Here is a 41,779-nt window from a genome sequence, read left to right as displayed (position 1 = left end):
ACCTGTGGTGGCCCGCTTTTTTTTTTTAAACCCCCCTCACTTCCCCCCGGGCCCCTCCGGCCCGCCCCCCCCGCCCCCCCGCCGGGGCCCGCCCCCCGTCCCGCGCCCCCCCCCCGTCGCATGTCCGGGGCCTATTCGGCCAGCTTCGCCAGGGCCGTGTCGATGCGGGTCAGTGACTTCTCCTTGCCCAGGATCTCCAGGGACTCGAAGAGGGGCAGGCCGACCGTGCGGCCGGTGACCGCTACGCGGACCGGGGCCTGGGCCTTGCCGAGCTTCAGGCCGTGCTCCTCGCCGGCGGCCAGGACGGCTTCCTTGAGGGACTCGGGAGAGGTCCAGTCGGCGGCGTCGAGCTTGGCGCGGGCCGTCGTCAGGAGGGCGGCCGGGTCGCCCTTGCCCATGGCCTTCGTCCAGGAGGCCTCGTCCTCGACGGGCTTGTCGAGGAAGAGGAAGTCCACGTTCTCCGTGATCTCCGAGAGGACCTTGATGCGGGTCTGGGCGTGAGGCGCGATGGCCTCCCAGGCCGCCTGGTCGAAGCTCTCGGGGGCCCAGTTGGCGTGCGGGGCCTTCAGCCACGGCTCGCAGGCCGCCGCGAACGCCTTCACGTCCAGCATGCGGATGTGGTCGGCGTTGATCGCCTCGGCCTTCTTCAGGTCGAAGCGGGCCGGGTTGGCGTTCACGTCCGCGAGGTCGAACTTGGCGACCATGTCCGGGATCGAGAAGACGTCCTGGTCCGCGGAGAACGACCAGCCCAGGAGGGACAGGTAGTTCAGCAGGCCCTCGGGGAGGAAGCCGCGCTCGCGGTAGAGGTTGAGCGAAGCCTGGGGGTCGCGCTTGCTCAGCTTCTTGTTGCCCTCACCCATCACGTACGGGAGGTGGCCGAAGGCCGGGGTCACCTTGGCGATGCCCAAGTCGGTCAGCGCCTTGTAGAGGGCGATCTGGCGCGGGGTCGAGGAGAGCAGGTCCTCGCCGCGCAGGACGTGGGTGATCTCCATCAGGGCGTCGTCGACCGGGTTCACCAGGGTGTAGAGCGGTGCTCCGTTGGCGCGGACGATGCCGTAGTCCGGGACGTTCTCCGGCTGGTACGTGATCTCGCCGCGGACCAGGTCCGTGAACGTGATCGTCTCGTCGGGCATACGGAAGCGGACGATGGGCTTGCGGCCCTCCGTCTCGTACGCGGCACGCTGCTCGGTCGTGAGGTCGCGGCAGTGGCCGTCGTAGCCGGACGGCTTGCCGGCGGCGCGGGCGGCCTCGCGGCGCTCGTCCAGCTCCTCCGTGGAGCAGTAGCAGTAGTACGCGCGGCCGGCGTCCAGGAGCTTCTTGGCGACGTCCTGGTAGATGTCCATGCGCTGCGACTGGCGGTACGGCGCGTGCGGGCCGCCGACCTCGGGGCCCTCGTCCCAGTCGAAGCCCAGCCAGCGCATCGAGTCGAGCAGCTGCTCGTACGACTCCTCCGAGTCGCGAGCCGCGTCGGTGTCCTCGATGCGGAAGACCAGGAAGCCCTCGTTGTGCCGGGCGTAGGCCCAGTTGAAGAGAGCGGTGCGGACCAGGCCCACGTGGGGGTTGCCGGTCGGCGAGGGACAGAACCGTACGCGTACGGGGGTCGCGTTAGCCACGCTTGATCACCTTGTTGGTGAGAGTGCCGATGCCTTCGATGGTGACGGCGACCTCGTCGCCGACGTTGAGGGGCCCGACGCCTGCCGGGGTGCCCGTGAGGATGACGTCGCCCGGGAGCAGCGTCATGGCCTCGGAGATGTGCACGATCAGGTCCTCGATGGAGCGGACCATCTCGGCCGTACGCCCCAGCTGGCGCTGTTCGCCGTTGACCGTGCACTGGATGGTGAGGTCGGAGGGGTCGAGGTCGGTCTCCACCCAGGGGCCGAGCGGGCAGGAGCTGTCGAAGCCCTTGGCCCTTGCCCACTGCTTCTCGCGCTTCTGCACGTCACGCGCGGTGACGTCGTTCGCGCAGGTGTAGCCGAGGATGACATCACGGGCGCGCTCGCGCGGGACCTCGCGGCACATGCGGCCGATGACCACGGCAAGCTCGGCCTCGTAGTGCACCTCCTGCGAGAAGGAGGGGTACGCGATGGCGTCGCCGGGGCCGATCACCGAGGTGGACGGCTTGAAGAAGGCGACGGGGACGTCCGGGACCTCGTTGCCGAGTTCCGCCGCGTGGTCCGCGTAGTTGCGGCCGATGCCCACGACCTTGTTGGGGAGCACCGGAGGCAGCAGCCTGACCTTGCTCAGCGGGACCTTCGTGCCGGAGAGCTCGAAGTCCGCGAACGGGATGCCCTTGATGATGTCGAGGACGAGCCCATCGGTCGTTCCGGGAGGGCTTTCACCCTCGACCGCGCCGAAGGCGACGTTGCCGTCGATGGAGAACCTGGCGATGCGCAAGAGCGGTGCCCTTTGCTGGAGGGAGAGTCTGACCCCCCAGGCTAACGTGGCCGTGTGCCGCCAAGCCTCCCGTGACCCCGCGGCTTCGCCCTCCGTCGATCGCGCCCGAGCGCTCGTCCTCAATCGCCGGACGGGCTTGATTCCCCGCAGCTGCCGTCGCGCCGGATCCTCAGGCCGCCGACGGGCTGAACTCCTCCGGCGCGTCCATCAGGATCGTTCGCTTCGGGTTGGCCGTCACCGTCGGCAGTTCCGTCGCGTGGTCCGGCTGCTCGGCGGCCGGGGCGACCTCCTGTGCGTCCGTGAGGTGGGCGAGGGTGGTGCGGCGCGGGTTGGCTATGTTGCGGAACATCGCCGACTTCACAGTCTTCATCTGCTGTTCGGGCCCTGTCAGTTGAGGTGTCGTACGGGGGACGCGGGTTGTCGGATTCGCCATCCCTGTAAAGCGTCAGGCTAAACATCCAATTCCCGCCCAAAGCCCGGATGAGGCCTTGATCTTCATGTGAGTTTGCTCACGAGCGAGCGGGCAAAAGGGTCAATTCAGGCTCGTGTAGGCCTTGTTGGAATCGGACATTGCGCCACTGAAGCCATCATTCCGCTCCCGATCATGAAGACTGGGACACCCCTCACCCAGAGCTTTCTTGGGCCCAATCGCCCGTTTTGCCCTGGATCACTTTCTACGTCTCGTGACGCGTCACTCACGCCCAGTCACGGAGGTCGCGGCGCGACACAGGGGCCTTGTTGGAGATCCTGCACTGTGCTGGAATTCCCGGGACCGCCGCGGGATCGAACCGGCGCGCAGGGGCGCAACGCAGCGCCGAGTGGCGGCGGGAAAGGGGAGCAGCGCCGGTCACTCACGACCACCATGGGGCGCTCTGCGCCCCACGACGCCGACACCGTCCCGCCGTTTGTGCGGAGGGACGCCTGGTCCAGAGGTTGCGACGCTAGTGCAGGGACGTTTCAAGAGGGATGGCAGCAGCGCTGCGGCGGAGCCGGAGCGCGGCGGGACCGACCGCGGCTCCTCGGCCCAGCACGCCCAGAACCCCGGGCAGGTACCGTCCGGCGACAACGGCCCCGGAGCCGTGCGCGGAGCCGGCGGGGTGAGTCTGCCCACCGCCGGTGCGTCATCGGGCAGTACGACGGGCACCGTGAAGTCGCCCACAGGACCCGGCTCGCGAATAGCCCTGCGCAACTGGCGCATCTCCACCCGCCTCGTCTCGCTGCTCGCGCTCCCCGTGATCACAGCGACCTCCCTGGGCGCGCTCCGTATCAACGAGTCCATGGACGAGATCCAGCAGCTCAACAACATGAAGCTGCTGACCGACATGACCAAGCGCGCCACCGAGCTGGCCTCCGCGCTCCAGGAGGAGCGCGACCGCTCGGCAGGCCCCCTCGCGCACGGCGCGAACTCCTCGGACTACGTGGTCAAGGGCGCCCGGCAGAAGACCGACCGCGCCTACAACCGCTTCTTGCAGGAGACGCAGGACCTCGACAACACCGACGGCGACAAGGGCCTCCTCGGCGTCCGGGCCAACACTGTCGAGATCACCCAGCAGCTCCAGCAGATCAACAGGGTCCGCAAGGACGCCTACGACGACCCGAGCTCCACCTCCCAGACGGTCGACGCCTACAGCCAGCTCATCGAGCAGCTGCTCTCTCTGTCCTCGGACATGGCGCAGGCGACCAGTAACCCGGACATGATCCAGCGCACCCGCGCCCTGACGGCGTTCTCCTCCGCCAAGGAGTACGCGTCGGTGCAGCGCGCCATCATCGCGGCGGCGCTTCCGGCGGGCGACGCCTCCTTCGGCAAGATCTCCGAGACGGACCGGCGCTACGGCTTCTCCGCGCTCGACAAGGAGAACTCCCAGCTGGACGCCTTCAAGGGCATCTACGCGGGCAATCCCGACGAGCTCACCAAGCCCATCGACGGCGGCAACTCCTCCATCAAGGGCGCCGACTCCTACGCCAAGCGTGTGCTTGAGCAGGAGGGCGGCATCAAGCTCCAGGACAAGCGCTCGTACAAGGACTGGGTCGACAACGACACCACCAAGATCGACGCGATGTCCAAGATCGAGCTCACGCTGCTCAACGAGATGGAGCAGAAGGCCCGCGAGCTGCGCAACGAGTCCGAGCAGGCGGCCATCCTCAACGGTGCGCTGATCCTGCTCGTCCTCGGTGTCTCGCTCGTCGGCGCCTTCGTCGTGGCCCGGTCCATGATCCGCTCGCTGCGGCGCCTCCAGGACACCGCGACCAAGGTCGCCCAGGACCGCCTGCCCGAGCTCGTCAAGCAGCTCTCCGAGGCCGACCCGCAGGACGTCGACACCTCCGTCGAGTCCGTCGGTGTGCACTCCAGGGACGAGATCGGCCAGGTGGCCGCGGCCTTCGACGACGTGCACCGCGAGGCCGTCCGCCTCGCCGCCGAGCAGGCGTTGCTGCGAGGCAACGTCAACGCGATGTTCACCAACCTCTCGCGCCGCTCCCAGGGTCTTATCCAGCGCCAGCTCTCGCTCATCTCCGAGCTGGAGTCGCGCGAGGCCGACCCCGACCAGCTCTCCTCACTCTTCAAGCTCGACCACCTCGCGACCCGCATGCGCCGTAACGGTGAGAACCTCCTCGTTCTCGCCGGTGAAGAGCCCGGCCGTCGCTGGACCCGGCCCGTCCCGCTCGTCGACGTGCTGCGTGCCGCCGCGTCCGAGGTGGAGCAGTACGAGCGCATCGAACTCTCCGCGGTCCCGACGACCGAGGTCGCCGGACGCGTGGTCAACGACCTCGTGCACCTGCTCGCCGAGCTCCTGGAGAACGCGACGTCGTTCTCCTCGCCGCAGACCAAGGTCAAGGTCACCGGTCACGCGCTGCCCGACGGGCGTGTGCTGATCGAGATCCACGACACGGGAATCGGCCTCTCCCCCGAGGACCTCGCCGCGATCAACGAGCGGCTCGCGTCGCCGCCCACCGTGGACGTCTCGGTCTCGCGCCGCATGGGTCTGTTCGTGGTCGGCCGTCTGTCGCAGCGTCACGGCATCCGTATCCAGCTCCGTCCTTCGGACTCCGGCGGCACGACCGCGCTCGTCATGCTGCCCATCGATGTCGCCCAGGGCGGCAAGAAGGCGCCGAACAAGCCCGGTGCGCCCGCCCCCGGCCAGAGCGGTGGCCCCGTCGCCGCGCAGGCCTCGGCGGGTGCCGCTGCCGCGCGTCGCGGAGTCGGCGCCGGGAACGGTGGCGGCAACGGTGCGCCCGGCTCGGGTCCCGCGGGTTCCCAGGGCAGGCTCGGTGCCGGTCCGCCTCGCGGTCAGGTCACGGGCTCGGGGCCGCGGGCCGCGCTGCCTTCGCGTGACGGGGGGCCGCGTGCCGGTTCGCCGTCCGCTCCGGCGGGTGCTTCAGGTCCTTCCGGTCCTTCCGGTCAGCAGCCTCCCCGGCAGGGACAGCCCGGGCAGGGCGCCGCGGCCGGTACCGGTGGCAGCCTCTTCGGGGGCGGGCAAGGCGGACAGGGCGGTGGCCGCGGTCAGGCTTCCGCGCCGCAGCCTCCGGTGCCTCAGCAGCGTACGAACCCGGTGAACCCCGCAGGGTCCGCGAACCCCTCCGGTCCCGCGAACGACGCCGGGGGCCAGGGGCGCAGGCCGCAGCTGCCGCCGCGCGGTGGTCCGCGTGCCGAGCTTCCCGGGGGCAACCCGCAGCCGCGCGTGCCCAGTTGGAGTGACGAGAACGCGCAGCCGCAGATCTCGCGGGAGCCGTTCGACACCCCGCGTGGGCACGAGGAGCCGGAGTCCACCGGACAGTTCCCGCACCCCGCGGCCGGCGCCTCCGCGCAGGGCCCCGGTTCGACCGCCGAGTTCGCGCGGCCGGACTTCAACGGGCCGCCGCCCGGTACGGGTTCACCGCAGCAGGGTGGCCAGGGCCAGCAGGGCACCGGGCAGTTCGTCCGCCCGGACGTCTTCGGCGGCCAGGACTCCTCCTCGTCCTCCGGTACGGGTCAGTTCCAGCGTCCCGGCACCAGCGCCCCCGGCTACAACGGCGGTACGCCCGGTGCCGGTGCCCCGCAGCAGCGCGGTGGCCGTGGTGACGCGGGCGACGCGCCTGGGCGTGGCCAGGGCCCGGCTCAGAGCCAGGGCCAGGGGCAGCAGGGCCTCCCGCCGGTTCCGCAGCAGCCCTCGCCGCAGCAGCCCTCCCAGCCCCAGCAGCCCGTACAGCAGCAGCCCGTACAGCCGGAGGGTCTGCCGCCCGCCGGTCCCGGTGACGGCCGTACCCCGCTGTTCGACACGCTGGAGACCAACTGGTTCCAGCAGCAACAGCAACAGCAGCAGCAAGGGCACCAGCCGCCCCAGGGCAGCGCCCCCGAGCAGCAGCAGCCCCAGCGGCCGCAGCGCCCGCAGGCCTCGTCGCCCTCCTCGCCCCTCCCGTCGAGGCCGCAGGCTCAGAGGCCGCAGGCACAGCAGCCGCAGAACCCGGCCGCGCCCCAGCGCCCGGCCCCCGCCACCAACGGCACCGGCGGCGGGAACGGCGGCAACGTCACGAACGGCAGCGCCGCCTCCTGGCGCACCTCGCCCAACGACGAGCTTGGCCGCCAGGCCGAGCGCGTCCGGCAGCCGTCCGCCGGTGGCGTCACCACTTCCGGCCTGCCGCGCCGCGTACCGCGAGCCAACCTCGTCGCGGGCACCGCACAGCAGCAGCAGGACAGCACAGGTCCGCAGGTCTCGCGTGCGCCCGACGACGTGCGCGGCCGGCTGACGAATCTCCGTCGGGGCATCCAGCAGGGTCGCCAGGCCGGTACCGGCCAGACCGGCAGCTTCCCCACTCACCAGCAGGAGCGTTAGTTGAGTCCGAGCCAGGCGGCACAGAATCTGAACTGGTTGATCACGAACTTCGTGGACAACACCCCCGGGGTGTCCCACACCGTCGTGGTCTCCGCCGACGGCCTGCTTCTGGCGATGTCCGAGGGCTTCCCGCGTGACCGCGCCGACCAGCTGGCCGCGGTCGCGTCGGGTCTGACCTCCCTCACCGCCGGGGCCTCGCGGATCTTCGAGGGCGGCGCCGTCACCCAGACCGTGGTGGAAATGGAGCGGGGGTTCCTTTTCCTCATGTCGGTCTCCGACGGTTCGTCCCTGGCCGTGCTCGCGCACCCCGAGTGCGACATCGGCCTTGTCGGATACGAGATGGCGCTCCTCGTGGACCGCGCGGGCGCCGTCCTCACCCCGGACCTCCGCGCCGAACTGCAGGGCAGCCTGCTGCACTGACTTTCCTCATCGGCCGCCCCACCGACCGAACGTACTGACCACCGTCCGGCCAACCTGGTGCCCCCCACCGGCTCTATCAGACGGCACGCAGACCACCTGCTGTCCCGCCCGGAGGATCCATGACCCCGCCCAACGCCTCTCACGATCCGTACGGCTCTCACGCGTCGTACGGCATTGAAGGCGACCAGCCGCTGGTGCGTCCTTACGCGATGACCGGCGGCCGGACACGGCCCCGCTACCAGCTCGCGATAGAGGCGCTGGTGAGCACCACGGCCGACCCGGCCCAGCTGATGGGACTGCTCCCCGAGCACCAGCGCATCTGCCACCTCTGCCGCGAGGTCAAGTCGGTGGCCGAGGTGTCGGCTCTGCTCTCCATGCCGCTCGGCGTTGCCCGGATCCTCGTGGCCGACCTGGCCGAGGCCGGGCTCGTCGCCATTCACCAGCCCGGCGGCGACGAGAACGCCGGCGGCCAGCCAGACGTGACACTGCTCGAAAGGGTGCTCAGTGGACTTCGCAAGCTCTAGCAGCGGCGGAGGCCGCTCCACCACCAGCGCGAAGATCGTGGTGGCGGGCGGCTTCGGCGTCGGCAAGACCACGTTCGTGGGCGCGGTCTCCGAGATCAACCCGCTGCGCACCGAGGCCGTCATGACGTCCGCTTCCGCGGGCATCGACGACCTCACCCACACCGGGGACAAGACCACCACCACGGTGGCCATGGACTTCGGCCGCATCACCCTGGACCAGGACCTGATCCTGTACCTCTTCGGTACGCCGGGGCAGGACCGCTTCTGGTTCATGTGGGACGACCTCGTACGCGGCGCCATCGGCGCCGTGGTGCTCGTCGACACCCGCCGTCTCGCCGACTGCTTTCCGGCCGTCGACTACTTCGAGAACAGCGGTCTGCCCTTCGTCATCGCGCTCAACGGCTTCGACGGCCACCAGCCGTACACCCCCGATGAAGTGCGCGAAGCTCTCCAGATCGGTCCCAACACGCCGATCATCACCACCGACGCGCGACACCGTGCGGACGCAAAGAGCGGCCTGATCACGCTGGTCGAGCACGCACTTATGGCACGACTCAAGTAGACGAGGCAGTACGGCAGTTGCCGTAGATTCCACAGAGCGGTCTGTGTCCTTTGACACGGATGACCGCTCTGTTCATAACGTTTCGACAGAGAATTCGCCGGGCGCCGCCACGCGTCGCGGTCGTCCGGTGTCGCTGTGCGCACAAGAGCCCCGCCTTTTGGCGGGGCTCGCTCTATTTGACCGTTTTATCTGAGGCTTACACCACTCGGAACTTGCGCTTCCCACTGTTTGGTAGAGGACCCCCTGACGTGCTGGAATGCGCTGAACTGCCCAGTAGCACGGGCCTTGGAGACGACAGCGGGACCGGTGTAGGTCCCGCCGCCGAGAGGTTGTTGGTCGAGTGAGGCGAAGCAAGACGAGCCCCGCACCGCCGCATACGCGGGACACGCGGGGCAACTTCACCCCGCCGCCGCGCACAGCGGCGTCCCCCACCGATGTGCAGGGCATGGAGCCGCCGGCGCCCACCGGCGGCAGAATGTCCCCGCGCAACTGGCGCGTGCCGACCCGCCTGAACGCGATCCTCCTGATACCCGTGCTCGTCGGCCTCGTCATGGGCGGCTTCCAGGTCAAGGGATCGATCGACACCTGGAGCGAGGCCCAGGACGCCGAGAACACGGCGCGCCTCGTGCAGGCGTCGCTGAACTACGGCAACCGCCTCATCGAAGAGCGCGACATCTCCGCCGCCCCGCTGCTGCGCGGCGACAAGAACAACCCGGCCGTCGTGAAGGCCCGCAAGGCCACCGACAAGGCCGGTGACGAGTTCGACGCCGCCGCCGAGAACATGCCGCAGAAGGAAGGCCTCAAGCGCCGCCTCGACGGCTTCCACAAGGTGGAGCCGGGCCTCCAGTCGCTTCGCCAGGCCGCGTACACCTCCAAGCTCTCCGGCGCGCAGACCGAAGAGGGCTACGTCGCCATCCAGCACCCCCTGATGGAGTTCGCCAACGAACTCGGTCTGGGCACCGGAAACATCACCAGCTACGGCCGCACGGTCTACGCCATCTCGCTGACCAAGGCCGCGCTCTCCCTCGAGCGCTCCATCGGCATGCACCTGCTGGTCAAGCCCGGCCCGACCGCGAGCAGCTTCGGCAAGCAGAAGGTCGCGCTCTCCTCGTACGCCTACCTCGAGGGCATCGCCATCGAGGAGTACACGGGCGGTGGCACCCCCGAGGACGTCGCCAAGCTCGAAGCCGCCAAGAAGAAGCTGAAGGCGGACGGCGAGAAGCAGGCCAAGCAGGCCGCCGCGGACGCGAAGGCCCAGGGCAAGACGTTCGTCCCGCCGCCGTCCCCCGAGGACATGGTCTCGGCCATGGCGACGCTGCCGAGCACGCAGCCCAGCGCCCGCGTGGAGCTCGCAGGCAAGGGCGTCACCAAGGAAGCCTGGTGGGCCACCACGTCCGCCAAGTTCGACGCGTACCGGACCATCGAGTCCGACCTCGCCGACAAGGCAGTGACCGAGGCCTCGGACATCGCGTCCAACGCCCAGCGCAACGCCTACATCACCGGCGCCATCGTCGTGATCGCCCTGCTCGCCGCCTTCATCCTGGCCGGGATGATGGCCCGCCAGATGTCCAAGGCGATGCGCCAGCTGCGTACGGCCGCCTTCGGCATCGCCGAGCAGCGTCTGCCGATGCTGGTCGACCAGCTCTCGCGCACCGACCCCGGTCGCGTCGACACCCGCGTACAGCCCATCCCGATCTCCTCCACGGACGAGATCGGCGAGGTCGCCCGCGCCTTCGACCAGGTGCACCGCGAGGCCGTCCGGCTCGCCGCCGAGCAGGCCCTGCTCCGTGGCAACATCAACGCGATCTTCACCAACCTCTCGCGCCGCAACCAGTCCCTGATCGAGGGCCAGCTGACCCTCATCACCGACCTGGAGAACAACGAGGCCGACCCGGACCAGCTGGAGAGCCTCTTCCGCCTGGACCACCTGGCGACCCGTATGCGACGCAACGGCGAGAACCTCCTGGTCCTCTCCGGCGAGGAGCCCGGCCGCCGCTGGGACCAGCCGGTCCCGCTGGTCGACGTGCTGCGCGCCGCCTCCTCCGAGGTGGAGCAGTACGAGCGCATCGAGCTCTCCGGCGTCCCCGAGGCCGAGATCCACGGTCTCGCCGTGACCGACCTCGTGCACCTGCTCGCCGAGCTCCTGGAGAACGCCACCACGTTCTCCTCGCCGCAGACCAAGGTCCGCGTCACCGCGACCCGTCTTCCCGACGGCCGCGTCATGGTCGAGATCCACGACAAGGGCATCGGCCTCACCGCCGAGGACTTCGCGGACATCAACCACAAGCTGGCCAACCCGCCGACGGTGGACGCCGCGATCTCCCAGCGCATGGGTCTGTTCGTGGTCGGCCGGCTCTCCGACCGGCACGGCATCCGCGTCCAGCTGCGCCCCTCGGGCGAGCAGGCGGGCACGACCTCGCTCGTCATGCTCCCGGACGGGATCACGCACGGTGGCGGCGGCGAACACCAGCTGCCCGAGTCCGAGTTCACGGTCTCCTCGATCATGCCGGAGCAGCAGGCTCCGGAGCAGTCCGCCTTCAACCACCAGCCGATGCGTACGGCGGCCGAGCTGGGCTTCGACGACAGCCGCTACAACAGCGACGCCGTCGAGTCCCCGGACCTCGACCCCGTGGGCCGTTCGCTGATGCGTGAGGAGCGGCGTGCCGCCCTGGAGGCGCAGGCGCAGTCCGGTGACGGCCGTCCGCTCTTCCGCGACGAGGTGGACCCGCAGCAGGGCTTCGACCAGCAGCAGGGCGGTTACGACCCCGCGTACGACCAGCAGGCCCCGGTGTACGACGAGTACAACCAGGGTCAGGCCGCGCAGCCCGCGTACGACGACGCGTACTACCCGGCGCAGGACGGCTACCAGGACGCCCCCTATACGGAGGCCGGTCACGACGATCACGCCGCTCGTACGGGTGCCGTGTCCGAGCCCTTCGTGGCGTACCCGGACCGCTCTCACCAGGACGACTGGCCGACGCGTGACGGATATGAGAACAACTCGGGCTCGTATCAGGCCGAGTACTCTCCGGAAGCGGAATCTGGTCCGGCGGCTCCCGCGAACGGCGCCGAGCGCGTAGGCTTCGACCGTCCCGGGCCGGCTCCGTCCGCTGTCCACGACACGACCGCTGCGGGTCTCCCGCGCCGCGGCGCCACCGGAAACGGTAGTGCCCCGGTCCCGGCCCCCACCGGCGACGCGTTCGGCAACAACGACGACAGCAACTGGCGTACGTCCAACGACGACCGCTGGCAGCGCGCCGAGTCCCTGAAGGAGCCGAAGGCGGGTGGCGTCACCCCGTCCGGTCTCCCGAAGCGGGTGCCCAAGGCCAATCTGGTCGAGGGCACGGCGGAACAGACCCCACAGGGCGGCCCTCAGGTCTCCCGCGACCCCGAGGACGTTCGGGGTCGGCTGAGCAACCTGCGCCGCGGCGTCCAGCGGGGACGCAGCGCAGGCAGTGACACCACGAATGGCCAGGCCACTAGGAATCAGCACAGTGGTCCTGACAGCACCTACAACCAGGAGCGTTAGTGTGAGCCCGATGAGCCAGGCGGCGCAGAACCTGAACTGGTTGATCACCAACTTCGTGGACAACACCCCTGGGGTGTCCCACACGGTGGTGGTCTCCGCCGACGGACTCCTTCTGGCGATGTCCGAAGGCTTCCCCCGCGACCGGGCCGACCAGCTGGCGGCCGTCGCATCCGGTCTGACCTCCCTCACCGCCGGGGCCTCCCGGATCTTCGAGGGCGGTTCCGTGACCCAGACCGTTGTGGAGATGGAGCGAGGATTTCTCTTCCTCATGTCCATCTCCGACGGTTCCTCGCTGGCTGTCCTCGCCCACCCCGATGCGGACATCGGTCTCATTGGGTACGAGATGGCACTTCTTGTCGACCGTGCGGGGACCGTGCTCACGCCCGACCTGCGTGCGGAGCTGCAGGGGAGCCTTCTCAACTAGTAGACGTACGGTGCGTTTTCGCGTCCCGTGGCCGTAAGGTTTCGGGACGCGGCTCCAGAATGATGGTGCCCGGCACAGTCGGAGGAGGAGTACGTGGCAGGCTCAGGAACACCCCCGGACGGTTCGTCATCGGCCAACTGGTCGCCTGGTCACGGCCAGGGGCAGGGACCGCACGACGGGGCGCCCAACCGTTACAACTTCCCCTCCGCGCCCAGCCAGCACCGCAGGCCCTACCAGCAGCCGCAGCAGCCGGGCCCCCGCCAGAGCCCGTACGAGCAGCCTCACACCCCCAGGATCCAGCCAGTGCAACCACAGCGACGCGCCCCGGAACCGGCGCCCGCCGGTGCTGCGAGCAACCCCCTGGTGCGCCCGTACGCCATGACGGGCGGCCGCACCAGGCCCCGCTACCAGCTCGCCATCGAGGCGCTGGTGCACACCACCGCCCAACCGCACCAGTTGCAGGGCCAGTTGCCCGAGCATCAGCGCATCTGCAACTTGTGCCGTGAAATCAAGTCAGTGGCCGAGATCTCGGCACTGCTCACCATTCCTCTCGGCGTCGCCCGGATCCTCGTAGCCGACCTGGCGGAGGCCGGACTTGTCGCCATCCATCAGCCGGGCGGCGACGAGTCCGCCGGCGGCCAGCCAGACGTGACACTGCTCGAAAGGGTGCTCAGTGGACTTCGCAAGCTCTAGCGGCGGAGCAACAGCCCGCTCCACCACTTCCGCGAAAATCGTGGTGGCGGGCGGCTTCGGCGTGGGCAAGACCACGTTCGTCGGGGCGGTCTCTGAGATCAACCCGCTGCGCACCGAGGCCGTCATGACGTCCGCGTCGGCGGGCATCGACGACCTCACCCACACCGGGGACAAGACGACGACGACCGTCGCCATGGACTTCGGCCGCATCACCCTGGACCAGGACCTGATCCTGTACCTCTTCGGTACGCCGGGGCAGGACCGCTTCTGGTTCATGTGGGACGACTTGGTCCGCGGCGCGATCGGCGCGGTGGTCCTTGTCGACACCCGCCGCCTCGCCGACTGCTTCCCCGCGGTCGACTACTTCGAGAACTCGGGCCTGCCCTTCGTCATCGCCCTCAACGGCTTCGACGGCCACCAGCCGTACACGCCGGACGAGGTGCGCGAGGCGCTGCAGATCGGCCCGGACACCCCGATCATCACGACGGACGCCCGTCACCGTGCGGACGCGAAGAGCGCTCTGATCACGCTGGTGGAACACGCGCTGATGGCGCGGCTGCGTTAGCGGTCCTTACCTTCGCGCCGCTGGGCCTCGCACTCTCAGGTGGGTGCGGGGCCTGGCGTCTTTACCTCTGTACGTGGCTGGGCCTCGCATCCTCGGGGGGGCGCGGGGCCGGGCGCCTTTACCTGTGCGTGGATGGGCCTCGCATCCTCAGGGGGGTGCGGGGCCCGACGCCTTTGCCAGTACGTGGATGGGCCTCGCACCCTCAGGGGTGCGGGGTCCGACGTCTTTACGTGTACGTGGATGGGCCTCGCATCCTCAGGGGGTGCGGGGTCCGACGTCTTTACCTGTACGAGGATGGGCCTCGCACCCTCAGGGGGTGCGGGGTCCATCGTCTTTGCCTGCGGGCGCGTACGGGGTTGGCCGCCGCTGCGCGGCGGATCTCTCCCGCCCACCCGCCCGATTGCCCGGCATCCGCCCCTGAGCGAACAGGCCTTTCCCACCCTCCCACCCGATTGCCCTGCGGGGTGAACGGGCGGGTGGGCGGGGAGGCCCGTTCGCCCAGGGGCGGATGCGGGGTGAACGGGCGGGCGGGAGGGAAGGCCCGTTCGGCCAGAACCGGATGCGGGGTGAACGGGCGGGCGGGAGGGAAGGCCCGTTCGGTCAGGGGCGGATGCGGGGTGAACGGGTGGGAGGTTCGTACCGGCAGGGGCCGATGCGGGGTGCCGTGAAGCCGTGGTGGGGGGATGCCGCAGGGCCCCGCGCCAGAAGTTGGTGCGGGGCCCTGTTGGGTGCCGTGGGGCGGAGGGGCTAGCCCTGCCAGCTGTGGGGGGCTCGGAAGCCCGGGGTGCGCTCCAGGCGGCGCCAGCCGGCCTTGTCGCGGCCTCGGCGGGGCGTGGGGGCCTGCGCGGTGGCGGCGGCGCTACGGGCCAGCAGGATCGCCGTGATGGCGGCGACCTCTTCGGGCTCGGCGTGGCCCTTCTCGACGCGGATGTCGGGAGTGTTCATGTGCAGCGTTCTCCTTGTGGGCTACTGCAGGAATTACTGCGGGGGATTGCCGTGCTTGCGCGACGGCAGATCTGCGTGCTTGTTGCGGAGCATCGCGAGGGAGCTGATGAGCACCTCGCGGGTGCCGGCGGGGTCGATGACGTCGTCGACCAGGCCTCGCTCCGCGGCGTAGTAGGGATGCATCAGCTCGGCCTTGTACTCCTTGACCATCTTCTGCCGCATGGCCTCGGGATCCTCGGCCGCCGCGATCTGCCGGCGGAAGATGACGTTGGCGGCGCCCTCGGCGCCCATCACCGCGATCTCGTTCGTCGGCCAGGCATAGGTCAGGTCGGCGCCGATGGACTGGCTGTCCATGACGATGTACGCGCCGCCGTACGCCTTGCGCAGGATCAGCGAGATCCGGGGCACGGTGGCGTTGCAGTACGCGTACAGGAGCTTCGCGCCGTGCCGGATGATCCCGCCGTGCTCCTGGTCCACGCCCGGCAGGAAGCCGGGCACGTCGAGGAGCGTGATGATCGGGATGTTGAAGGCGTCGCACATCTGGACGAAGCGGGCCGCCTTCTCGGAGGCCTCGATGTCCAGGACCCCGGCCAGGGACTGCGGCTGGTTGGCGACGATGCCGACGACCTTGCCGTCCAGGCGGGCCAGGGCGCAGATGATGTTGCGCGCCCAGCGCTCGTGGACCTCCAGGAAGTCGCCGTCGTCGACGAGCTCCTCGATCACCTTGGCCATGTCGTACGGACGGTTGCCGTCCGCCGGAACCAGGTCGAGCAGGACGTCCGAACGGCGGTCCGCCGGGTCGTCCGAGTCGTGGGTCGGGGGGTTTTCGCGGTTGTTCGAGGGCAGCATCGAGATGAGGTAGCGGACTTCGGCGAGGCAGGTCTCCTCGTCGTCGTACGCGAAGTGGCAGACACCGCTCGTCTCGGCGTGTACGTCCGCGCCGCCCAGGCCGTTCTGGGAGATCTCCTCGCCGGTCACCGCACGCACCACGTCCGGGCCGGTGATGAACATCTGGCTGGTCTCGCGGACCATGAAGACGAAGTCCGTCAGGGCGGGCGAGTATGCGGCGCCGCCCGCGCACGGGCCCAGCATCACCGAGATCTGCGGGATGACACCGGAAGCCTTGGTGTTGCGCTGGAAGATGCCGCCGTATCCGGCGAGCGCGGAGACGCCCTCCTGGATACGGGCGCCCGCGCCGTCGTTCAGGGAGACCAGCGGGGCACCGGCCGCGATGGCCATGTCCATGATCTTGTGGATCTTCGTGGCGTGGGCCTCGCCAAGGGCGCCGCCGAAGATGCGGAAGTCGTGGGCGTACACAAAGACCGTACGGCCCTCCACCGTGCCCCAGCCGGTGATCACACCATCCGTGTACGGCTTCTTCGCCTCCAGGCCGAAACCGGTCGCCCGGTGCCGGCGCAACTGCTCGACCTCCTGGAACGACCCCGCGTCCAAAAGCAGCTCGATCCGCTCACGCGCGGTCAGCTTGCCCTTCGCGTGCTGGGCCTTCGTCGCCTTCTCACTGGGGCCGCGCAGCGCCTCGGCACGGATCGCGTGCAGCTCGGCCACGCGCCCACGCGCATCGGTGGGCTCGCCGTCGGGAGAAGAAGCGGTGTCGTCCAAAACGGTCATGTAGTGACCTTACGAAGCGGGCCCATAGAAACGGACCGTCGACTCTGAACAGTCTCCGGCCCGTTTTCCTGGCACCCCCGAACAGAAGGTGGCTCCAGTGCGCCCGAAGTGACTGTTCAGAGGGGCGCCGCGCTGTAGGACTTCCACAAAGATTCGCGTGAGAGACACCTCACACCGCCCAGGTGTCGGCTGTGATGCCGACTGTGGCGCCAACCGAGGGGCGACATCGGGGCGTGATCGCTTCGGCACTCTTCGCTATAGGTTGAATGTTGAACTGAATCGCGTTAGAGTCGTTCTCGTTGAACATTCAACAGATACATCCCCCGTAGCTCGCAGCTCGGCTTCCCGCTCGCAGCTCGTCCCCAAGGAGCAGTCATGGGTCTCTTCGGCCGCAAGAACGAAACCGCCACTTCCGCCGCCCCCGCCACGGCGTCCGCCCCGGTCAACCCGGATCTGGCCGCCCTGACCGGCGAGTACGCGATCGACCCCTCGCACACGTCGATCGGCTTCGTCGCCCGCCACGCCATGGTCACGAACGTCAAGGGTTCCTTCACCGACGTCGCCGGCACGCTGCACCTGGACGGCAAGGACCCGTCCGGCTCGACGGCTTCCATCGACGTGAAGATGGAGAGCATCGACACCGGCAGCGCCGACCGTGACGGTCACCTGCGGAGCGCGGACTTCTTCAAGATCGACGAGTTCCCGGAGATGACGTTCCGCTCCACCAAGGCGGAGGCCCTGGGCGGCGACGACTACCGCATCACCGGTGACCTGACGATCCTCGGCACCACCAAGCCGCTGGCTATCGACCTTGAGTTCAACGGCTCGGCCACGGATCCCTTCGGGAACGAGCGGGTCGGCTTCGAGGGCAAGGCGGAGATTCTCCGCTCGGAGTGGGGCCTCACGTGGAACGCGGCGCTGGAGACGGGTGGGGTGCTTGTCTCCGACAAGATCAAGCTGAGCTTCGACATTTCCGCGATTCGTTCTGGCTCCTGAGCCTTGGGCGGGCTTCTGTGCCGCCGCTTCGCGGCGGATGCTTTCCCACCCACCCGATTGCCCCGTAGTGCCAAGGGGCGGGTGGGTGGGTCGCTTGTCCAGTACCTCTCCGGGCCCTCTGCTCCTCCTATAGCGTTCGGCCGTGCCTGAGTTCATACAGCAACTGCCCGCCCTGATAGGCGTGATCGTCGGTGCGCTCGGTTCGTATCTGGCCATCACCCGTGGCGACCGGGCCCGCTTCCAGCGGGAGCAGGCCGCCCGTTGGGAGGAGCGGCGCCTCGCCGTCTACGGCGACTACGCCCGCGTGGTGAAGCAGACGGTCACGCTCACCTACCGCGTCGCGGCCCACCTCGGCAACGACCCGCACCCGCATCCCCTGTCCCCCGAAGAAGCGGCGCCCCATCTGGCGGAGGCCGCCATCGCGCGGGATCCGGCCGGTGAGGCGCTGTTGATGCTCGGCACGCCGGACGTGGTGGACAAGGCGCGGGTCTGGGTCCTCACCGTCATCGAGATGGAGCGCTTCCTGCGCGAGGACATCCGTGACCCCAACGCCTGGTCCGCCCTCCTGGAGCGTCAGCGCACGTCCCGCGAGGGCTACTACCAGGCGGTGCGGCGCGACTTGGCGCTCCCGCCGGGGCATTCGGGGAGCTGGCCCGTCTCCCCTCCGCAGGGCGTTTGAGTCATTTGAGTCACCCCTTGCCTTAGAGCGCGGTCCAGCTTCTAGCGTCACGCGCATGACCACACGGCAAGAGCTTCAGCACAAAATCGGCAGCGGGTACGGGGCGCTGAGCACGGCGGACGACGTGCTCGACGGCATCGATCTCTCGGGCAGGACGGCGCTGGTCACCGGCGGCTACTCGGGCCTCGGCCTGGAGATCACCCGGGCACTCACCCGGGCGGGCGCGTATGTCATCGTCCCGGCGCGCAGGCCCCGTATCGCCGAGGAGGCGTTGCGGGGCACGGACCACGTGGACGTACAGGCGCTCGACCTGGCCGACCAGGACAGCGTCAGGCACTTCGCCGACCGCTTCCTCGCCACCCGCCGCACCCTCGACATCCTCATCAACAACGCGGGCGTGATGGCCTGCCCCGAGACCCGCGTCGGCCCGGACGGGACGTGGGAGTCCCACTTCGCGATCAATCACCTGGGGCACTTCGCTCTGGCCAACCGCCTCTACCCGGCGTTGATTCGGGGCGAGGCCGCACGCGTCGTATCCGTTGCCTCCTCCGGTCACTTCCTCTCCGGCATCCGCTGGGCGGACCCGCACTTCCGCGAGGGCTACGACCGCTGGCTCGCCTACGCCCAGTCCAAGACGGCGAACGCGCTCTTCGCCCTGCACCTCGACTCCCTGAGCGCGGCAGGCGCCGGCCCGCGTGCCTTCTCCGTCCACCCCGGCAGCATCCTCACGCCCCTCCAACGCCACATCCCCCGCGAGGAACAGGTCGCGCAGGGGTGGGTGACCCCCGACGGCACACCCGCGCAGGGTTTCAAGTCCCCGGCGCAGGGCGCGGCCACGGCGGTCTGGGCGGCGACGTCACCGCTGCTCGACGACCATGGCGGCGCGTACTGCCAGGACTGCGATGTCGCGGAGCCCGCCCTGACGGAGGACATGCTGATCGGTGGCGTCAAGCCATGGGCGACGGACCCCGAGGCAGCGGCCCGCCTCTGGCAACTCTCCGCGGACATCACGGGGTTGGGCGACCTGGCATCATGACGGCATGACCCCGAGCCGCCACGAGTGGATCACCATCGCCGCGTACGAGAACACGTCCGGCGCCCCGCGTCCGCTTGCCGCCCTCCGCGCTTGACTGCGTGAGCGGGGCATCGACTGGATGCCGTTCGCACCGCACGAGGTGTACTGGGACCACATGTGCGGCCCGGGCCCCGACGGCCACTGGCACGGCTCGTTCGTGCTCCATGTCCGGGCGGACGCACTCCGCCCGCTGGGCCTGCACCCGAGCCAGCCCACATCCAGGGCGGTCGGCCCTTCACCCCCGGCTTGGTGGCATGCGGCGGCGGAACGGCGCCGCTAGGGCCGCGCGGAGCCGGTGTGCGCCAGGATCGCCTCCGCCAGCGGGCCTTGCACCGCCGGGGGCAGTGCGTGCCCCATGCCCGCGATCTCCACCACCTGCGCGGCACCGCCGCCGATGGCCTGGGCCAAGTGGTGCGGATGCGGGGGCGGGAACACCGGCTCGGCCGGGCCGGAGATGACGAGCGTGGGGACCTTCGTGCCGGCCAGTTCGTCGGTGCGGAGCATGTGGGAGTCGTCGGCTCGGGCGTGGGCCGTCGAGGCGACGTGGGTGCCGGTGTGGGTGATGATCCGGCGCTCCATCTCACGGAAGTACGCGTCGTTCACGTCGAGTTGACGGCCGTTCAGGACGCGCCAGTGCTCCACCCGCCGGTCCAGTTCGGCCTCCTGGCCCTTGTCCTCCACCGGTCGGGACCACATCTCCAGGACTTCCGGGGCGATGCCGGGGAGTTCACCGACGGGGACTTCGGTTCCGTCCGGGGCCACGTATGCGGTCTCGCTGAGCGCGCATGTGCCGATCAGCGTGGCGCTGAGGACGCGCTCGGGGTGGTCGGCCAGGACAAGCTGGGTGAGCATGCCGCCGAGGGACATGCCCACCAGATGGGCGCGCTCGATCCCCAGACCGTCCAGGACCGCCACGGCGTCCCGCGCCAAGTCGGTTATCGGGTAGGGGCGTTGATCAAAGGTGGAGGTGGAGCGTCCCGTGTCCCGGTGGTCGTAGCGGATCACCTGGTGCCGGGCCGCGAGCGCGTCGACCAAGGCGTCAGGCCAGCCGAGACCGGAGGCCTGGGCGCCCATGACAAGGAGCAGCGCGGGGGCTTCGGGCGCGCCACGCCGCTCCGTCCACAGGCGGACGCCGGGGGCGGCTTCGACGTACTGCTGTTGCGGCATGGGGTGGCCTTCCGTAGCAACGTGACATACAAAGACGAGACGTATCGTCTCGTATGCAGCTCACGAAGTCAACCCGTCCACCGCGGACAGCGGCCTAGAACCCTCCGCCCCGCCTAGAACCCACCCCCGAAGTCCCCACCCCCGCCAAAGTCCCCGCCGCCCCCGAAGCCCCCGCCCCCGTAGTCCCCGGGGTCGAAGTCCGAGCCCGAGTAGTCGCCGCCGTCGTACCCCGCGCCCGCGCCGCTCCCGAAGTCCCCGTAACCCGCCCCGTAGTCAGCCGCGTACGCCGGGCTCGCCATCATTCCGCCCAGCATCGTGCCCACAAGGAGGGCCGGCAGCATGCCGCCGCCGAAGTAGCCGCCCGCCCAGGGGCCGTAGGCCGGGCCCGCCTCCCAGTACGGGCGCCGCTCCCCCGACTCCGTGACCACCGTCCGCGACATGGGCTCCTCGCCGTCCGCGAGGCGCGTCGCGTCCGCCAGGCACACCGGGACCGACCGCCCGGCCCCGCCCGGCGGGGCCCACTGGGCATCCTTCACCGACGGGCCGTGCCGCGGGTCGAAGAAGCAGGGAGCGCGCCGCTCCGGCAGCGGGCGGCCCTCCCGGCGCGCGGCGAGCAGGGCGAGCGAGAAGCGGCCGTCCTCCAGGGACTGCGTCACGGCCCGTACCTGCTCAGGCCGCTCCGCCGCCGCCATGAACGACTTCGCCTTCTCGTACGAGTCGAGGGCCCGTTCGTAGTCCGCGCGCATCATGTCGTCCGCTCCCGCCTCCCCGGGGTGGAAGTCGAGACGGTCCAACTCCTCGCCGTACGCCGTAATGTCCTCGTCCACCACGACCCGCAGCTTCTCCAGCGCGACCCGCTGCTCCTCGGCCTTGCGCCGCCGGTTCCGCCGGACCACCGCGTACGTGGCCCCGCCGCCCGCGACGAGCACCGCACCGACACCGATCAGCGCGCCCACGGGGGTGCCGTCGTCGGAACCGGCGTCCCAGGACGCGGGCGCCGAGCCGCGGGCGTCCTTCACCGCCTGGTCGACGAAGTCGTTGAGCTGGGCCTTGGTGTTGTTCACGTCCCCATAGGTCGCGACGAGGTTCGAGACGGCCGCGTTGCTCAGGACCTGCTTGTCCGCCTTCGCGTCGAACGCGTCGCCGAGCCTGATCCCGTACACACCCGTCACGCCGGTCTCGGTGCGCAGCTTCTGGAAGAGGTCCTGCTGGGGGAAGTCGGCGGGCAGCACCGCCACGAACACGGGCTTGTCGGCGTCCGTGATCTTCTCCGCGATGGCATCCGCGTCGGCCCCGGACAGCTGGTCCGAGGCGGCCGGATCCACGTACACCGGGCTCTTCTCCCAGGCGTCGGCCACGGCCGGAACACTGGTGGCGGCCGCGGCCCCGGGCGCCGCCGTGAACGACACGGCACCCAGGGACAGGAGCATCCCGGACAGCGCGACAATGAACCGCTTCGTCCCATTGCTCATACTTCGAAGCTAACTCAGTCGGGCCCCCGACGGAGGTCCGCGAGCGGGTCCGTTTGCGGCGACTACTCCACGGGCTCGACGCCCGCCCGCAGCAGACCGAAGGTGTACGCGTCCTCCAGCGCCTGCCACGACGCCGCGATCACGTTCTCCGCCACCCCCACCGTCGACCACTCACCGTCACCGTCACTGGTGGAGATCAGTACACGGGTCGTGGACGACGTGCCGTGCTTGCCCTCAAGGATGCGGACCTTGTAGTCGACGAGCTCCATCTTGGCGAGCTGCGGGTAGATCCGCTCCAGGCCGACGCGGAGCGACCGGTCGAGCGCGTTGACCGGGCCGTTGCCCTCCGCCGTGGCGACGATGCGCTCGCCCTTGGCCCACAGCTTCACGGTCGCTTCGTTCGCGTGCGTGCCGTCGGGGCGGTCCTCGACGATGGCCCGCCAGGACTCGACGCGGAAGTAGCGGCGGGCCCTCCCCTCGGCCTCCTCGCGAAGGAGCAGTTCGAAGGACGCGTCAGCCGCCTCGTACGTGTATCCGTTGAGCTCGCGCTCCTTGACCCGCTCGACCACGCGGCCGACCAGCTCACGGTCGTCGCCGAGGTCGACGCCGAGCTCCTTGCCCTTGAGCTCGATGGAGGCGCGTCCGGCCATGTCCGAGACCAGCATCCGGATGCGGTTGCCCACCAGATCCGGGTCGATGTGCTGGTAGAGATCCGGGTCGACCTTGATCGCGGAGGCGTGCAGGCCCGCCTTGTGCGCGAAGGCCGATACGCCCACGTACGGCTGGTGCGTGGAGGGGGTGAGGTTCACGACCTCGGCGATGGCGTGCGAGACGCGGGTCATCTCGCGCAGCGAGCCCTCGGGCAGGACCTGCTTGCCGTACTTGAGCTCCAGGGCGCCGACCACGGGGAAGAGGTTGGCGTTGCCGACGCGCTCGCCGTAGCCGTTGGCCGTGCACTGGACGTGGGTCGCGCCCGCGTCGACGGCGGCGAGGGTGTTGGCGACCGCGCAGCCCGTGTCGTCCTGCGCGTGGATGCCGAGCCGGGCTCCGGTGTCGGCGATCACGGTGCCGACGATGGCCTTGACCTGGGCGGGGAGCATGCCGCCGTTGGTGTCGCACAGGACGACGACGTCGGCGCCCGCCTCGGAGGCGGTGCGGACGACGGATTTCGCGTACTCGGGATTGGCGCGGTAGCCGTCGAAGAAGTGCTCGCAGTCGACGAAGACGCGCCGCCCCTGGGCGGTGAGATAGGCGACGGTGTCGCGCACCATCTCCAGGTTCTCCTCCAGGGTCGTGCGCAGGGCGAGCTCGACGTGCCGGTCATGGGCCTTGGCGACGAGCGTGATGACCGGGGCGCCGGACTCAAGCAGGGCGTTGACCTGCGGGTCCGTGGCCGCCGAGCCACCGGCGCGGCGGGTGGCGCCGAAGGCGACGAGCTGGGCGTGCCGGAAGGTGATCTCTTGCTGCGCGCGGGCGAAGAACTCGGTGTCGCGGGGGTTGGCGCCCGGCCAGCCGCCCTCGATGAAGCCCACGCCGAAGTCGTCCAGGTGCCGGGCGATGGTCAGCTTGTCCGCGACGGTCAGGTTGATTCCCTCGCGCTGCGCGCCGTCGCGCAGCGTGGTGTCAAAGACGTGGAACGCATCGTCGGGTGTGCTGGTTTCCGTCATGCTGATCTGGCTCCTGTGTCGGATCTCGGTCTACCGGAATGACCGGCTCCACCGCCTCAATGATCCCTCGCGCTCCGCGTCCGGCTGATGTTGGGCCAGGAAACGAAAAAACCCCTCGTGGGTACGAGAGGTTTGCGCGCGGGTCGAGAGACGACGGTGTCCGCCCGTACATGGTGGTACGAGACGGTCACTGCGGACCGGCGCGCCTGCTGCCAATAATCATGGCGAACGAGAGCACGGTGGCAGCCTGCCACAGCCCGCACACGCCGCGCTGCCCCGTCTCACGATGCGGGCGTACGTGGACGTCCTAGGACACCTCGCCATGGGACACCTCGCCGCGGGCGGCGCGTGGGACGCGCCGCCCGCGGGCCGTGCGACCGCGTCAGCGCAGGTGGCGTACGAACGTGTCGTCGCCGTCATTGGTGTCGCCGCTCAGGAGCGACGCGTCGCCGGAGAGGAAGGCGATCCTCCGGCCGTCCGCCGAGAGGCCACCGGGGGCGACCTGGGCCGATGCCGCGCCGCCCGTGGTGTCCGGCGTGACGAGCGTGGTGCCGCCCTTCTTCAGGTCCCGCAGGTAGACGGGCCACTCCTTGCCGTACTCGGCACCGGCCTCGGTGAGCTCCGACATGTACGTCAGGTAGCGCCCGTCGGCGCTGATCGCGGGCGCGCGGGTGTAGGCCTCGCCGGGGCCGCCCTGGGTGCCGTGGATGCGCTGGTTCCTGCCGGACGCGAGGTCGTGCACGAAGACGTTCCAGGCGGCGTCGTCGTCGTTCGGGACGAGGTGCGTGTCGCGGGACTCGAAGACCACGGTGCGGCCGTCGCCGCTGATGGACGCGTCCAGGGACTCCTTCTCGGTCTTGGAGCCGTCGTGGGAACGGTCGACCTGCGTCACCTTCCCCGTCTTGCGGTCGCGGACCCACAGGTCGCTCCAGTCGTCGCCGCGCGGGCCGTTGACGAAGGAGTTCGCGTACGCGACGCGGCGGCCGTCGTCGCTGACGGTCGGCGAGTGGGCGTCGCGCTCCCCGTCACCGCCGGTGTACGGGTGGCTGACCTTCTCGGTGGTGCCGGTCTTGCGGTCGCGCAGGAAGACCGCCGTGCCGTCGAACTGCGGGCCGTCCGTGCTGAAGACGGCGTAGCGGGCGTTCGCGCTCAGGGAGACGCTGCCCGCGCTGTCCCCGGGGTAGCCGTCGGGCAGCTCGACGTCGAGGCGCTCGAACTTCTTGGTCCTGCGGTCGTAGAGCCGGACGTCGGCGACCGAGTAGGCGTCCGCGGGGCTGGTGATCATCGCGACGTATCGCCCGTCGGCGCTGAGCGAGGCCTTCCTGAGGTCCCGCCCTTCGAGGGCGATCCGCTCGGTCTTTCCGGTGCGCAGATCGCGTACGAAGATGTCGCTCCGCCCGTTGGTGTCGCCCGCGACCAGATCGGTGGCCTCGGAGTCGAAGGCGGCGAACCGGCCGTCCCTGCTGATCACGGCCCCCGCGGAACGGTCGTTGGCGGCCTTGCCGTCGGCCGTGACGCTGACGCCCTCGGTGCGGGGCGCGTCGGCGCCGGGCGCGGCGAAGGCGGCAGGCAGCGTCGTGGCGGTGACCGCGGCGACGAGTGCGGCGGCGGCCAGGGCGGCGCGGCGCTTGGTGCTGTGCATGGTCAAATCCCCCGTGATTGCTCGGTGTTCGGTGCGGGCGCTGCGCTCGGTGCGCGCAGACGCGTAAGGCCCACGGGGATACAACCGCACCGCCAGGAAACGCACAATCCGCCGAAACGCGTACAACCTAGACGGGGGTCGACGGGTCCTCGGAGTCGGACGTGAGCGCTCCGTCCAGGAACTCCCGTACGTGCGCGAGGATCTGGTCACGCCCCGTGCCGCGCAGGCCGATCGCCACGTGGATGGAGAATCCGTCGAGCAGCGCCCGCAGCCGGGACGCGAACCGGTCGGGGTCCATGGCCCTGAACTCGCCCCGCGACACGCCTTCGGCGAGCAGCGCCACCAGGTCGCGGTGCCAGGCGCTCTCGATGGCGGCCTGACGGTCGCGCCCGTCCTCGTCGGCGTTCAGGGAGCGGTTCCAGACCTCCAGCCAGAGCGTCCAGTGGGGGTCGCCGGGGGCATCGGGGACGTACAGGTCGACGTACGCGTCGAGCCGCTCGCGGGCCGTGCCCTGCCGGGCAAGCAGCCGGCCGCGCTCGGCGCCGAGCGCGGACTCGCTCCACTCCAGGGTGCGCAGGAGCAGCTCGTCCTTGGTGCGGAAGTAGTAGAGGAGGTGGCCGCTGCTCATGCCGACCTCACGGCCGAGCGCGGCCATGGTCAGCTTCTCCAGGCCGCGCTCGGCGATCATCTCCATGGCGGCGGCGAGGACGTCCTCGCGCGGTGGTGCGTTCTTGCGCGCACGGGCTGTCCCGGCCATGGGGTACTCCTAGATCACACCTTCGGCTGCTGCTGGGTGATGCAGTGGATGCCACCACCCCCGGCAAAGATCGTACGGGCGTCGACGAGCGTCACGGTCCGCTCCGGGAAGAGACGGCGGAAGATGCCCGCCGCGATCTCGTCGCGCGGGTCGTCGAAGGCGCACAGGACGACGCCGCCATTGCAGAGGTAGTGGTTGATGTAGGAGTAGTCGACCCAGCCCTCGTCGTCGGTGAGGACGGTCGGCGCGGGCACCTCGACGATCTGCAGGGCGCGGCCCCGGGCGTCGGTCTGCCCGCGCAGGACCCCGATGATCTCCTTGCTGACCTCGAAGTCCGGGTGGGCGGGGTCCTGCTGCGAGTGGACGAGGACGATGCCGGGCGCGGCGAAGGCAGCGACGATGTCGACGTGCCCCCGGGTGCCGAACTGGCCGTAGTCCCCGGTCAGGCCCTTCGGCAGCCAGATCGCCTTCTTCGTGCCGATGCGGGCGTGGATCGCCTCCTCGGCCTGCTCCCGGGTGAGGCCCGGATTGCGTCCGGGGTCGAGCTGGACCGTGTCGGTCAGCAGGACCGTGCCCTCGCCGTCGACGTGGATGCCGCCGCCTTCGTTGACCAGGGGCGAGGAGTGGACGGGTACGCCTGCCAGGTCGGCGACGTGGCGGGCGATCTTCGCGTCGTGCTCCCAGCGGGCCCAGTCCTGGCCGCCCCAGCCGTTGAAGATCCAGTCCACGGCGGCCAGTTGGTCTCCGTCGCGTACGAAGGTGGGGCCGATGTCCCGCATCCACGCGTCGTCGAGATCGCGCTCGACGAGCTCGATGTCCGGGCCGAGGAGCGCGCGGGCCGACTCGCTCTGGCCCGTTCCGACGACCATCGTGACGGGTTCGAAGCGGCGTACGGCACGGGCGACGCCCGCCCAGGCGGCCCGGCCCTCGGCGAGTTCGCTCTCGTCCCGGAAGGTCGGGTTGGGGCCCGGCCAGGCCATCCAGGTGCGCTCGTGCGGGGCCCACTCGGCGGGCATGTGGAAGGTCATGGTGATCCCTATGGAAGGACTTCAAGGAGGACTGACGGAGGGAACTACAGGAAGTGACGCAGGGAGCTAAAGGAAGTAGAGGCGGTTGAGCGAGACCGAGTCGGCGGGCTCCGACCGGACCGGGTCGCCGTCGAGCGTGACGAGGCCGGAGCGCTGGTCGACGTCGATGGAGCCGGTGCGGGAGTTGAGCCGCAGGTCGGCGGGGCCGATGCCACGGGTGCCCCGGACGGCGACACGGCGCCGCCGTGTCGGCATCTTGTCGTTGCCCTGGTCGACGGCCGCCTGCGCGACGAAGGCCACGGAGATGTCGGCGGGCGTCGCGCCGTACGAGCCGAACTGCGGGCCGAGGACGAGGGGTTCGCACGTGTCGGTCGCGGCGTTCGGGTCGCCCACCACTCCGTAGGCGGGGAAGCCGGACTTCAGGACCAACTGCGGCTTGGCGCCGAAGTATTCGGGCTGCCAGAGCACGATGTCGGCCATCTTGCCGACCTCGATGGAGCCGACCTCGTGGGCGAGGCCGTGGGCGATGGCGGGGTTGATGGTCAGCTTGGCCATGTAGCGCAGGACGCGCGCGTTGTCGTCATGCGGGCCGTCACCGTCCATGGGGCCGAAGTCGGCCTTCATCTTCCCGGCCATCGCGAAGGTCCTGCGTACCGTCTCGCCCGCGCGCCCCATGCCCTGCGCGTCGGACGAGGTGATGCCGATGGCGCCCAGGTCGTGCAGGACGTCCTCCGCGCCCATGGTCCCGGCGCGGATGCGGTCGCGTGCCATCGCCGCGTCGCCCGGCAGATCGGTCTTCAGGTCGTGGACCGAGACGATCATGCCGTAGTGCTCGGCGACGGCGTCACGCCCGAAGGGCAGCGTGGGGTTGGTGGAGGAGCCGATCACGTTCGGCACGCCCGCCATCTTCAGGACGTTCGGCACGTGCCCGCCGCCGCATCCCTCGATGTGGAAGGCGTGGATGGTCCGCCCTTCGAGCACCTTCAGGGTGTCCTCGACGGAGAGACATTCGTTCAACCCGTCGCTGTGCAGGGCGACTTGTACGTCCTGCTCCTCGGCGACCCGCAGCGCGGTGTCCAACGCCCGCGTATGCGCGCCCATGTCCTCGTGCACCTTGAAGCCCGAGGCCCCGCCCTCGGCGAGCGCCTCGATGAGTGGGGCGTCGTGCGAGGACGAACCCCGGCCCAGGAAGCCGATGTTGACCGGCCAGGCGTCGAAGGCGTTGAAGGCGTGCTTCAGCGCCCAGGGCGAGTTGACGCCGACGCCCCACACCGGCCCGAATTCCTGGCCGATGATCGTGGTGACGCCGGAGGCGAGCGACGCCTCCATGATGCGCGGCGAGAGCAGGTGGACGTGGGTGTCCACGGATCCGGCGGTGGCGATGAGCCCCTCGCCCGAGACGATGGACGTGCCGGTGCCGACGACGACGTCGACGCCGTCGAGGGTGTCGGGGTTACCGGCTCGCCCGATGGCGTGGATCCGCCCTTCCCTGATGCCGACGGACACCTTGCGGATGCCCTGCACGGCGTCGATCACCAGGACGTTGCTGATGACGACGTCGCAGGTCTCGCGGACGGCGGCGGCCTTCAGGTGCAGCCCGTCACGGGCGGTCTTGCCGAATCCGGCGAGGAATTCGTCGCCGTACCGCTGGGAGTCGGACTCGACGCGGACCGTAAGACCCGAATCACCGAGCCGCACGTGGTCGCCGGCTCGGGGGCCGTGCGTGGCGGCGTACTCGTGCGGGGTGAGGCGGCGCGGTTCGGCGGGGTGGCCTCCGGGGCGGCTCATCGCTCGACCTCCTGCTCAGTCGTTTCCGGTATGCCGAGGTAGCCGCAGGCCGCGGCGCGGCGCAGGGCCTCTTCGCGGGCGCCCGGCGCGTCCAGCGGCCCGTCGACGAGGCCGGCGAAGCCGATCGCGATCCGCTCGCCGCCGATCGGCACAAGCCCGACCTCGGCGCTCTCGCCGGGCCCGAAGCGGACCGAGGACCCGGCGGGCACGGCCAGGCGCATGCCGTACGCGGCCACCCGGTCGAAGTCGAGCCGGGGGTTGGCCTCGAAGAGGTGGAAGTGCGAGGTGACGGAGACGGGCACGGTGGCGGTGTTGCGCACCGTGAGCTTCACGGCCGGCGCGGGCTCCTCGTGCTCGGGGCCGGGGAGCAGCGCTCCCGGAGCCTCGCTCCCGAGCCCCTCCCCGATCGGCTGCGAGACCACCGCGAGCCGGGACCCGTCGTCGAAGACGGCCTCCACATGCACCTCGGTCACCACGTCCGCGACGCCCGGCAGGACGTCGTCGGGCCCGAGGACCGAGCGCGCGCGCTCGATCGCATCGGCGAGCCTGGCGCCGTCGCGGGCCGCCTCGCACACCGTGTCCGCGATCAGCGCGGTCGCTTCGGGGACGTTGAGTCTGAGGCCGCGCGCCTTGCGGGCCCTGGCGAGCTCGGCCGCCCCGAAGAGCAGCAGCCGGTCGCGTTCCGTGGGAGTAAGCCGCACGCCACCACACCTCCATCGTTTGAACACCACTCTAACCACGAGATTGATCCGACGGAAACATTGACGTACGACCATGCCTCAGGTCACATTGAGCGGCACTCAAACAGTCGGACGGCGGCCTGTGTGCGCAGGCGGCCACGATCGAGCGTCAGGGGCACCCTCATGCCGATAGAACAGCGCGGAGTCGACACCATCCCGGACGGGGAACGCACCAGCGGCCCCCGCGATCTCATCTCGATCCTGCTCGGCTCCAACCTCTGCCTCGGGGTGATCGTCTTCGGCTGGCTGCCGGTGTCGTTCGGCCTCGGCTGGTGGGCGTCGGTCACGTCCGTGGTGGCGGGCACGGTGATCGGTACGGCCCTCACGGCCCCCCTCGCCCTGGTCTCGCTCCGCACGGGCACCAACCTCTCGACGTCCTCCGGCGCCCAGTTCGGCGTGCGGGGCCGCCTGGTCGGCTCGATCGTCGGCCTCCTGCTCTCCCTCGGCTACACCGCGCTGACCATCTGGATCGGCGGCGACGTGATGGTGGGCGTCCTGCACCGCCTGACGGGACTCCCCTCCAGTGGCCTCTCGTACGGGATCGTGTACGCGCTGCTCGCCGCCGCCACGGTGACGGGCGCGGTCTACGGCTACCGGGTGCTTCTGCGCCTCTCGCGCGTGCTCGCGATCGGCATGACGGCACTCCTCATCCTCGGGGCGGTGGCCTACGCCCCCGACTTCACGACGTCGGCGCTCCCCGATGCGGGCGGCTACCTCCTCGGCTCGTTCTGGCCGACGTGGCTGCTCGCGCTTGTGGCAGCGGGCCTGAGCGGCCCGATCGCGTTCATCACGCTCCTGGGCGACTACACGCGCTACATCTCCCCCACCCGGCACAGCTCGCGCACGGTACTGCGCGCGTCATGGATCGGCCTGCTGGCCGGCCTCCTCGTGCCCCAACTCTTCGGTACGTTCACGGCGTACGCGGCGGGGGCGGCGCTCGACTACGCGGGCCCGCTGGTTTCCGCCTCCCCCACCTGGTACTTGATCCCGCTCCTGCTCGCCGCCTCCGCGGGCTCGGTCGGCAACGCGGGCCTGATGCTGTACTCGATGGGCCTCGACCTGGACGCGATCGTGCCGCGCGCTTCGCGGGCGCGGGCGACGTACACCGTGGCGGTGGTGGCTACGGGGTGCGTGTTCGTGGGCCACTACGCGTGGGAGGCGCAGGACGCGATGACGTCCTTCGTCCTCCTCCTCACGGCGATCGGCACACCGTGGGCGGTGATCACCCTGATCGGCTTCGCGCGCTGCGGGGGCGTCTACGACGCGGAGGCGCTCCAGGTCTTCAACCGCCGTTCCAAGGGCGGGATCTACTGGTACCGGGCGGGCTGGAACGTCCCGGCGACGGTGAGCTGGAGCCTGGGCGCAGCGGTCGGTCTCGCGGCGGTCTCACTCCCCTCCTACGAGGGTCCGCTCCTGCCTCTCACAGGCGGGGTGGACTGCAGCTTCCTGCTGTCGGGGGTGGTGGGGGGCTTGGCGTACGTGGTCCTTGAGCGGGGGCGGGCTCCTGAGCCTGAGCCTGGGCCTGAGCCCGCGGCGGAGAGTGGCCCTGCGGTCGGCGTGGCCCCCTGATCAGCGCGCCCGCGGCCGCCCCCGACCGAACGGACCTCTCCCACCCGCCCGATTGCCCCGGGGTAATCGGGTGGGTGGGCGGGAGACATCCGCGCGACGCGCGGGAAAGGGGATCGCCCCCCACACGCGGAGGCGGCCCGCAGCGACCACCCAACAGCCGCACTCGGCAGCGCGCGCGAGGGGACGTGCCGGTATGTCTGCCCGGAGCACGGCTCCCGAAGACTCCGGCGCCGCAGCAACCCCACGGCCACCGGACGATAGCGAGGACGGACATACCGGCGCGGCCCCGCACCCACAGACGAACCGTTGCCGTACCCCGGACGCACCCGCAGTCGGCAGCGCGCCCCAAGGGGAACGGCGCAGGCCCGCACCCGCACGCCCCAGCGGGAGCGACCCCGCGCAACCCACGACAACCCGCAGCCGGCAGCGCAAAGGCCGGGCCCCGGGGGTGCCGCCCCCGGGGCCCGGCCCCACACCGCTGAGCCCTCAGCCGAGGTCGTGCATCCAGCCGTGCTGGTCCTCCGCCGTGCCCCGTTGCACGTCCAGCAGCGCCTCGCGCAACCTCATCGTCACCGGGCCCGGCTCGCCGCCGCTCTGGGTCCACTCGCCCGAGCGGCACTTGACCGTACCCACAGGGGTGATCACCGCCGCCGTGCCGCACGCGAAGACCTCCGTCAGCGTGCCCTCGGCCGTGTCCGCCTGCCACTGGTCGATCGACACCCGCGACTCCTCCGAGGAGTACCCGAGGTCACGGGCGACCGTGAGCAGCGAGTCCCTCGTGATCCCGGCGAGCAGGGAACCCGTCAACGTCGGCGTCACGATCTTGTCCCCGTACACGAAGTACAGGTTCATCCCGCCGAGCTCTTCCACCCACTTGTGCTCCACCGCGTCCAGGTACGCCACCTGGTCGCAGCCCATCGCCGCCGCCTCGGCCTGCGCCAGCAGCGACGCCGCGTAGTTGCCTCCGGTCTTCGCGTCGCCCACACCGCCGGGCACCGCGCGCACGCGGTCCTCCGACAGCCAGATCGAGACGGGCTTGACGCCACCGGGGAAGTACGCGCCCGCGGGCGAGGCGATGACGATGAAGAGGTACTCGTTGGCGGGCTTCACGCCCAGGCCGACCTCGCTCGCGATCATGAACGGGCGCAGGTACAGCGACTCCTCGCCACCATGCGCCGGCACCCACGCCTTGTCCTGCTTCACCAGCGCGTCGCACGCCTCGATGAACGTCTCGACCGGCAGCTCCGGCATCGCGAGCCGCCGCGCCGACCGCTGGAAGCGCTCCGCGTTGGCCTCGGGACGGAAGGATGCCACCGAGCCGTCGGGCTGGCGGTAGGCCTTCAGGCCCTCGAAGATCTCCTGCGCGTAGTGCAGGACGTTGGTCGCCGGGTCGAGGGAGAGCGGGCCGTACGGCACGAGCTGGCCGTCGTGCCAGCCGCGGCCCTCCGTCCACTTGATCGTCACCATGTGATCGGTGAAGTGGCGACCGAACCCGGGGTTGGCCAGGATCGCCTCGCGCTCCGCCTTGGACAGCGGGGAGGAGGTGGGCTTGAGCTCGATCGAGGGTGTCGGCGTCGTCGTCATGAGTACTAGTCCTTCACGGTGTGATGGTGACGGACCGCGCTCACGCCTGTACTTCTCGTACTAGGACGTCCGAGTAACCCTGCATTCCGCGGCCCCACGTTCGATTATCGCTCGCGTGGCGCCGAGGAAGAAACAGCGTGAATGCGGCCCAGGGGTCGATGGTGGCACCCGGAGCCGCATACGAGAAGCCGCCGGGTCGTGAACCAGACCCGGCGGCTTCTGTGTCGTAAGGACGAGCTACCGGGTCAGCCCGCTACTCGTACGGCGAGCGCGTCGCCGATCTGCTCGGTGCTGCGGACCGTGTCGCCGCGCTCCGCGAGGTCGGTGGAGACGGCGGCCTCGATGCGCCCCGCCTCGTCCTCGTAACCGAGGTGACGCAGGAGCAGCGCGACGGACAGGACGGTGGCCGACGGGTCGGCCTTGCCCTGGCCCGCGATGTCCGGCGCCGAACCGTGCACGGGCTCGAACATCGACGGGAACTCGCGGCTCGGGTTGATGTTGCCGGAGGCCGCGACGCCGATGCCGCCGGAGACGGCCGCGGCGAGGTCGGTGATGATGTCGCCGAAGAGGTTGTCGGTGACGATCACGTCGAAGCGGGCCGGGTCGGTGACGAGGTAGATCGTCGCGGCGTCGACGTGGATGTAGTCCGTGGTGACGTCCGGGAACTCCTTCGCCACCTCGTTGAAGACGTTCGTCCAGAGGTGACCGGCGTACGCGAGGACGTTGTTCTTGTGGACCAGCGTCAGCTTCTTGCGGGGGCGGGCCTGCGCGCGGGCGAAGGCGTCGCGGACCACACGCTCCACACCGAAGGCGGTGTTGACGGAGACCTCGGTCGCCACCTCGTGCGGGGTGCCGGTGCGGATCGAGCCGCCGTTGCCGGTGTACGGGCCCTCGGTTCCTTCGCGTACGACGATGAAGTCGATCTCGGGCTCGCCCTTGAGCGGGGTCGCCACGCCCGGGAGCAGCTTCGAGGGCCGCAGGTTGACGTGGTGGTCGAAGAGGAAGCGGAGCTTCAGCAGGAAGCCGCGCTCCAGGACGCCGGACGGGACCGAGGGGTCGCCGATCGCGCCGAGGAGGATCGCGTCGTACTGCTTGAGGGCATCGACGTCGGCGTCGGTGAGGGTCTCACCGGTCGCGTGGTAGCGCCTGGCGCCGAAGTCGAACTCCTTGGTCTCCAGCTTCACATCCTGCGGGAGGACGGCGTTGAGGACCTTGAGCCCCTGGGCCACGACTTCCTGGCCGATTCCATCACCGGGGATCACTGCGAGATTGATGCTGCGAGACATGCGAAGCACCCTACGCTCCGTCCCAGGGGATGACACACGCAGTCCGGCATGCGGACACCCCTGGTCGCGCCACGGGGGCGCCACCACATGGCCACTCTCCCTTCACCTTCAGGCCTGGCGGGAGTTGAGGCTCGCTGGGAAGTTCTGTCCACATGGACACCCCCAATGTCGGCATACCCGAGCAGCTCGCGGCCGGGATGAGCATGCCGGAGCAGCACGAGTACCTGCGCAGGAAGTTCTCCCGCCGCAAGGTCCTCGCCAGTTCGTTCGCCACGGCCGGCACGGTCGGCGGCATAGGCCTGCTCGCCGGGAGCTCGGGCAGCGCCCACGGCCAGGGCGCGCCGGCGTCGAGCCCGCTCGCCGCGACGTCCGCACCGTCCGCGCCCGTCAAGGTCGACGGCAAGCTGGTGGCCCCTTTCGCCCGGCATCTCGCCTTCGGGGCCGACCCGAAGACGCAGATGCGGGTCTCCTGGCAGGTGCCGTTCGCCGTCAAGTCCCCTTATCTGCGGGTGGGGTTGAAGCCCTGGGAGCTGAGCCGGAAGATCGAGGCTGAGGTGCGCGATCTGCACACCCCGTCCCTGTCGAAGAAGCTGCCCAAGGTCGAGCAGTACTACCTGCACGCGGCGCTCGACGGCCTGAAGCCCGGCACGACGTACTACTACGGCGTCGGCCACGACGGCTTCGACCCGGCGTCGCCCGAACGGATGGCGACGATCGGCTCCTTCCGCACGGCGCCCGCGACCCCGGAGAAGTTCGTCTTCACGGCCTTCGGCGACCAGGGCGTGAGCTACGACGCGCTCGCCAACGACCAGTTGATCCTGGGCCAGAACCCGTCCTTCCATCTGCACGCGGGCGACATCTGCTACGCGGACAGCACCGGGCACGGCAAGGAGTCCGACACGTACGACGCACGCGTGTGGGACACCTTCCTGGCGCAGACGGAGTCCGTGGCCAAATCGGTCCCGTGGATGGTGACGACCGGCAACCACGACATGGAGGCGTGGTACTCGCCGAACGGCTACGGCGGCCAGTCCGCCCGCTGGTCGCTCCCCGAGAACGGCTTCGACCCGAAGAACGCGCCGGGCGTCTACTCCTTCACGTACGGCAATGTCGGCGTGGTCGCGCTCGACGCGAACGATGTCTCGTACGAGATCCCCGCCAACAAGGGCTACACGGACGGCAAGCAGACCGCCTGGCTGGACAAGCGCCTGGGCGAGCTGCGGGCTGACGGGTCCGTCGACTTCATCGTGGTCTTCTTCCACCACTGCATGTACTCGACGGCGACGCACGCCTCCGACGGCGGGGTGCGCGACGCGTGGCTGGAGCTTTTCACCAAGCACCAGGTGGACCTGGTCGTGAACGGCCACAACCACGTCTACGAGCGCACGGATGCGATCAAGGGCGGCGAGGTCGGCAAGCCCGTGCCGGTCGGCGCGTCGACCGATCCGACGCGCGACGGCATCGTGTACGTCACCGCGGGCGGCGCGGGCAAGGACCTCTACGACTTCCCGGCCGGAGTGAAGGACAGCTACGAGGGCAACGTCGAGGACCGGGAATCGATCCTGTCGTTCCACTGGACGAAGTCGCGCCTTCCCGACCCGGACAGGGTGGAGTGGTCACGGGTGCGGTACACCGGCTTCTCGTTCCTCGCGGTGGAGGTGACGGCCGGTGCGAACCCGAAGCTGACGGTCTCCGCGCTCGCCGAGAGCGGAGAGCGCGTGGACCACTTCGAGGTGGTGCGCGGTAAGTAGGGACTCAGGGGCGGCGGGTGCGGGTCAGTGACCCGTCGCGCCGCCGTTGTCCCTGCGGTCGAGCGCGCGCTGCAGGGCCGCCGCGGCGTTCTTGCGCTCGGAATCGGTCGTACGGGAGGCGTGTCGGACTCGGCGTGCGGTCGTCTCGGCCATGGGAGATCCACTCCTTGAGGGAACGGTGATTACGAGACGCCGGAGGGGCGGGGAGCGTGGGAGCCACAGGGGTTGCCTGCGAGGGGCTCCGGCTCACGACCGCCATTCGCTTGATCGAGCGAGACGTTCGGCTTCTACAAAGCTAAGCGAGGACGGAGCGTCTGTCTCCACAATTACTCGGACTTCCTACTATCTGAGACGGGCTTCACTCCCGGCGCCTCATTTGGCCGCTCTGAGCTCGCGGATCAGGGCGCGGACGGCGACCGTGGCGGCCAGCTCAGGGGTGGTGACGTAGCCCACGGAACGTGACGGGCGCTCCGGACCGAGATCAGTGATCTCGATTCCGTGCGGTGCTCCGTTCAGGGAGAGCGCGGGCATGATCGCCATTCCGAGCCCCCTGCTCACCATCGAGAGCACCGCTCCGTCGTCCTCGGTGAGGACGGTCGCCTTCGGGATCCAGTCCTGCCCGGCCCACCACGCCCGGGTGTAGGAGCCGCAGTTCTCGTGCCAGTCCACCAGCGGCAGGGAGCGCGGGTCGGGATGCCCTGCCGGGTGCACCAGCGAGTAGGGCTCCTCGATGAGTACGTCGCCGATGAGCCCGGCGGGCAGGGGCGAGGTCGCCCCGATCGTCGCGATGCCCACGTCCGCGCGCCCCTCGGCGACCTCGCCCGCGGTGCCCGCGCCCAGCTCGCGGACCACGCGCACCTCCGGTTCGATGCCGGGGTGGCGGGCGGTCAGGCGCTCCAGGACCGGCGGCAGCAGATGCAGGGCCACACTGCGGAAGGCGGCGATGCGCAGCGGTCCCGTGACCGTGCCCCGCTCGGCGCCGCGGGCCTCGGCGGCCAGGGTGTCGAGGAGCCGCAGGACGCGCCGGGCGTGGGCGGCAGCGGCGGCACCGGCCGGGGTCGGCGTCGCGCCCTTCCGGCCCCGCTCGAAGAGCACCGCTCCGACTTTGCGCTCCGTCCCGCGTATGGAGTGCGAGACCGCGGACTGCGTGAGGCCGAGCGCCTTGGCCGCCGCCGAGAACCCGCGCTCGCGGTCGACGGCGACGAGGATGCGGAGCTCGTGGGGGGCGAGGTCGGTGGCGGCGGAAGCGGTGGCGGCTGCGGTCGCGTGCGCCGTTCCGGCCGCGGTCCTCGCGACTGTGTCCATCAGGGGTCCCACCTGCTTCTATGAGGGCTCTTCATGGTTCGGGCCGTTCCATGAGCGCAACCCTCTCCCCGGCCCCCGCATTCCTCCGTACGGTCACCGCCATGACCGAGACAGCGCTCACCGTGCACCAGACCGCCCGCCCCCACGGCTTCCCCACCCCCGATCACTTCGCCTCCGTCGAGTCCGCGCTGCCCGAACCCGCGCCGGGCACCGCCCTGGTGGAGAACCTGTACTGGTCGGTGGACCCCTACCACCGCGAAATGATGGACGGGGACTTCGCGCTGAACGCACCCCTGGAGGGCCGCACCCTCGGCCGCGTCACCGAGTCCCGCGACCCGGCGCTGCGCGAGGGCGACATCGTCTTCCACCGGCAGGGCTGGCGCACCCACGCCGTCGTCACCCCCGACGAGGCACGCGCCGTCCCCCGCTTCGACGGCGTACCCCTCTCCGCGCACCTGAGCATCCTCGGCGGCACGGGCCTCACCGCCTACGTCGGCCTCACCCGCATCGCCGAACTCCGCGAAGGGCAGGACCTGTTCGTCTCCGCGGCGGCCGGCGGCGTGGGCACGGCCACCGGGCGGCTCGCCCGGCTGATGGGCGCGGGGCGGCTCATCGGCAGCGCGGGCACAGCGGCGAAGGCGGCGTATCTGACGGAACACGTCGGCTACGACGAAGCCTTCGACTACCACACGGGCCCGACTGCCGAGCTGCTCGCTAAGGCGGCGCCGGGCGGCATCGACCTCTACATGGACAACGTCGGCGGCGAGCACCTCGAAGCCGCGATCTCCTCGCTGCGCGAGTACGGGCGGATCGTACGCATCGGCACGATGGCCCAGAAGAACAGCACCGACACGCCGTACGCCCTGCGCAACCTCCCCGACGTCGTCGAGAAGAGCCTGCGCATGGAGGGCTTCCTGGTCAGCAACTACCGTGAAGTACAGGAGGAGTTGAACGAGTTCGTGGTGCCGCATCTGCAGAGCGGGCGCATCGGGCTCGACGAGACCGTGGTCGAGGGCTTCGGCTCCATCGTGGACGCGTTCCTAGGGATGCTGCGCGGCGAGAACCGGGGCAAGATCATCGTCCGCGCGAAGGGAGCGGCGGTGTGACGGCCGGGGCCGGCGCCCGGACGAACCATGGTCAGCGGGACCGCATCAGCGGGTCCGCAACGGCTCGTGCGCGCCGTGCAGGACGGCGGTGACCACGTCGTCCAGGGTCAGGTGCGTGCCGCGCGCGAACGCCGCCTCGTAGCCCTGGTCGCCGAGGCCCTCGCGGGCGAGGCCGACGGCCGTGGCGTGCGGTGCGTTGAAGTACGTGGAGCCGAAGAGGGGCAGGCCGACCCGCTGCCAGATCCGGTGTGCCGCGCCGTGCAGGACGGCGGCCTGGTCGCAGTGGCCGAGGGAGGCCCGGAGCAGGGCGATGACCTCCAGGGGCAGCACGACGCCGACGAGGTCGCCGAACTCATGGTTGATCCGGAGGCACTCCCTGGCAAGGCGGGCCGCCTCGTCGCCCCGGCCCTCGGCCCAGGCGGCGAAGGCGAGCACGTAGAGGGCGTACGCCTTGGCCCAGCGCTCGCCGTGCTCCTCGCAAGTGGCACGGGCCTCCTCGCAGAGGCCGACGGCCGTTTGCAGGTCGCCCTGGAACGCGAGCGCCATGGCCAGTTCGACGCGGGCCATCATGACGTTGCTGTTGAGTTCGCCGAGCTCGGCGTAGCAGGTCAGGGCCGCCCTGAAGTACCGCTCCGCCATGGCGTGTTCGTCCCGCATCAACGCGGCGCAGCCCAGGCGGTGGGTGGAGTACGCGTACGCGGTGTCGTCGTCGCCGCGCAGCGCTCCGGAGCGGCAGCCGTCGAGCATGGCCGCGGCGGCCCGCGCGTCACCCTGGAGGATGGCGACATAGCCGCCCACCCAGAGCGCCTTGAGCCGTGCGCGGCTGAGTCCGCCCGCCGCGGCGAGCGCACGGTCGAGCCAGTAGCGGCCGTCGCCGAGGAGTCCGCATCCGACCCAGTAGAACCAGAGCGTGCCCGCGAGCCGCGCGCCGGCCGTCCCCTGGCCGGGCGTGGACAGGGCGAAGTCGAGCGCGGCGACGAGCTGTGTGTGCTCGCGCCGGGTGGCGTGGAAGACCGCGGCCTGGCCGGGCCCGAACCAGTTGGCCTCGCCCCGCTCGGCGAAGCCCTGGCACCAGGCGAGGTGGCGAACCCGCCCGGGCAGTTCCTCGCCGAGCCGCCGCAGCCACTCGACGCCGTACGCGCGCACGGTGTCGAGCTGCCGGAAGCGCACGCCGTGGGCGCCCTCTTCCCGGACGAGCAGGGACTTGGCGACGAGCCCGGCCAGCAGGCGCCCGATGCCGGTCCGCTCCAGGGTTTCGTCGGAGCACACCTCCTCGGCGGCCTCCTGCGAGAAGCTGCCGGCGAAGACGGACAGGCGGGCCCAGAGCAACCGCTCGGCGGGCGGGCAGAGTTCGTGGCTCCAGCCGATCGTCGTCCGCAGCGTGCTGTGCCGGGTGGTGTGACCCGGCCCATCGGCGCGCAGCTGGAAGCGGTCGTCGAGGCGGCCGGGGAGGTCGCCGAGCCGTTCGTCGCCGAGCCGTTCGTCGCCGAGCCGCCCGGCGGCGAGTTCGATGGCCAGGGGGATGCCGTCGAGGCGGGCGCAGATGCGCTCCACCATGGGCCTGTTCCCTGCGGTGAGCGCGAAGTCGGGGCGCACGGAGCGGGCGCGCTGTGCGAAGAGCTGCACCGCGTCGGCCGTGACGGACATCGGCTCGACGGCGAAGACCTGTTCGCCCAGGATGCCGATGGGCTGCCTGCTGGTGGCCAGGATGTGCAGTCCGGGGGCCGCGTACAGCAGTGTCGTGGTCAGTTCCGCGCAGGCGTCGACGAGGTGTTCGCAGGTGTCGAGGATGAGCAGCAGGTGCTTGTCGGCGAGGTGTTCGGCCAGGACCTCGCGCTGGGGTCTGGCCGTGTGGTCGGTGACGCGCAGAGCTGTGGCGACCGCGTGCACGAGGAGCTCGCCGTCCTGGAGGCCGGAGAGCCCGACGAACCAGACTCCGTCGCGGAACTCGTCCGCGACGTCGGCGGCGGCGCGCAGCGCGGTGCGCGTCTTGCCGACCCCGCCGAGCCCGGTCACGGTCACCGTCCGGGAGCGTGTGCAGAGCTGTCGCAGCAGGGTGAGTTCGCGGCGGCGGCCGACGAAAGGGGTGTGTTCCGCAGGCAGGTTGCCGGCCACGGTCACCTCTTCTTCCCGGGAAGCGCGGATTGCGCCGGACCTGATCTGGTCGACATCAGATACGGAGCGACCGCGTACTTCCTGAATGCGCTTGTTCGGAATGTGCTCGAATATCTCCGAAATCAACCAGCAAGAGAGCGGCATCGTCCATCTGCCGGCCCTTGGTGTGCCGCGCCAGGTCGGCGGCGAGCGCGTCGAGGAATATCGCCGGGTCCTCGTCGTAGAAATCCACCGCCCGTTCCGCCAGCGGATAGAACTCGTCCGCCGGGTCGCGCGCCTCGGTGACCCCGTCGGTGTAGAGCAGCAGCCGGTCGCCCCCGGCGAGCAGCACCGAGCTGGCCCGGCACCACTCGTCCTGCAGCCCGAACAGACCGAGCGGGGGCGAGGGCGGCAGGGCGTCCACGAACGTGGCGCGGCGCGCGCGGATCAGCAGCGGCGGCGGGTGCCCGCAGCAGACCATCTCCATGCTGCCCTCGCCGTCGGTCAGGCCGAGCAGCAGCGCGGTGACGAAGTCCTCACTGCTCTCCCGGTGCGCGAGGGCCGCGTCCATCCGCTGGGCGACCATGGGCAACCTGGCCTCGCACTGGGCCAGTTCGCGGAAGGCGCCGAGGGCGTCCATGGCAGTACCGACCGCCGCCATCCCCTTGCCCATGACGTCGCCCATGATCATCCGTACGCCGAAGGGCGTGCTCACGACGTCGTAGATGTCCCCGCCGATCTGGGCCCCGGGCTCCGCCGCGACATATCTGACCTCCGTGCGCAGCCCGCCGACCCGGCTCGGCAGCGGCCTCAGCACGCCTTCCTGGAGGGTCCGCGCCACCGTCCGCAGCGCGCAGATGGCGCGGGCCTGGCGGTGGAGGACCACGGTGGCGAGACCGACCACAATGAACGGCGGCGCCAGGCAGGGAGTACCGGGGGAATCGCCGGCGAATTTCCAGGCGAAACCGAGGGACATGACCGTGGCGCCCAGGCACACCACAAGGACCCGAACATTTTCCGAAGGAATCTTCATGGCTGTGCCAGCTCTGTTCACCGGAGGCGTCCCAGGGATTTTAGGGCACGCGACGGCACGGCACACGAGCCTTTGGCATATTCGAATTACGTCGAACTCCCGCGCTTCCCTCGGACCGGAATTCGGTCACATGCCCATTCCGCCGTCGACCGGAAGTCCCGCCCCGGTGATGAATCGGGCGGCGTCGGACGCGAGGAAGACCACGGCGTCGGCCACGTCGGCGACCTCGCCGAGCCGCCCGAGCGGGGTCAGGCCGATGACGTCCCCGACGGCTGCCTCCGCACTGGGCCAGAGCCCCAGGGTCTCCATGTCCTGGGCGAGGCGGGCCCCCATCGCGGTGGGAACGAGCCCCGGGTAGACGCAGTTGACGCGTACGCCGTAGCCGAGCTTGCCGGACTCCAGGGTGGCCACCCGGGTCAGCCGGTCGACCGCGGACTTCGTCGCCGCGTAGCCCGCGATGCCCGGGAAAGGGATCGTCGCGGCCACCGACGACACGTTGACGACCGCGCCGCCCCGCCCTGCCGGGCCGCCGGGGCGCATCGCGCGG

Annotated in this window: 34 protein-coding genes (1 of these 34 only partly in view); 14 read left to right on the top strand and 20 right to left on the bottom strand. The window is 70.2% G+C overall.

Going from position 1 to position 41,779, the window contains the following annotated elements:
• Window positions 1-131 precede the first annotated feature (131 nt).
• The 3 genes from gltX to ACWGI2_RS35425 all read right to left on the bottom strand — a co-directional run bounded on the left by gltX (window position 132) and on the right by ACWGI2_RS35425 (window position 2,764).
• Window positions 132-1,613, bottom strand: coding sequence for a glutamate--tRNA ligase (gene gltX / locus ACWGI2_RS35435; protein WP_453699954.1), 1,482 nt, complete (start codon window positions 1,611-1,613; stop codon window positions 132-134).
• A complete protein-coding gene (locus ACWGI2_RS35430) occupies window positions 1,606-2,394 on the bottom strand; it encodes a fumarylacetoacetate hydrolase family protein (protein ID WP_453400984.1) in 789 nt (262 codons plus the stop codon). The genes gltX and ACWGI2_RS35430 overlap by 8 nt, the downstream gene beginning before the upstream one ends.
• Before the next feature lie 169 nt (window positions 2,395-2,563).
• A complete protein-coding gene (locus ACWGI2_RS35425) occupies window positions 2,564-2,764 on the bottom strand; it encodes a hypothetical protein (protein WP_453700120.1) in 201 nt (66 codons plus the stop codon).
• 574 nt (window positions 2,765-3,338) lie between these two features.
• Between ACWGI2_RS35425 and ACWGI2_RS35420 the strand changes: the two genes are divergently transcribed.
• From ACWGI2_RS35420 to ACWGI2_RS35385, 8 genes are all read left to right on the top strand, one after another.
• Window positions 3,339-7,202, top strand: coding sequence for a nitrate- and nitrite sensing domain-containing protein (locus ACWGI2_RS35420; RefSeq protein WP_453699953.1), 3,864 nt, complete (start codon window positions 3,339-3,341; stop codon window positions 7,200-7,202).
• Window positions 7,203-7,622, top strand: a complete 420-nt coding sequence (locus ACWGI2_RS35415) for a roadblock/LC7 domain-containing protein (protein WP_098244998.1) — start codon at window positions 7,203-7,205, stop codon at window positions 7,620-7,622.
• Window positions 7,623-7,741: 119 nt separating this feature from the next.
• Window positions 7,742-8,146 (top strand): DUF742 domain-containing protein, encoded by a 405-nt coding sequence (locus tag ACWGI2_RS35410; protein WP_190084712.1) that lies wholly within the window; start codon window positions 7,742-7,744, stop codon window positions 8,144-8,146.
• Window positions 8,127-8,708 carry an ATP/GTP-binding protein gene (locus ACWGI2_RS35405; RefSeq protein WP_160507410.1) on the top strand — a complete coding sequence of 194 codons (582 nt, stop codon included), beginning with the start codon at window positions 8,127-8,129 and terminating at the stop codon, window positions 8,706-8,708. The genes ACWGI2_RS35410 and ACWGI2_RS35405 overlap by 20 nt, the downstream gene beginning before the upstream one ends.
• Before the next feature lie 340 nt (window positions 8,709-9,048).
• Window positions 9,049-12,237 (top strand): nitrate- and nitrite sensing domain-containing protein, encoded by a 3,189-nt coding sequence (locus ACWGI2_RS35400; protein ID WP_453699951.1) that lies wholly within the window; start codon window positions 9,049-9,051, stop codon window positions 12,235-12,237.
• A 10-nt stretch (window positions 12,238-12,247) separates the two neighbouring features.
• The gene (locus tag ACWGI2_RS35395; protein ID WP_135330751.1) at window positions 12,248-12,661 is read left to right on the top strand and encodes a roadblock/LC7 domain-containing protein; all 414 of its coding nucleotides are present in this window, start codon (window positions 12,248-12,250) and stop codon (window positions 12,659-12,661) included.
• Window positions 12,662-12,754: 93 nt separating this feature from the next.
• The gene (locus ACWGI2_RS35390) at window positions 12,755-13,354 is read left to right on the top strand and encodes a DUF742 domain-containing protein (protein ID WP_160507408.1); all 600 of its coding nucleotides are present in this window, start codon (window positions 12,755-12,757) and stop codon (window positions 13,352-13,354) included.
• On the top strand, window positions 13,335-13,919 hold the full coding sequence (locus ACWGI2_RS35385; protein WP_030361923.1) for a GTP-binding protein: 585 nt from the start codon (window positions 13,335-13,337) through the stop codon (window positions 13,917-13,919). Before ACWGI2_RS35390 ends, ACWGI2_RS35385 begins: the two co-directional genes overlap by 20 nt.
• A gap of 747 nt (window positions 13,920-14,666) precedes the next feature.
• Here the strand turns inward: ACWGI2_RS35385 and ACWGI2_RS35380 are convergent.
• Together ACWGI2_RS35380 and ACWGI2_RS35375 are read right to left on the bottom strand one after the other, a co-directional pair.
• Window positions 14,667-14,864 (bottom strand): acyl-CoA carboxylase subunit epsilon, encoded by a 198-nt coding sequence (locus ACWGI2_RS35380; RefSeq protein ID WP_451216329.1) that lies wholly within the window; start codon window positions 14,862-14,864, stop codon window positions 14,667-14,669.
• A 33-nt stretch (window positions 14,865-14,897) separates the two neighbouring features.
• Window positions 14,898-16,493: an acyl-CoA carboxylase subunit beta gene (locus ACWGI2_RS35375; protein ID WP_453699949.1), complete on the bottom strand. Its 1,596-nt coding sequence runs from the start codon at window positions 16,491-16,493 to the stop codon at window positions 14,898-14,900.
• A 375-nt stretch (window positions 16,494-16,868) separates the two neighbouring features.
• Between ACWGI2_RS35375 and ACWGI2_RS35370 the strand changes: the two genes are divergently transcribed.
• The 3 genes from ACWGI2_RS35370 to ACWGI2_RS35360 all read left to right on the top strand — a co-directional run bounded on the left by ACWGI2_RS35370 (window position 16,869) and on the right by ACWGI2_RS35360 (window position 19,204).
• Window positions 16,869-17,489 carry a YceI family protein gene (locus ACWGI2_RS35370; protein WP_453699948.1) on the top strand — a complete coding sequence of 207 codons (621 nt, stop codon included), beginning with the start codon at window positions 16,869-16,871 and terminating at the stop codon, window positions 17,487-17,489.
• A gap of 142 nt (window positions 17,490-17,631) precedes the next feature.
• The gene (locus ACWGI2_RS35365) at window positions 17,632-18,168 is read left to right on the top strand and encodes a hypothetical protein (protein ID WP_453699946.1); all 537 of its coding nucleotides are present in this window, start codon (window positions 17,632-17,634) and stop codon (window positions 18,166-18,168) included.
• A 55-nt stretch (window positions 18,169-18,223) separates the two neighbouring features.
• Window positions 18,224-19,204, top strand: coding sequence for an SDR family NAD(P)-dependent oxidoreductase (locus tag ACWGI2_RS35360; protein WP_453699944.1), 981 nt, complete (start codon window positions 18,224-18,226; stop codon window positions 19,202-19,204).
• Window positions 19,205-19,519: 315 nt separating this feature from the next.
• On the opposite strand, the gene ACWGI2_RS35355 is transcribed toward ACWGI2_RS35360, so the two are convergent.
• From ACWGI2_RS35355 to ureA, 8 genes are all read right to left on the bottom strand, one after another.
• Complete coding sequence (locus ACWGI2_RS35355; RefSeq protein WP_453699942.1) at window positions 19,520-20,410, bottom strand: alpha/beta fold hydrolase; 891 nt, start codon at window positions 20,408-20,410, stop codon at window positions 19,520-19,522.
• A gap of 113 nt (window positions 20,411-20,523) precedes the next feature.
• Window positions 20,524-21,882, bottom strand: a complete 1,359-nt coding sequence (locus ACWGI2_RS35350) for a hypothetical protein (RefSeq protein WP_453699941.1) — start codon at window positions 21,880-21,882, stop codon at window positions 20,524-20,526.
• 62 nt (window positions 21,883-21,944) lie between these two features.
• On the bottom strand, window positions 21,945-23,549 hold the full coding sequence (gene cimA, locus ACWGI2_RS35345) for a citramalate synthase (protein ID WP_453699939.1): 1,605 nt from the start codon (window positions 23,547-23,549) through the stop codon (window positions 21,945-21,947).
• 382 nt (window positions 23,550-23,931) lie between these two features.
• Complete coding sequence (locus ACWGI2_RS35340) at window positions 23,932-25,191, bottom strand: TolB family protein (RefSeq protein WP_453699937.1); 1,260 nt, start codon at window positions 25,189-25,191, stop codon at window positions 23,932-23,934.
• Window positions 25,192-25,318: 127 nt separating this feature from the next.
• Entirely contained in the window at window positions 25,319-25,948 is a 630-nt protein-coding gene (locus tag ACWGI2_RS35335; RefSeq protein WP_453400995.1) for a TetR/AcrR family transcriptional regulator, read from the bottom strand.
• A 14-nt stretch (window positions 25,949-25,962) separates the two neighbouring features.
• A complete protein-coding gene (locus tag ACWGI2_RS35330) occupies window positions 25,963-26,976 on the bottom strand; it encodes an agmatine deiminase family protein (RefSeq protein WP_453400996.1) in 1,014 nt (337 codons plus the stop codon).
• Between the two features lie 66 nt (window positions 26,977-27,042).
• Window positions 27,043-28,764: an urease subunit alpha gene (locus ACWGI2_RS35325; RefSeq protein ID WP_453699936.1), complete on the bottom strand. Its 1,722-nt coding sequence runs from the start codon at window positions 28,762-28,764 to the stop codon at window positions 27,043-27,045.
• Window positions 28,761-29,465, bottom strand: a complete 705-nt coding sequence (gene ureA / locus ACWGI2_RS35320) for an urease subunit gamma (protein WP_453699934.1) — start codon at window positions 29,463-29,465, stop codon at window positions 28,761-28,763. Before ureA ends, ACWGI2_RS35325 begins: the two co-directional genes overlap by 4 nt.
• A gap of 162 nt (window positions 29,466-29,627) precedes the next feature.
• Here ureA and ACWGI2_RS35315 point away from each other — a divergent pair, with 162 nt between their 5' ends.
• The gene (locus ACWGI2_RS35315; protein ID WP_453699932.1) at window positions 29,628-31,073 is read left to right on the top strand and encodes a cytosine permease; all 1,446 of its coding nucleotides are present in this window, start codon (window positions 29,628-29,630) and stop codon (window positions 31,071-31,073) included.
• A gap of 486 nt (window positions 31,074-31,559) precedes the next feature.
• On the opposite strand, the gene ACWGI2_RS35310 is transcribed toward ACWGI2_RS35315, so the two are convergent.
• Together ACWGI2_RS35310 and ACWGI2_RS35305 are read right to left on the bottom strand one after the other, a co-directional pair.
• The gene (locus ACWGI2_RS35310) at window positions 31,560-32,657 is read right to left on the bottom strand and encodes a branched-chain amino acid aminotransferase (RefSeq protein ID WP_453699931.1); all 1,098 of its coding nucleotides are present in this window, start codon (window positions 32,655-32,657) and stop codon (window positions 31,560-31,562) included.
• Window positions 32,658-32,902: 245 nt separating this feature from the next.
• The gene (locus ACWGI2_RS35305) at window positions 32,903-33,943 is read right to left on the bottom strand and encodes a 3-isopropylmalate dehydrogenase (protein ID WP_453398100.1); all 1,041 of its coding nucleotides are present in this window, start codon (window positions 33,941-33,943) and stop codon (window positions 32,903-32,905) included.
• Between the two features lie 152 nt (window positions 33,944-34,095).
• On the opposite strand from ACWGI2_RS35305, the gene ACWGI2_RS35300 reads away from it, so the two are divergent.
• Entirely contained in the window at window positions 34,096-35,694 is a 1,599-nt protein-coding gene (locus ACWGI2_RS35300; RefSeq protein WP_453699929.1) for a purple acid phosphatase family protein, read from the top strand.
• 24 nt (window positions 35,695-35,718) lie between these two features.
• Here the strand turns inward: ACWGI2_RS35300 and ACWGI2_RS35295 are convergent, their stop codons facing one another.
• Entirely contained in the window at window positions 35,719-35,847 is a 129-nt protein-coding gene (locus ACWGI2_RS35295; RefSeq protein WP_272902839.1) for a hypothetical protein, read from the bottom strand.
• Window positions 35,848-36,066: 219 nt separating this feature from the next.
• The gene (locus ACWGI2_RS35290; protein WP_453699928.1) at window positions 36,067-36,999 is read right to left on the bottom strand and encodes a LysR family transcriptional regulator; all 933 of its coding nucleotides are present in this window, start codon (window positions 36,997-36,999) and stop codon (window positions 36,067-36,069) included.
• Between the two features lie 101 nt (window positions 37,000-37,100).
• Between ACWGI2_RS35290 and ACWGI2_RS35285 the strand changes: the two genes are divergently transcribed.
• Window positions 37,101-38,105, top strand: a complete 1,005-nt coding sequence (locus tag ACWGI2_RS35285) for an NADP-dependent oxidoreductase (protein WP_453699927.1) — start codon at window positions 37,101-37,103, stop codon at window positions 38,103-38,105.
• A 45-nt stretch (window positions 38,106-38,150) separates the two neighbouring features.
• On the opposite strand, the gene ACWGI2_RS35280 is transcribed toward ACWGI2_RS35285, so the two are convergent.
• The 3 genes from ACWGI2_RS35280 to ACWGI2_RS35270 form a co-directional block, all read right to left on the bottom strand.
• On the bottom strand, window positions 38,151-40,220 hold the full coding sequence (locus ACWGI2_RS35280; RefSeq protein WP_453699925.1) for an ATP-binding protein: 2,070 nt from the start codon (window positions 40,218-40,220) through the stop codon (window positions 38,151-38,153).
• Between the two features lie 55 nt (window positions 40,221-40,275).
• Complete coding sequence (locus ACWGI2_RS35275) at window positions 40,276-41,232, bottom strand: PP2C family protein-serine/threonine phosphatase (RefSeq protein ID WP_453699923.1); 957 nt, start codon at window positions 41,230-41,232, stop codon at window positions 40,276-40,278.
• A gap of 126 nt (window positions 41,233-41,358) precedes the next feature.
• Window positions 41,359-41,779: the 3' portion of an SDR family NAD(P)-dependent oxidoreductase gene (locus ACWGI2_RS35270; RefSeq protein WP_453700118.1), read on the bottom strand. 377 nt of this gene lie beyond the right edge of the window; only the last 421 of its 798 coding nucleotides appear in the window; its start codon lies beyond the right edge, outside the window — the gene reads right to left on this strand; it ends in the stop codon at window positions 41,359-41,361.

The organism is Streptomyces sp. NPDC054866 (assembly GCF_053610745.1).
Note: the sequence above shows the minus strand (reverse complement) of the source record. Positions and strands in the feature narration are given on the sequence as shown.

Excerpts from the sequence above, each read along its gene's own strand:
- ACWGI2_RS35425 (WP_453700120.1), bottom strand. The coding sequence starts at position 2,764 with ATGAAGACTGTGAAGTCGGCGATGTTCCGCAACATAGCCAACCCGCGC.
- ACWGI2_RS35410 (WP_190084712.1), top strand. The coding sequence starts at position 7,742 with ATGACCCCGCCCAACGCCTCTCACGATCCGTACGGCTCTCACGCGTCG.
- ACWGI2_RS35395 (WP_135330751.1), top strand. The coding sequence starts at position 12,248 with ATGAGCCAGGCGGCGCAGAACCTGAACTGGTTGATCACCAACTTCGTG.
- ACWGI2_RS35380 (WP_451216329.1), bottom strand. The coding sequence starts at position 14,864 with ATGAACACTCCCGACATCCGCGTCGAGAAGGGCCACGCCGAGCCCGAA.
- ACWGI2_RS35375 (WP_453699949.1), bottom strand. The coding sequence starts at position 16,493 with ATGACCGTTTTGGACGACACCGCTTCTTCTCCCGACGGCGAGCCCACC.
- ACWGI2_RS35370 (WP_453699948.1), top strand. The coding sequence starts at position 16,869 with ATGGGTCTCTTCGGCCGCAAGAACGAAACCGCCACTTCCGCCGCCCCC.
- ACWGI2_RS35360 (WP_453699944.1), top strand. The coding sequence starts at position 18,224 with ATGACCACACGGCAAGAGCTTCAGCACAAAATCGGCAGCGGGTACGGG.
- ACWGI2_RS35355 (WP_453699942.1), bottom strand. The coding sequence starts at position 20,410 with ATGCCGCAACAGCAGTACGTCGAAGCCGCCCCCGGCGTCCGCCTGTGG.
- ACWGI2_RS35350 (WP_453699941.1), bottom strand. The coding sequence starts at position 21,882 with ATGAGCAATGGGACGAAGCGGTTCATTGTCGCGCTGTCCGGGATGCTC.
- cimA (WP_453699939.1), bottom strand. The coding sequence starts at position 23,549 with ATGACGGAAACCAGCACACCCGACGATGCGTTCCACGTCTTTGACACC.
- ACWGI2_RS35340 (WP_453699937.1), bottom strand. The coding sequence starts at position 25,191 with ATGCACAGCACCAAGCGCCGCGCCGCCCTGGCCGCCGCCGCACTCGTC.
- ACWGI2_RS35335 (WP_453400995.1), bottom strand. The coding sequence starts at position 25,948 with ATGGCCGGGACAGCCCGTGCGCGCAAGAACGCACCACCGCGCGAGGAC.
- ACWGI2_RS35330 (WP_453400996.1), bottom strand. The coding sequence starts at position 26,976 with ATGACCTTCCACATGCCCGCCGAGTGGGCCCCGCACGAGCGCACCTGG.
- ACWGI2_RS35325 (WP_453699936.1), bottom strand. The coding sequence starts at position 28,764 with ATGAGCCGCCCCGGAGGCCACCCCGCCGAACCGCGCCGCCTCACCCCG.
- ACWGI2_RS35315 (WP_453699932.1), top strand. The coding sequence starts at position 29,628 with ATGCCGATAGAACAGCGCGGAGTCGACACCATCCCGGACGGGGAACGC.
- ACWGI2_RS35310 (WP_453699931.1), bottom strand. The coding sequence starts at position 32,657 with ATGACGACGACGCCGACACCCTCGATCGAGCTCAAGCCCACCTCCTCC.
- ACWGI2_RS35305 (WP_453398100.1), bottom strand. The coding sequence starts at position 33,943 with ATGTCTCGCAGCATCAATCTCGCAGTGATCCCCGGTGATGGAATCGGC.
- ACWGI2_RS35300 (WP_453699929.1), top strand. The coding sequence starts at position 34,096 with ATGGACACCCCCAATGTCGGCATACCCGAGCAGCTCGCGGCCGGGATG.
- ACWGI2_RS35295 (WP_272902839.1), bottom strand. The coding sequence starts at position 35,847 with ATGGCCGAGACGACCGCACGCCGAGTCCGACACGCCTCCCGTACGACC.
- ACWGI2_RS35290 (WP_453699928.1), bottom strand. The coding sequence starts at position 36,999 with ATGGACACAGTCGCGAGGACCGCGGCCGGAACGGCGCACGCGACCGCA.
- ACWGI2_RS35285 (WP_453699927.1), top strand. The coding sequence starts at position 37,101 with ATGACCGAGACAGCGCTCACCGTGCACCAGACCGCCCGCCCCCACGGC.
- ACWGI2_RS35275 (WP_453699923.1), bottom strand. The coding sequence starts at position 41,232 with ATGAAGATTCCTTCGGAAAATGTTCGGGTCCTTGTGGTGTGCCTGGGC.